General features: G+C 63.9%; 43 protein-coding genes, 1 tRNA gene, 1 pseudogene and 1 riboswitch (1 of these 46 only partly in view). Of the genes and pseudogenes, 24 read left to right on the top strand and 21 right to left on the bottom strand.

Annotated elements, in window-relative coordinates; all coding sequences use genetic code 11:
• Window positions 1–205 precede the first annotated feature (205 nt).
• The 4 genes and pseudogenes from ABE456_RS08755 (at window position 206) to ABE456_RS08740 (ending at window position 3,186) form a co-directional block, all read left to right on the top strand.
• On the top strand, window positions 206–853 hold the full coding sequence (locus tag ABE456_RS08755; RefSeq protein ID WP_346643531.1) for a DedA family protein: 648 nt from the start codon (window positions 206–208) through the stop codon (window positions 851–853).
• A gap of 9 nt (window positions 854–862) precedes the next feature.
• On the top strand, window positions 863–1,678 hold the full coding sequence (locus tag ABE456_RS08750) for a M90 family metallopeptidase (RefSeq protein WP_346643530.1): 816 nt from the start codon (window positions 863–865) through the stop codon (window positions 1,676–1,678).
• 93 nt (window positions 1,679–1,771) lie between these two features.
• Window positions 1,772–2,299, top strand: a complete 528-nt coding sequence (gene ppa, locus ABE456_RS08745) for an inorganic diphosphatase (protein WP_003255365.1) — start codon at window positions 1,772–1,774, stop codon at window positions 2,297–2,299.
• Between the two features lie 185 nt (window positions 2,300–2,484).
• Window positions 2,485–3,186: pseudogene (locus ABE456_RS08740) on the top strand (helix-turn-helix transcriptional regulator).
• Between the two features lie 336 nt (window positions 3,187–3,522).
• On the opposite strand, the gene ABE456_RS08735 reads toward ABE456_RS08740, so the two are convergent.
• Entirely contained in the window at window positions 3,523–5,700 is a 2,178-nt protein-coding gene (locus ABE456_RS08735; RefSeq protein ID WP_346643529.1) for a TonB-dependent siderophore receptor, read from the bottom strand.
• 181 nt (window positions 5,701–5,881) lie between these two features.
• On the opposite strand from ABE456_RS08735, the gene ABE456_RS08730 reads away from it, so the two are divergent.
• From ABE456_RS08730 to ABE456_RS08720, 3 genes are all read left to right on the top strand, one after another.
• Window positions 5,882–6,574, top strand: coding sequence for a response regulator transcription factor (locus tag ABE456_RS08730; RefSeq protein WP_346643528.1), 693 nt, complete (start codon window positions 5,882–5,884; stop codon window positions 6,572–6,574).
• Window positions 6,574–7,920, top strand: a complete 1,347-nt coding sequence (locus ABE456_RS08725) for a sensor histidine kinase (protein ID WP_346643527.1) — start codon at window positions 6,574–6,576, stop codon at window positions 7,918–7,920. The genes ABE456_RS08730 and ABE456_RS08725 overlap by 1 nt, the downstream gene beginning before the upstream one ends.
• 82 nt (window positions 7,921–8,002) lie before the next feature.
• A complete protein-coding gene (locus ABE456_RS08720; protein WP_346643526.1) occupies window positions 8,003–8,905 on the top strand; it encodes an alpha/beta hydrolase in 903 nt (300 codons plus the stop codon).
• Between the two features lie 83 nt (window positions 8,906–8,988).
• On the opposite strand, the gene ABE456_RS08715 is transcribed toward ABE456_RS08720, so the two are convergent.
• Window positions 8,989–10,194: an RtcB family protein gene (locus tag ABE456_RS08715; protein ID WP_346643525.1), complete on the bottom strand. Its 1,206-nt coding sequence runs from the start codon at window positions 10,192–10,194 to the stop codon at window positions 8,989–8,991.
• A gap of 90 nt (window positions 10,195–10,284) precedes the next feature.
• A riboswitch (FMN riboswitch) is annotated at window positions 10,285–10,426 on the top strand.
• 80 nt (window positions 10,427–10,506) lie between these two features.
• Here ABE456_RS08715 and ribB point away from each other — a divergent pair.
• From ribB to ABE456_RS08690, 5 genes are all read left to right on the top strand, one after another.
• Complete coding sequence (gene ribB / locus ABE456_RS08710) at window positions 10,507–11,157, top strand: 3,4-dihydroxy-2-butanone-4-phosphate synthase (protein WP_346643524.1); 651 nt, start codon at window positions 10,507–10,509, stop codon at window positions 11,155–11,157.
• Window positions 11,158–11,293: 136 nt separating this feature from the next.
• The gene (locus ABE456_RS08705) at window positions 11,294–11,536 is read left to right on the top strand and encodes an exodeoxyribonuclease VII small subunit (protein WP_003255380.1); all 243 of its coding nucleotides are present in this window, start codon (window positions 11,294–11,296) and stop codon (window positions 11,534–11,536) included.
• Window positions 11,533–12,420, top strand: a complete 888-nt coding sequence (gene ispA, locus ABE456_RS08700) for a (2E,6E)-farnesyl diphosphate synthase (RefSeq protein ID WP_346643523.1) — start codon at window positions 11,533–11,535, stop codon at window positions 12,418–12,420. The genes ABE456_RS08705 and ispA overlap by 4 nt, the downstream gene beginning before the upstream one ends.
• Before the next feature lie 193 nt (window positions 12,421–12,613).
• Window positions 12,614–14,509 (top strand): 1-deoxy-D-xylulose-5-phosphate synthase, encoded by a 1,896-nt coding sequence (gene dxs / locus ABE456_RS08695; RefSeq protein WP_346643522.1) that lies wholly within the window; start codon window positions 12,614–12,616, stop codon window positions 14,507–14,509.
• A gap of 121 nt (window positions 14,510–14,630) precedes the next feature.
• Window positions 14,631–16,472 carry a TonB-dependent receptor gene (locus ABE456_RS08690; protein ID WP_346643521.1) on the top strand — a complete coding sequence of 614 codons (1,842 nt, stop codon included), beginning with the start codon at window positions 14,631–14,633 and terminating at the stop codon, window positions 16,470–16,472.
• Here the strand turns inward: ABE456_RS08690 and ABE456_RS08685 are convergent.
• From ABE456_RS08685 to nrdR, 12 genes are all read right to left on the bottom strand, one after another.
• On the bottom strand, window positions 16,450–17,262 hold the full coding sequence (locus ABE456_RS08685) for a cobalamin-binding protein (RefSeq protein WP_346643520.1): 813 nt from the start codon (window positions 17,260–17,262) through the stop codon (window positions 16,450–16,452). The two genes, ABE456_RS08690 and ABE456_RS08685, sit on opposite strands and share 23 nt — an antisense overlap.
• A complete protein-coding gene (locus ABE456_RS08680) occupies window positions 17,262–17,681 on the bottom strand; it encodes an MFS transporter (RefSeq protein ID WP_346643519.1) in 420 nt (139 codons plus the stop codon). Before ABE456_RS08680 ends, ABE456_RS08685 begins: the two co-directional genes overlap by 1 nt.
• Window positions 17,678–18,295: a GTP cyclohydrolase II gene (ribA, locus tag ABE456_RS08675; protein ID WP_346643518.1), complete on the bottom strand. Its 618-nt coding sequence runs from the start codon at window positions 18,293–18,295 to the stop codon at window positions 17,678–17,680. Before ribA ends, ABE456_RS08680 begins: the two co-directional genes overlap by 4 nt.
• 134 nt (window positions 18,296–18,429) lie before the next feature.
• Entirely contained in the window at window positions 18,430–19,173 is a 744-nt protein-coding gene (locus tag ABE456_RS08670; RefSeq protein ID WP_346643517.1) for a transporter substrate-binding domain-containing protein, read from the bottom strand.
• 16 nt (window positions 19,174–19,189) lie between these two features.
• A complete protein-coding gene (locus ABE456_RS08665; protein ID WP_003255391.1) occupies window positions 19,190–19,693 on the bottom strand; it encodes a phosphatidylglycerophosphatase A in 504 nt (167 codons plus the stop codon).
• Complete coding sequence (gene thiL / locus ABE456_RS08660; RefSeq protein WP_346643516.1) at window positions 19,690–20,658, bottom strand: thiamine-phosphate kinase; 969 nt, start codon at window positions 20,656–20,658, stop codon at window positions 19,690–19,692. Before thiL ends, ABE456_RS08665 begins: the two co-directional genes overlap by 4 nt.
• An 18-nt stretch (window positions 20,659–20,676) precedes the next feature.
• Entirely contained in the window at window positions 20,677–21,177 is a 501-nt protein-coding gene (nusB, locus tag ABE456_RS08655) for a transcription antitermination factor NusB (RefSeq protein WP_346643515.1), read from the bottom strand.
• Complete coding sequence (gene ribE / locus ABE456_RS08650) at window positions 21,174–21,650, bottom strand: 6,7-dimethyl-8-ribityllumazine synthase (RefSeq protein ID WP_003255395.1); 477 nt, start codon at window positions 21,648–21,650, stop codon at window positions 21,174–21,176. Before ribE ends, nusB begins: the two co-directional genes overlap by 4 nt.
• 91 nt (window positions 21,651–21,741) lie before the next feature.
• On the bottom strand, window positions 21,742–22,833 hold the full coding sequence (gene ribBA, locus ABE456_RS08645; protein WP_016484697.1) for a bifunctional 3,4-dihydroxy-2-butanone-4-phosphate synthase/GTP cyclohydrolase II: 1,092 nt from the start codon (window positions 22,831–22,833) through the stop codon (window positions 21,742–21,744).
• An 18-nt stretch (window positions 22,834–22,851) separates the two neighbouring features.
• Window positions 22,852–23,517: a riboflavin synthase gene (locus ABE456_RS08640; protein ID WP_003255399.1), complete on the bottom strand. Its 666-nt coding sequence runs from the start codon at window positions 23,515–23,517 to the stop codon at window positions 22,852–22,854.
• Window positions 23,518–23,559: 42 nt separating this feature from the next.
• The gene (gene ribD / locus ABE456_RS08635) at window positions 23,560–24,690 is read right to left on the bottom strand and encodes a bifunctional diaminohydroxyphosphoribosylaminopyrimidine deaminase/5-amino-6-(5-phosphoribosylamino)uracil reductase RibD (protein ID WP_346643514.1); all 1,131 of its coding nucleotides are present in this window, start codon (window positions 24,688–24,690) and stop codon (window positions 23,560–23,562) included.
• Window positions 24,691–24,692: 2 nt separating this feature from the next.
• A complete protein-coding gene (gene nrdR, locus ABE456_RS08630) occupies window positions 24,693–25,157 on the bottom strand; it encodes a transcriptional regulator NrdR (RefSeq protein ID WP_009685710.1) in 465 nt (154 codons plus the stop codon).
• A 106-nt stretch (window positions 25,158–25,263) separates the two neighbouring features.
• On the opposite strand from nrdR, the gene ABE456_RS08625 reads away from it, so the two are divergent.
• The 3 genes from ABE456_RS08625 to trxA are packed head-to-tail and all read left to right on the top strand — an operon-like array spanning window position 25,264 to window position 27,292.
• On the top strand, window positions 25,264–25,716 hold the full coding sequence (locus ABE456_RS08625; protein WP_346643513.1) for a YbaY family lipoprotein: 453 nt from the start codon (window positions 25,264–25,266) through the stop codon (window positions 25,714–25,716).
• Window positions 25,717–26,388, top strand: coding sequence for a 50S ribosomal protein L11 methyltransferase (locus ABE456_RS08620; RefSeq protein ID WP_346643512.1), 672 nt, complete (start codon window positions 25,717–25,719; stop codon window positions 26,386–26,388).
• Window positions 26,389–26,419: 31 nt separating this feature from the next.
• The gene (gene trxA / locus ABE456_RS08615; RefSeq protein ID WP_346643511.1) at window positions 26,420–27,292 is read left to right on the top strand and encodes a thioredoxin; all 873 of its coding nucleotides are present in this window, start codon (window positions 26,420–26,422) and stop codon (window positions 27,290–27,292) included.
• A gap of 41 nt (window positions 27,293–27,333) precedes the next feature.
• Here the strand turns inward: trxA and ABE456_RS08610 are convergent, their stop codons facing one another.
• On the bottom strand, window positions 27,334–27,678 hold the full coding sequence (locus tag ABE456_RS08610; RefSeq protein ID WP_346643510.1) for a hypothetical protein: 345 nt from the start codon (window positions 27,676–27,678) through the stop codon (window positions 27,334–27,336).
• Between the two features lie 129 nt (window positions 27,679–27,807).
• Here ABE456_RS08610 and ABE456_RS08605 point away from each other — a divergent pair, with 129 nt between their 5' ends.
• From ABE456_RS08605 to ABE456_RS08585, 5 genes are all read left to right on the top strand, one after another.
• Window positions 27,808–28,383, top strand: a complete 576-nt coding sequence (locus tag ABE456_RS08605; protein WP_346643509.1) for a DUF2796 domain-containing protein — start codon at window positions 27,808–27,810, stop codon at window positions 28,381–28,383.
• Window positions 28,384–29,094, top strand: a complete 711-nt coding sequence (locus ABE456_RS08600; RefSeq protein ID WP_346643508.1) for an ABC transporter ATP-binding protein — start codon at window positions 28,384–28,386, stop codon at window positions 29,092–29,094.
• Window positions 29,094–30,359 carry an ABC transporter permease gene (locus tag ABE456_RS08595; RefSeq protein WP_346643507.1) on the top strand — a complete coding sequence of 422 codons (1,266 nt, stop codon included), beginning with the start codon at window positions 29,094–29,096 and terminating at the stop codon, window positions 30,357–30,359. Before ABE456_RS08600 ends, ABE456_RS08595 begins: the two co-directional genes overlap by 1 nt.
• A 126-nt stretch (window positions 30,360–30,485) precedes the next feature.
• Window positions 30,486–30,998 carry a DUF3299 domain-containing protein gene (locus ABE456_RS08590; protein WP_346643532.1) on the top strand — a complete coding sequence of 171 codons (513 nt, stop codon included), beginning with the start codon at window positions 30,486–30,488 and terminating at the stop codon, window positions 30,996–30,998.
• Window positions 30,999–31,107: 109 nt separating this feature from the next.
• Window positions 31,108–31,791: an OmpW family outer membrane protein gene (locus ABE456_RS08585; protein WP_346643506.1), complete on the top strand. Its 684-nt coding sequence runs from the start codon at window positions 31,108–31,110 to the stop codon at window positions 31,789–31,791.
• On the opposite strand, the gene ABE456_RS08580 is transcribed toward ABE456_RS08585, so the two are convergent.
• On the bottom strand, window positions 31,779–32,984 hold the full coding sequence (locus ABE456_RS08580; RefSeq protein ID WP_346643505.1) for an MFS transporter: 1,206 nt from the start codon (window positions 32,982–32,984) through the stop codon (window positions 31,779–31,781). The genes ABE456_RS08585 and ABE456_RS08580 overlap by 13 nt on opposite strands.
• 102 nt (window positions 32,985–33,086) lie before the next feature.
• On the opposite strand from ABE456_RS08580, the gene ABE456_RS08575 reads away from it, so the two are divergent.
• Window positions 33,087–33,530, top strand: coding sequence for a helix-turn-helix domain-containing protein (locus ABE456_RS08575; RefSeq protein ID WP_346643504.1), 444 nt, complete (start codon window positions 33,087–33,089; stop codon window positions 33,528–33,530).
• Window positions 33,531–33,661: 131 nt separating this feature from the next.
• Here ABE456_RS08575 and ABE456_RS08570 read toward each other — a convergent pair whose 3' ends face one another.
• On the bottom strand, window positions 33,662–34,594 hold the full coding sequence (locus ABE456_RS08570) for an NAD-dependent epimerase/dehydratase family protein (RefSeq protein ID WP_346643503.1): 933 nt from the start codon (window positions 34,592–34,594) through the stop codon (window positions 33,662–33,664).
• Window positions 34,587–35,471: a sugar nucleotide-binding protein gene (locus tag ABE456_RS08565; protein ID WP_346643502.1), complete on the bottom strand. Its 885-nt coding sequence runs from the start codon at window positions 35,469–35,471 to the stop codon at window positions 34,587–34,589. The genes ABE456_RS08570 and ABE456_RS08565 overlap by 8 nt, the downstream gene beginning before the upstream one ends.
• Window positions 35,472–35,891: 420 nt before the next feature.
• Here ABE456_RS08565 and ABE456_RS08560 point away from each other — a divergent pair, with 420 nt between their 5' ends.
• Window positions 35,892–36,686, top strand: coding sequence for a TSUP family transporter (locus ABE456_RS08560; RefSeq protein WP_346643501.1), 795 nt, complete (start codon window positions 35,892–35,894; stop codon window positions 36,684–36,686).
• Window positions 36,687–36,694: 8 nt separating this feature from the next.
• Here ABE456_RS08560 and ABE456_RS08555 read toward each other — a convergent pair whose 3' ends face one another.
• A complete protein-coding gene (locus tag ABE456_RS08555; protein WP_346643500.1) occupies window positions 36,695–37,504 on the bottom strand; it encodes a helix-turn-helix transcriptional regulator in 810 nt (269 codons plus the stop codon).
• 178 nt (window positions 37,505–37,682) lie between these two features.
• Between ABE456_RS08555 and ABE456_RS08550 the strand changes: the two genes are divergently transcribed.
• Both ABE456_RS08550 and ABE456_RS08545 read left to right on the top strand, forming a co-directional pair.
• Complete coding sequence (locus ABE456_RS08550) at window positions 37,683–39,125, top strand: sodium:alanine symporter family protein (protein ID WP_346643499.1); 1,443 nt, start codon at window positions 37,683–37,685, stop codon at window positions 39,123–39,125.
• A gap of 63 nt (window positions 39,126–39,188) precedes the next feature.
• A complete protein-coding gene (locus ABE456_RS08545) occupies window positions 39,189–40,187 on the top strand; it encodes an asparaginase (RefSeq protein WP_346643498.1) in 999 nt (332 codons plus the stop codon).
• Window positions 40,188–40,296: 109 nt separating this feature from the next.
• Here the strand turns inward: ABE456_RS08545 and ABE456_RS08540 are convergent.
• Both ABE456_RS08540 and selB read right to left on the bottom strand, forming a co-directional pair.
• A tRNA-Sec gene (locus tag ABE456_RS08540) sits at window positions 40,297–40,392 on the bottom strand.
• 6 nt (window positions 40,393–40,398) lie between these two features.
• A protein-coding gene (gene selB, locus ABE456_RS08535) for a selenocysteine-specific translation elongation factor (RefSeq protein WP_346643497.1) crosses the window boundary here: on the bottom strand, window positions 40,399–41,557 show its 3' portion. Its footprint extends 764 nt past the window's final position; only the last 1,159 of its 1,923 coding nucleotides appear in the window; the start codon falls outside the window, past its right edge; its stop codon occupies window positions 40,399–40,401.

The following is a 41,557-nucleotide window of genomic DNA, read 5'->3' as shown; positions in this document are numbered from 1 at the left end:
CACTACCTCCAGGCCTATGGTGATCCTGTGGGAGCGGGTTTACCCGCGAAGAGGCCAGCACAGGATTGCACCTTCATCGTAACCCCCCGCTACAAACTCCCCGGGCATGTTCCCGACTTAGCCGTATAATGCCCCACCTGTCATGTGTGAAAATGTACCCATCCCCAGGTAACCGAGCCTACGCCCAAGAACACAGGTGCTGTACATGGATTTCAACCCGCTGGACCTTATCCTGCATCTCGATGCTTACCTCGATCTGCTGGTCACCAATTACGGTCCCTGGATCTACGCCATCCTGTTCACCGTGATCTTCTGTGAAACCGGGCTGGTGGTCATGCCCTTCCTGCCTGGCGACTCGTTGCTGTTCATCGCTGGCGCCGTGGCCGCGGGTGGCGGCATGGACCCGGTGCTGCTGGCCGGCCTGCTGATGGCCGCCGCGATCCTGGGCGACAGCACCAACTACGTGATCGGCCGAACCGCCGGCGAACGGCTGTTCAACAACCCCAACTCGAAAATTTTCCGCCGCGACTACCTGCAGCGTACCCACGACTTCTACGAACGCCACGGCGGCAAGACCGTGACCATGGCGCGCTTCCTGCCCATTCTGCGTACCTTTGCGCCGTTCGTCGCCGGCATCGCCCACATGCATTACCCGCGCTTCCTCGGCTTCAGCGTCGCCGGTTCGCTGCTGTGGGTCGGTGGCCTGGTCACCCTGGGCTACTTCTTCGGCAACGTGCCATTCATCAAGCAGCACCTGTCGCTGATGGTTGTGGCCATCATCATCCTGTCGCTGGTGCCGATGCTCCTCGGCTTGCTGCGTGGCCGCCTGGGCCGTGCGGCCAAGGCTCACTGACCGAGCACCATGTGGTCGTTCAGCGCCTGGCGGCGCAAGCGCACCCTGGCGCGCTACCCGATTACGCCACAGCAATGGCAGGCAGTGCGCGAGCGCCTGCCGATGCTGGACGGCATCAGTGACGCAGAAGACCACTGGCTGCGCGAAGCCTGCATCCTGTTTCTGCTCGACAAGCACCTCACCTGCCTGCCCGGCGTCGAGCTGGACGACGAGCAGCGCCTGTTGCTGGCGGCCCAGGCCCAGCTGCCGCTACTGCAGCTGGGCGAGCTGAACTGGTACCAGGGCTTTCACGAAATCATCCTGTACCCCGACGATTTCAAAAGCCCGCAACGCCACCGCGATGCCAGTGGCGTGGAGCACGTGTGGGACGGCGAGCACAGCGGCGAGGCCTGGCAACAGGGCCCGATCATCCTGGCCTGGAACGGCGTGCTGGCCAGTGGTGGCTGGGAAGCCTACAACCTGGTCATCCATGAGCTGGCGCACAAGCTCGACATGCTCAACGGCGATGCCAACGGCCTGCCGCCGCTGCACAGCGGCATGCCGGTGGATGAATGGGCAGCGGCCATGCAGCAAGCCTACGACGACCTCAACCGCCAGCTGGACGCCAACCCCGACGCCGAAACCGCCATCGACCCCTATGCCGCGGAAAACCCGGCAGAGTTCTTTGCCGTTACCAGCGAGTACTTCTTTAGTGCCCCCGACCTGCTGCAACAGGCTTATCCACAGGTCTACCGCCAGTTGTCGCTGTTCTACCGCCAGGACCCGCTGGCGCGCCTGCTGCGGCTGCAGGCCGAACACCCCGAATACCGCGAAAGCCACGCCTGACGGGGCCGCACATCAGGCCAGGCGTGGCATGCCCCGGCAGAATGTGCCTATAATCGCCGCCACTTTTTTGGTCAAACACGGGGGCACTGCCCAATGAGCTACAGCAAGATTCCGGCGGGCAAAGACCTGCCGAACGACATCTACGTCGCCATCGAGATCCCGGCCAACCACGCGCCGATCAAATACGAGATCGACAAGGACAGCGACACCCTGTTCGTCGACCGTTTCATGGCTACCCCAATGTTCTACCCAGCCAACTACGGCTTCATCCCGAACACCCTGGCTGACGACGGTGACCCGCTGGACGTGCTGGTGGTTACCCCTTACCCGGTAGCCCCAGGTTCGGTTATCCGTGCCCGTCCGGTTGGCGTGCTGAACATGACCGACGACGGCGGCGGCGACGCCAAGGTCATCGCTGTTCCTCACGACAAGCTGTCGCAGCTGTACGTTGACGTGAAGGAATACACCGACCTGCCAGCCCTGCTGATCCAGCAGATCGAGCACTTCTTTGCCAACTACAAAGATCTCGAGAAGGGCAAGTGGGTCAAGATCGAAGGTTGGGAAGGCGCCGACGCCGCCCGTGCCGCGATCACCAAATCGGTTGCTGCCTACAAGGGCTGATACCGATTGCAGGAAAAACCCCGCCTTGGCGGGGTTTTTTTATGCCCGAATGAGCGATGCGGTGATTACCGGTAAAAAGTCCTACGCAGTCCTACACCAACGCCCTACAAACCGGCACTTTTCACACAAATCCCGTCAACACCCGGTTCATATCCCTGCTGGCCCACCGCCGCTACACTCGCCGCATGAACAATTCTGGCGACCGCCTCAAAGCCCTTCTCCATGAATGTGGCCTGACCCCTTCCGATTTCGCCGCCCTGCGCAGCGTCACACCGCAGCACGTCAACAACTGGTTCAACCGCGGTGTGCCCTTGGCCCGGCTGGACGAGCTGGCCGACCTGTTCTGTGTTCATCGTCGTTGGCTGCGTACAGGCGAAGGGCCCAAGCACCCCAACTCGATCCTGCGCCACTGCCCGCCACGGCCGGCACCTGCCCACCCACCTACCCCGCTGTAGGTACATCGCGGCCGGGTAATGCAGGTGCCTTTTTACGAACTGCAAAACGGCGTGCTTTCGCCAGTTGCGGGCAAACACCTGCGCTTGCCCGCAAAAGCGCTGAAAGGGTTGGGTGTATGTGGCGATAACGCCATCTGCATGGCGATGGTTGCCAGCAACATGGTGCCGCTGATACCGCTGGAGGCCACCCTGGCCATTGACCTGGGCATGACCCAGGTGGTCGAGGGCGAGACCTATGCCTTGCTGCACAACGGCACGCTCAGGGTGAACAACCTCAGCCTCAGCCAGCACGGCACGCTGTACCTGCACAGCCATGACCGGCGCAACTATGCGGTCGAACGCTATACCCCCGCGCAGCGCCAGGCGCAGGGCCTGGAGATTCTCGGCTGGGTATTCCACTGGTCGCATTTCCGCCAGCAGCGGCCCGGCTGAAACAACCTGTGCCATTTTTTGCTGGGCATCCTGCGTTCGCCCTTGTATGCTACGCCGCACATTCAGCCCCGACCGGCGCGAGCCGCGGTCCAGAGGGCTCGGCGATATCCCACACGGGCATCTGCCATCTCTTTCAGGCCCTTGATGGCCACACAGTTAAGGCGATTGCGGCTTACCATAAATTAGTCGGAAGCGTCCCCGAGAAGCCGGCCACAAGCCGGCTTTTTAATGCCCCCATCAAAATCGCCAGGCGCATCGCCGACAAGCCAGCCCCACCTGGCCGACGTCACAGGCGCAACAACCCCGTCGGCGTAAACCTGTCAGCTACAACCCAGATCAAAAGTCATACCGCGCCCCAACCATCATGCTCCGCGACGGCCCATAGAAGTTGAACGTCGAGGTCGACCCCACCCTCGACAGGTAGTCCCGGTCGAACAGGTTGTTGACGTTGAAGGTGGCGGTCAGCTTCGAGGTAACCGGGTACGACAGCATCGCATCTACAGTGGCATAGCCCGGTGCATCGATACGCACACCGCCATTTTCGGAGTAGAAGTTGCTCATCGCCGAAATACCGCCACCAATCGCCAGGCCGGTCAGCGGCCCTTGGCTGATGGTGTACTTGCTCCACAACGAAGCCTGGTTGCGCGGCATGATGAAGAAGGTGGTTTCGGTATCACCCTTGACGGTTTCGGTTTCCATCCAGGTATAGCCGGCCAACAGCTCCCAGTTCGGCGTCAGCTTGCCGCTCACCTCCACTTCGGCGCCCTTCACGCGTGTCTTGCCGGATGCAACGGAGTCGGTGGTAGCCACACCGTCAGCGTCGTACACCGTGGTGGCGCGGTTCTTGTCGGTCAGGCGGAACACCGAGAAGCGGGTATTCAGGTCGCCGCCGAAGTAGCTGCTCTTCAGGCCGAACTCGTACTGCTCGCCTTCGCGCGGCTTCAGCACCCGGCCGTTGCTGTCAGTGTCGGACTGTGGCTTGAACACCTGCGAGTAGCTGGCATACAGCGCGTGGTTGTCGGTCAGGTCATAGACCAGGCCGCCATACGGGGTGAAATGGCCGTCCACTCGCTTGCTGTCATTTGTAGTCGCGCCGCTGCTGAGGGTGGTGGTGTAGAAGTCACCGCGATACCAGCTGAAGCGGCCACCTGCGATCAGCGCCAGGCGCTCGACCGGGCGGAAGGTGACCTTGGAGTACAGGCCGTATTCCTCTTCCTGCATGCCAGTCTCGGTACTGTAGTTGGGCGACGGCTTGGCGAACTGCTTCGGCGAATACGTGTTGACGTTGATGGCGCCCAGATTGGTGGTGCCATTGAGGTACTCGGTGTCGTAGTTCTTGTAGTCGCTGCCGAGCACGAATTCGCTGACCTGGCCGAAGGTTTCGAACGGCTGGCTGTAGCTGGCGTCCAGCGAGTAAGTGTCCTGGGTGAAATCGCGGGCGCTGGCGCGCTCGGAGTTGGCTCCGGTAGTAGCGTTGGTCGCGGTGAAGGCGTACAGGTAGTTGGTGTCGCGGTGCGAACCACGGGCCGCAACACGGCCGTAGCCGCCGTTGTCGAAGCGGTGGGTCAGTTCGGCGACCAGGTCGGTGGTCTTGCCGTCGAAGTAGTTCCAGTCCGCCCCCAGGAAGCGCGAGTGGCTGAAGTCGGGCACCTCGCCGGACAGTGTGGCCGGGTAGCCGTTGTGCGGGGTGATGTTCTTCACTTCGTGGATCAGGCCAAACGACAGTGTGGTGGCGTCGTCCACGTCGACATCCAGCGCGCCATAGTAACTGTTGCTGGTATTGGCGTTGTAATCGACCTCGCCATTGGTGTCGTCACGCGAGGCGATGAAACGCCCGCGCACACGGCCGGCATCGTCCAGAGGCCCGCTCAGGTCGATTTCTTCATGGTTGGTGTCCCAGGTGCCGTAGCTGCCTTCGATATGGCCCTGGAACTCGGCGGTCGGGCGCTTGCGCACCATATTGACGATACCGCCCAGCTCGCTGGTGCTGCTGAACAGCCCGGCCGGGCCACGCATGATCTCAACCCGGTCGAACGCCGCCAGCGACGGCACGGTGCCGAAGATGCTGGCCATCGGCGCCGGCAGGCCGTCGATGTTGAACTCGCTGTACTCGTAGCCACGGGCGTAGATCGACGAGCGGCCGCTGTCGTTGGTCAGGGTACGCAGGCCGGCGGTGTACTTGGCCAGGTCATCCAGGTGCACGAACTGACGGTCCTTGACGTAGTCCTGGGTGTACACGGTGATCGACTGCGGGATGTCCTTAAGCGCGGCAGGCGTCTTGGTGCCCACGGTAGCGGCATCGACGCTGTAACCGCCGGTTTCTTCCGAGGGCAGCATGTCGTACAGGCGGTTGCCTTCGATGGTCAATGCCGGCAGGTCGAGCGAGCTATCGTCGGCCGCCGCCTGGGTCGCCACCGTTTCGGCCAGTGCCGACAACGAAAACGGCGCCAGCAACCCCAGCACCAGCCAGCCCCGCACCCGTCGCGAGCTCCCCACACCTTTATAACCGTTCATGACACACCCTTACCCAAATGATAGTAATTCGCAAATGAAATACTTTGCTTTTTGCGAACGATACCGGAGGGAAAACGGGGGTGCAGCATCATTAACCTTCTTAACACATCAGGGCGTTGCCCTCTCCCCACCCGCAGTGGGATGATTTGCAACTGATAGAAGTTCTCATTCAAGGCTCGCCGTGCCCACCTCACTTCTCCTCGCTGAAGACGACCCACGCCTGCTTCAGGACCTGGAACGCCATTTCCGCAATCGCGGTTTTCGGGTGCATGCCTGCGCCAGCGGCACCCAGGCCCTGAAGGCCATACAGCAAGCGCAATTCGACCTGGTGCTGCTGGACATCATGCTGCCGGGTATCGACGGCCTCAGCCTGCTCGACGAGTTGCGCCGCCAGCAGGCGGTGCCGGTCATGCTGATGTCGGCGCTGGGGGCCGAGCAGGACCGCATCAGTGGCTTTACCCGTGGTGCGGACGATTACCTGCCCAAGCCGTTTAGCCTGGCCGAGCTGAACGCACGGGTTGATGCCTTGCTGCGGCGTGTGGCATTTGATCGCGGTACGGCGCTGCGTGCCGACGTCGGCGAGGTGAAGCTGGACCACGACCGCCAGGACGTTATCCACAACGGTAACGCCGCTGGCCTTACCGCCTCCGAATTCCGCTTGCTCGCCACGTTGCGGGCCCACCCCGGCGAAGCCTTGAGCAAGCCATTCCTGTACCAGACTGTGCTGCATCGGGCTTATACCCGCCTGGATCGCGGCCTGGATGTGCATGTGTGCAACCTGCGCCGCAAACTGGCCGACATCAGTGCCCAGCACCTGCAGATTCAGGCCGTACGCGGCCAGGGCTACATCCTGGTCGACACGGAGCAGCCCTGATGCGCCGCCACCCATTGCTGTGGAAACTGGCCGTACTGCAGGTCAGCTTCTGCCTGTTGTTGGTCTGGCTGATCTGGACCTGGGGCCTGTCGGTGGAGCGCAGTACGTACTTCCTGTCCCAGGCCGACCAAGGCTACCTGGCCCGCTATGCGCAACAGGCCGAACAGGCCTGGGAACAAGGCGGCGCGGCCGGCGCAGAGGCCTGGCGCAGGCAGCTGGAGCGGGCTGAAGACACTTGGGTGGCGGTGATCGGCCCACACCTGCAAAGCCTTGGCACCACGCCGCTGAGTGCCGAGGAAGCCAGCCACCTGACGTTCATGCGCAAACTCGACTGGCCGATGAGCCGGCGCCTGCAGGATGAGCTGCCCTACGTCAGCATCGAGTTCCCGCAACACCCCGAAAACGGCCGCCTCGTGATGCAGCTGCCCGAACACCTGCTACCCACCGGCCTGACGCCATGGACCCACCTGGTCACCCACGGCCTTGCCCCCGCGCTGCTCGCGCTGCTACTGGGCCTGGCGCTGTATCGCCACCTGGTGGTGCCGCTGAACCGCCTGCGTGACCGCGCCGACGCCCTGCGTGCCGATGACCTGAACAGCCCCGCCCTGCCCCTGCAGGAACGCCGTGACGAGCTGGGCGAACTGGCGCAGGCCTTTGAGCACATGGCCGGGCGCCTGCGCCAGAGCCTTGAGCAGCAACGCCTGCTGCTGCGCACGTTGTCTCACGAACTGCGCACGCCCTTGGCACGGCTACGTATCGCCCATGACAGCGACTTGCCACCGCTGCAGCTACGTGAACGCCTGGACCGCGAAGTCGCCGACATGCAGACGCTGCTGGAGGACACGCTGGACCTGGCCTGGATGGACACCGAACAACCCAACTTGCCGACCGAGCCAGTGTTGCTGGTTTCCGTGTGGGAGGCACTGTGCCAGGACGTCTGTTTCGAAAGCGGTTGGGACCGTGCGCGCCTGCCGTGTTCGCTCGGTACCGAATGCCTGGTGCAGGCCCACCTGGACAGCCTGGCCCAGGCCCTGGAAAACCTGATGCGCAATGCCATTCGCCATTCGCCGGCCGAAGGCCGGGTCAGCCTGGATGGCTGGCGCGAAGGCGACTGCTGGCACCTGCGCCTGAGCGACCAGGGGCCCGGTGTACCGCACGCCGACCTTGAACACATCTTCCAGCCTTACCAGCGCCTGGCCGGCAGCGGCGCCGGCTTCGGCCTGGGCCTGGCCATCGCCCGCCGCGCCATCGAACTGCAAGGCGGCCGCTTGTGGGCCAGCAATGGTCACCCAGGCCTGTGCCTGCACATGACCTTGCCGATTGCCCTGGACTGTTTAGAAAGTTAATGCGCTTTACGCCCAATCAGGACTGATTATCATCTGGGCGCTCCAGCCTTGCGCTCCTTGCAAAGCCCTGACGAGACGCCTGATGAGCAAGATAACCCTGGCCCTGACGCTGGCCCTGATCTTGGCAGAGCCCCTTGCGGCCCATGTTGCCCTCGCGCAGCCCGACCACGAACAGAAGATGGATACGTCGCTGCTGCAGCGTCAGGACCTGGCCTACCGCTTCAGCCAGCTGGACCTGGACTCGGCCGATGGCCAGCGACATTACCGCCTGTGGGTTGGCAAGCCGAACCGCCCGACGCCAGCGGCAGGCTACCCGGTGCTGTGGATGCTCGATGGCAATGCTGCGCTGGGCGCACTGGACAGCCAGCAGTTGGAAAACCTTGCCGCAGGCCAGGCGCCGTTGCTGGTAGCTGTGGGTTACCAGACCGAGCAGCGCATCGAGCGGGCTGGGCGCACTTATGACTACACCCCGGCCTTGCCTGGGCAGGCTGAACAGCGTGATCCACTGACTGGGCAGCCCAGTGGCGGCGTGGACGCGTTTCTTGATCTGCTGAGCGAGCGCATGCGGCCGATGGTGGCTACCGTGGCACCGGTCGACCTGCGGCGGCAAACACTGTGGGGGCACTCCTATGGCGGGTTGGCGGTATTGCATGCGCTGTTCACCCGGCCTGGGGAATTCAGCGATTTTGCGGCTGCCAGCCCTTCGCTGTGGTGGCATGACGGGGCGATCGTGCGGGAGGCAGAGGGCCTTGGCCAGCGCTTGGGTAGCAGCCGGCCTCGGTTGTTGCTGATGCGCGGCAGTGAAGAGCCGGCGAACCCGCGCATGCCAGTGCAGGGGGATGTGGAGCGGCCGGCGCGGGAGCTGGTGGCAGACTTGGCCAAGGTGCCGGGCTTGCAGGTGCGGTTCGAGCGGTTTGACGGGCTGGGGCATGGGCCGATGTTGCCGGCCTCGCTGAAACGGGTGGTTGAAGGGATGTCGCGGTAAGCCTGTGCCGGCGTCTTCGCGGGTAAACCCGCTCCGACAGGTTCTTCGCCAAGGCTGAATTTTGGGCACAGGCAGCAAACTTGTCAGCCCTTCACACACACCACCTGCCGCAACGTGTGCACCACCTCAACCAGCTCCCGCTGCGCACGCATCACCGCATCGATGTCCTTGTACGCCATCGGGATCTCGTCGATCACGTCTTTGTCTTTGCGGCACTCCACATGCGCCGTGGCCCGCCGCTGGTCTTCGACAGTGAAGCGGCTCTTGGCCTTGGTCCGGCTCATTACCCGGCCTGCGCCATGGCTGCAGGAACAGAATGACTGCTCATTGCCCAGCCCACGCACGATGAAGCTCTTGGCCCCCATGGAACCGGGGATGATGCCCAACTGCCCCTTCTGCGCCGATACCGCGCCTTTGCGCGTCACCAACACTTCGCGGCCAAAATGCTGCTCACGCTGCACATAATTGTGATGGCAGTTAACCGCTTCCAGGCTGGCCTCGAACGGTTTGCCCAACGCTTTGCGAGCCGCGCCGACTACAGCCAGCATCATCAGCTCGCGGTTCTGCCGGGCGTAGTCCTGCGCCCACTCCACGGCTTCGACATAGTCGGCGAAATGGCGGCTGCCTTCCTCGAAGTACGCCAGGTCCTTGTCCGGCAGGTTGGCCAGGTGCTGGCGCATATCGGCCTGGGCCAACTCGATGAACAGGTTGCCAATGGCATTGCCCACGCCACGTGAACCGCTGTGCAGCATGAACCAGACGCGGTCTGCTTCATCCAGGCATACCTCGATGAAATGGTTGCCGCCACCCAGCGTACCCAGGTGATGGCGGTTGTTGGTCTTCTCTAGCCGCGGGTATTTATCGGTAATGGCCTTGAAACGCCCGGCCAGCTGGCCCCAGGCCTTGTCCGCCTTGCCCGGCACATCGGCCCAGGCGCCCTGGTCACGTTTGCCGAAGGTCTTGCCATGCGGCACCGCCTGTTCAATGGCACTGCGCAGGCCGTGCAGGTTGTCTGGCAGGTCGCGGGCGTGCAGCGAGGTGCGCGCAGCGATCATGCCGCAGCCAATGTCCACGCCAACCGCTGCGGGGATGATCGCGCCGACCGTGGGGATCACGCTGCCGATGGTCGAGCCCTTGCCCAGGTGCACGTCCGGCATCACTGCCAGGTGCTTGAAGATGAACGGCATCCTGGCCGTATTCAGCAGTTGCTTGCGGGCGTCGTCTTCAACCGGCACACCGTCGGTCCACAATTTGACCGGCTTGCCGCCGGCGACCTGGAGAATGTCCATGGGGTTGTTCCTAGAATGCATAGCCAATGATACCGCCAAAGGTCGTAGAGCCGTGGGTTGTCAGCGGGGTGGCAATGTGCTGTATGCTTGGCGGGTCTTCAGGGCGGGGTGAAAGTCCCCACCGGCGGTAAATCGAAAGATGAGCCCGCGAGCGCCCCGGCCATGCCGGGGGTCAGCAGATCTGGTGCAACTCCAGAGCCGACGGTCATAGTCCGGATGAAAGAAGGCGTCAGGCAGGGGCCATCCGGGCGCCCCTGCGCGCGCATTTTGTTCGCCCCGAGACGTTCATCGATCATTCACGAGGAGCGTTTCATGTCCACCCAGCACCACGCGCAATTCCCCAATGTTTCCGCCGCCATTGCCGCTTTCCAGGCCGGGCGCCCTGTGCTGTTGCTCGACGATGACGACCGCGAGGACGAAGCGGACATCATTGCCGCCGCCGAGAACATTTCACTGCAGACCATGGCCATGATGATTCGCGACTGTAGCGGCATCGTCTGCCTGTGCCTGGACGAAGCCACCGTCGACGCATTGCAACTGGCACCGATGGTGCAAAACAACCAGGCCCGCCACGGCACCGGCTTTACCGTCACCATCGAGGCGGCAGAAGGTATCACCACCGGGGTTTCCGCCCAGGACCGCATTACCACCATTGCTGCGGCATTGCGCTCCACTGCGCAGCAACGCCATATCGTCAGCCCGGGGCATGTGTTCCCGCTGCGTGCCCGCAATGGCGGCGTGCTCACCCGCCGTGGGCATACCGAAGGTTCGGTGGACCTGGCCCGCCTTGCCGGCCTGCGCCCGGCAGCGGTGCTATGCGAACTGATGAACCCCGATGGCACTATGGCCCGTGGCGAGCAGGTGGCGGTGTATGCGCGGCAGTACAACTTGCCGGTGCTGACCATCGAAGAGCTGGCGCGGTACCGTGAGGCGATGCTGGAGCTGGAAGCAGAGCCTGCCTGATCCACCAACTTGGGGCCCTTTCGCGGGCTTGCCCGCGAAAGGGCCCTTGAAACCCACCTCATTGCCCCTGAAGTTTGCTCCCCCCGCCCTGCTCTGCTAGTGTCGCGCCGTTCTGAATGCCACCGAGACAGTCGCCATGGCCCGCAAAAAAGCCTCCCTCGATTTCGAGCAATCCCTCGCAGACCTGCAAGCACTGGTCGAGCGCCTGGAGAACGGCGAGTTGTCGCTGGAAGAGTCGCTGGCCGCCTTCGAGCAAGGCATCGCCCTGACCCGTGATTGCCAGGGCGCGTTAGCCCAGGCCGAACAGAAGGTGCAAATCCTGCTGGAACGCGATGGCGAACTGGCTGCCCAGCCCTTCGACGCGGAGCCGGAAGCATGATCGGCACCTACCAGGCCAGCTGCCAGGCGCGGGTCGACGCGGCCCTCGAACCGCTGTTCGTCGCACCGACCAAGGAACTCGAACGCCTTTACGCCGCCATGCGCTACAGCGTGATGAACGGCGGCAAGCGCGTACGCCCGTTGCTGGCCTACGCGGCCTGCGAAGCCTTGGGTGCTCCGGCCGAACAGGCCAACGGCGCGGCCTGCGCGGTAGAGCTGATCCATGCCTATTCGCTGGTGCATGACGACCTGCCGGCCATGGACGACGACGACTTGCGCCGCGGTCAGCCAACTACCCACAAAGCCTTTGACGAAGCCTGCGCCATCCTCGCTGGCGACGGCTTGCAGAGCCTGGCTTTCAGCGCCCTGCTCGACCCGCAGCTGAGCCCGCAGGCCGACAGCATCCGCCTGGCCATGGTCCAGGCCCTGGCCAAGGCTGCCGGCCCAGCCGGCATGGTCGGCGGCCAGGCCATCGACCTGGGCTCGGTAGGCCTGAAGCTGAACCAGCTGGCGTTGGAGTTCATGCACCGGCACAAGACCGGTGCGCTGATTGAAGCCAGCGTGCGCCTCGGCGCCTTGGCCAGCGCCCGCGCCGAACAGGCGCAGCTGGATGCCCTGCAGACTTATGCACAAGCCATCGGCCTGGCGTTCCAGGTGCAGGACGACATCCTCGACGTAGAAAGCGACACCGCCACCCTGGGCAAACGCCAAGGTGCTGACATCGCTCGTGACAAACCGACCTACCCGGCCCTGCTGGGGCTGGAAGCGGCCAAGGCCTATGCGATCGAACTGCGCGACCAGGCGCTGGTCGCATTGGAAGGCTTCGGCGAAAAGGCCGAGCCACTGCGGGCGCTGGCACGTTACATCGTCGAACGCCGCAACTAAACAGCTTAACCTATCCCTGTGGGAGCGGGTTCATCGGAACGCCGAACCGCCGCGAATGCATCGGCAAATTCAAGATCGCATTCGCGGATGAACCCGCTCCCACAGGGGGCCGCGTAACCCGTGGTTGAATGGGCAGTATTTCCTACAATGGGGTAAACTGCCGCGTCTTCACACACCTATAACGACTCGCCTGATGCCCACGACGTTTCAAGAGATCCCCCGCGAACGCCCGGTCACGCCGTTGCTCGACCGCGCTGACACGCCTGCCGGCCTGCGCCGGCTGGCCGAAGCCGACCTGGAGACCCTGGCCGACGAGCTGCGCCAGGAGCTGCTCTACACCGTGGGTCAGACCGGTGGGCATTTTGGTGCCGGCCTGGGCGTCATCGAACTGACTATCGCCCTGCACTATGTGTTCGACACCCCGGACGACCGACTGGTGTGGGATGTGGGCCATCAGGCCTACCCGCACAAGATCCTCACCGGGCGCCGTAACCGCATGCTCAGCCTGCGCCAGAAGGACGGCATCGCCGCCTTCCCGCGCCGCAGCGAAAGCGAGTACGACACCTTCGGCGTCGGCCACTCCAGCACCTCGATCAGCGCCGCCCTGGGCATGGCCATTGCCGCCCGCCTGCAGAACAGCGCACGCAAGTCGATCGCGGTGATTGGTGACGGCGCCCTGACCGCCGGCATGGCCTTCGAGGCGTTGAACCACGCCCAGGAAGTCAACGCCAACATGCTGGTGATCCTCAACGACAACGACATGTCGATTTCGCGCAATGTCGGCGGCCTGTCCAACTACCTGGCCAAGATCCTCTCCAGCCGCACCTACGCGAGCATGCGCGAAGGCAGCAAGAAAGTGCTGTCGCGCCTGCCGGGCGCCTGGGAAATCGCCCGCCGCACCGAGGAGTACGCCAAAGGCATGCTGGTGCCGGGCACGCTGTTCGAAGAGCTGGGCTGGAACTACATCGGCCCGATCGACGGCCACGACCTGCCGACCATGATCGCCACCCTGCGCAACATGCGTGACCTCAAGGGCCCGCAGTTCCTGCACGTGGTGACCAAGAAGGGCAAGGGCTTCGCCCCGGCCGAGATCGACCCGATCGGCTACCACGCCATCACCAAGCTGGAACCGGCCGACAAACCCGCCGCGCCGAAGAAAGCCAGCGGCCCGAAATACTCCGCGGTGTTCGGCCAGTGGCTGTGCGACATGGCCGCGGCCGACAACCGCCTGGTGGGCATTACCCCGGCGATGAAGGAAGGCTCCGACCTGGTCGACTTCAGCGAGCGCTACCCGGAGCGTTATTTCGACGTGGCGATTGCCGAGCAGCATGCCGTGACCCTGGCGGCCGGCATGGCCTGCGAGGGCAGCAAGCCGGTGGTGGCGATCTACTCCACCTTCCTGCAGCGCGCCTACGACCAGCTGATCCATGATGTGGCGGTGCAGAACCTCGACGTGCTGTTCGCCATCGACCGCGCCGGCCTGGTCGGCGAAGACGGCCCGACCCACGCCGGCAGCTACGACCTGTCGTACCTGCGCTGCATCCCGGGCATGCTGGTAATGACCCCAAGCGACGAGAACGAGTTGCGCAAGATGCTCAGCACCGGCCACTTGTACAATGGCCCGGCGGCGGTGCGCTACCCACGCGGTACCGGCCCCAACGCACCGATCAGCGGTGACCTGCAGCCGCTGGAAATCGGCAAGGGTGTGGTCCGCCGCCAAGGTGAAAAAGTTGCCCTGCTGGTGTTCGGCGTGCAGCTGGCCGAGGCCATGCAGGTTGCCGAGCAGATCAACGCCACGGTGGTCGACATGCGCTTCGTCAAACCACTGGACGAGGCCCTGGTGCTGGAACTGGCTGGCAGCCATGAGCTGCTGGTAACCATCGAAGAGAACGCCATCATGGGCGGCGCCGGTGCTGCGGTGGGTGAGTTCCTCGCCAGTGAAGCCGTAGTCAAGCCGCTGCTGCACCTTGGGCTGCCGGACATCTATGTCGAGCATGCCAAGCCTGCGCAAATGCTGGCCGAGTGTGGGCTCAATGCGGCCGGGATCGAGGCTTCGGTGAAAGCCCGCATGGCCAAGCTCGGCTTGTAATCCCCGGGGCCGCTTTGCGGCCCATCGCGACACAAGGCCGCTCCTACAGGGATCGCGCATTTCTGTAGGAGCGGCCTTGTGTCGCGATCGAGGGCGCAGCCCTCGCAAAATGGTACTGCCCATGAAAGCCCCAAGCTTCGCCACCCTGCTCTGCCTCCCCCTGCCGTTACTGGCCACCGAACGCGACGACGCCCTCAAGCTCCCCGACGTGCTGATCAGCGCCAGCCGCCAGGTCGAGTCGCGCACCGCCACCAGCGCCGCCAACACGGTCTTCACCCGCACCGACATCGACCGCCTGCAACCCACCAGCGTCACCGACCTGCTCACCCGCGTGCCGGGCGTGCAAGTGGCACCCACCGGTGGCCGTGGCAGCCTGCCGGGCATCTTCATCCGCGGTACCAAAGCCGCACAAAGCCTGGTGCTGGTCGACGGCGTGCGCATCGCCAACGCCACCTCGGGCGACAGCGGCCTGCAGTTTCTCGATGTCGACCAGATCGAGCGGGTGGAAGTGCTGCGCGGTTCGCGCTCGGCGGTGTATGGCAGCGACGCCATTGGTGGAGTGATCCAGATCTTCACCCGGCGCAGCAATGGCCCCGGCCTGCAGCCACGGCTGCGCATGGCCGCCGGCAGCAACCAGACCTTCCAACGCAGCCTGGGGCTTTCTGGCGGTGACGACGCTACCCGCTTCAACCTCGGCGCTAGCCTGGATGAAACGGCCGGCATCGACTCGACCGGGCCGTCGTATGCCAGCGACAATGACCATGACGCCTACCGCAACAAGTCATTCAACCTGAGCCTCAGCCACACCTTTGGTGAACGCTTCGAGGCCGGCCTGAACCTGCTCGACAGCCGTGGCCGCCACGAATTCGACGAGCCGCGCGGCTCTAGCCCGCAAGTGCCTTATTCGAAATTCGCCGTCAGCAGTATCGGCAGCTATCTGGATGCCCAGGTCACCGAGCAGTGGAACACACGGTTCGAACTGGCCCACAGCGAAAACCGCGACGACAGCCGAGACAAGCTCAGCCATTCAAGCTCTCCGTTCAATACCTACCGCGACCAGGCCACCTGGCAAAACAACCTGGCCCTGGATGAACGTAACAGCCTGCTGCTGGGTGGCGACTGGTATGAAGACCGTGTCCATGCAAGTGCGGACTTCACCGAAGACAGCCGCTGGAACCGTGCGCTGTTTGCCCAGCATCGCTTTCATGGCGACCACTTCTCCACCGAGCTTGGCCTGCGCCACGACAAGAATCAGCAGTTCGGTGGGCAGACCACCTGGAGCGGCAGCCTGACCGTGCCGATGAACGAGGCCAATGATGTATTGCTGTCGTACAGCGAAGGCTTCCGCGCACCCACCTTCAACGACCTGTACTTCCCCGGCTACAACAACCCGCACCTCAAGCCCGAGCACTCGAAAAGCTACGAATTGCAATGGCGCAGCCAGCTGAGCGAAAGCAGCAAGCTGGAAACCTCGCTGTACCGCACCGACTTGCGGGACGCGATCGACTACGCCGACCAACCCGTGAATGTTGGCTCCGCCCGCATCAATGGTTTCGAGATGGCCCTGAGCCAGGAATGGAATGGCTGGACAGCTCAACTGGGCCTGGCACTGATCGACCCGCGCAACCGGGAAAACGGTCATACCCTCGCCCGCCGGGCTCGACGCACATTAAGCCTGGACGTCGACCGCCAGTTCGACCGATTTGCTGTTGGCGCTTCCTGGCAAACAGCCAGCAGTAGCTACAACGACGAAGCCAATACCGACTCAATCAGTGGCTATGGCACATTGGGCTTGCGTGGAAGCTGGATGGCGAGTCGCGAGCTTACGCTCGACCTGAAGCTGGATAACGTGCTGGACAAGCAGTACAGCCGCACCCATTACAACCACTTGGGCAACAACTACGGCTATCGCGAAGAAGGCCGCACTTGGCTGTTCAGCGTCACCTGGACGCCGGCGCTTTAGCCGCTAGCAACGCGCACAAGCGGGCAGTGGCTTCGATCATCTGCCCACTGGGGCGCTCCAGGCCTTTGTCGGGCACCACCAGCAAGCGTTCATCGGCAACCGCACGCAGTTGCGGCCAGGCCTTCCAGCTCGCCAGCTGTGCCTGGTCGCCGGCCAGAATGACCTGCGGATTGCGCAGCAGCACAGACTCCACATTCACTTGCGGCGCCGGTTGGCTGAGGTCTGCAAAGACATTGCGCGCCCCACACACGGCCAAAGCGTCGCTTACCACCTGCCGGCCACCCAGGGTGTACAACGGCCGGTCCCAAACCTGGTAGAACACCTGCAAAGGCTCGTCACGCCGATACTGCTGGCGCAGCTGCCGCAGCCGGTCACGCAGGGCCTGAGCATACTGGTGGCCTTGCTCGGCACGGCCGATGCGCACGGCAATGGCTTCGATCTGTTCGACCAACTGGTCGATGTCATGGGGTTCGGCGCTGAAGGTGGCAATGCCCAGGCGCTTGAGCTGGTCGCGTTGGGCTGGCGGTACGCTGCCCGACCACAGCAGCAACAGGTCGGGGCGCAGGCTGAGCAGGCGCTCCATGTCCAGTTGCCCTTGTCGCCCGACCGACGGCAGGTCGCGCAGCGCCGCCGGCCGCTCGCCACCGTCGAGCACACCCACCAGCAGGTCGTCGGCCTGCAGTTCGAGCATGATCTCGCTCATCGAGGGTGCCAGGCTGACGACCCGCAGGGGTTCGCTGGCCAGTGCGGTGCAGGCGAACAGCGCCAGCAGGCCGGGCAGCAGGCGCATCAGCCGAGTTGGCGCGGAATGCGATAGAGGTACAACACCACCACGGTGGACACCGCCAGCAGGATTTGCGGCACCGCTTCCAGGCCAACCAGCACCGACAGTGCGGCGACCCAGGCCGGGAAGCAGGCATACAGCATGGCCTGGCGGCGTACCCGCGCCAGTTCGATCCAGGCGGCGGGCTCTTCGCCGGTGCCAAGCACCTTGGAGGTGGCGATGAGTGCACGCTTGTAGGCGCCAAAGCGCGGCAGGCTGAGGAACATGGTTGCCGCGCCGGCGATGAACAGCGGCATGGCCAGCACCGGGATCAGCGCATCACCGCCACCGAATGCCCAAGCCATGACCGGCAGCGGCACCAGGCCCACCGCCAGGTACTGCCACCAGGCCAGTGCCAGGCGCCGCTTGACCTCGGCGCGGGTCACGCCTGGGGCACCTCGCCCTGGTGTTCGTTGCCCAGCATGTGGCCGAGCTTGCCGGCCTTGGTCGCCAGGTAGTAGCGGTTGTGCGGGTTGTGCCCGGTGTGCAGCGGCACGCGCTCGGCAACCACGATGTTCATGTCGGTCAGGGCTTTGACCTTGCGCGGGTTGTTGGTCATCAGGCGCAGCGCCTTCACACCCAGGTGCTCGAGCATCGGCAGGCACATGGCGTAGTCGCGCTGGTCGGCGGCAAAGCCCAGGCGCTCGTTGGCTTCGACGGTGTCGGCACCGCCATCCTGCAGCTCGTAGGCGCGGATCTTGTTCAACAGGCCGATGCCACGGCCTTCCTGACGCAGGTACAGCAGCACGCCACGGCCTTCACGGGCAATGGCCTGCAGCGCGGCTTCCAGCTGCGAGCCGCAGTCGCAGCGCTGGCTGAACAGGGCATCGCCGGTCAGGCACTCGGAATGCAGGCGCCCCAGCACCGGCTGGCCGTCCGCGATGTCACCCAGGCTGAGCACCACGTGCTCACGGCCAGTGGCTTCATCGAGGAAGCCATGCATGGTGAAGGTCGCGAAGGGAGTCGGAAGTTTAGAGGCGGCAACAAAGACGACGGGCACGTTGTGCTCCTGGAATAAGTTGAAAATTTCTCGTGGGCCGATTGTATCAGCAGCTTGGGGGCTGTGGGCTGGCTGAATACCGTGGGTTAAGATCGAAAAGTTCGATGCTTAAGCTAACCAGGCCCGGCCCGGCCTCACTGCGGTTTGCTATCCGGACTGAACGGATACGGCTGCTGCCAATGCTCGAAAATCGGCTTCAGCTCGCCACTGCGCACCATCTCGGCCATGCGCTTGTCGAACAGGTCGCGCAGGGCCTTGGCCTGGTCATTGCGGGCGAAGGCCAGGTACAGCGGCAGCTCGGCCACATGGGTGCGGCGGAAGCGTTCGGGCTGGGAAGCCTGGCCAAGTACGTAGTCGACCTCGGTCAACGCATCGATGTAGAAATCCACACGGTCATGCTCAAGCATTGGCAGGATGCCTTCACGACGCTGGATTTCACGGAACTGATGCACATTGGGCAGGTAGCTGCCGTAGTCATAGCCACGCACCCAGGCCAGGCGGTACTTGCCCACGGTCTCCAGGGTAGGCACAGGCTTGCTGGTAAGCCCCAGGGCGTAGATATGGTCCATATCGAAATGCCAGCGCGGGTACAGGTTGTCGTCGTTCTCTTCCTTGTACGAGCCAACCCAGGCGTCGGCCTCGCCCCGCTTGACCAGCCCGACCGCACGGCTGTAAGGCGCGCTCTGGGTAACCACCTTGACCCCGGCCGGCTCGAACACCTTGCGCAGTACGTCCCAGGCCACCCCGGTACCGTCGGCATTGGTGTAGTCGAGCCACTCCTCGCTGACCAGGTGGATCTGCTTTGGCACGCCTTCGGCAGCCGACACCCACGGGGCAACACTCAGCAGCATTGCCAGCAGCACAGTCCTTATGGCCATTCACGCGCTCCCTGTTTCAGGCAACCGCCCACACCAGAACCTGCATGCCCAGCCAGGCAAACACGCCTGCCAGGATATCGTCGAGCATGATGCCGACGCCCCCATGCACATGGCGGTCGATCCAGCGGATCGGCCACGGCTTGAGGATGTCGAAGAAGCGGAACATCAGGAACCCCGCCAGCAGCCACTGCCAGCCTTCCGGCACCAGCCAGAGGGTGATCCACATGCCGACAATCTCGTCCCAGACAATGCCTTCATGGTCGTGCACGCGCAAGTCATTGGCGACTTTGCCGCACAGCCAGAAGCCAAACAGCATGCTCACACCGAGCAGCAGCCAGTAGCCCCAGTCGGGCAGCATCTGCCACAGCGGGATGAACGGGATGGCCACCAGCGAGCCCCAGGTCCCCGGGGCCTTTGGCAAGGTGCCGGAACCGAAGCCAAACGCGATGAAGTGCCACGGGTTGCGCCAGACCGAAGGCGGAACAAACTCCGCAGGCACCTGGTTGGGGTGATCGGTCACGGTGTCTCCCTAAAGTGTTGATAGCCCCGCTGAACGGGGGTGATGTCCTGGCCGTGCGCGTCGCGCAAGGTCACACCCTGCCCTTCGAGCACGCGACCGATGGTATGCACTTCGATGAAGCCGAAGTCTGCCAGGGGCGCCAGCGCCTCGGGCGGCAGGGTGAAGGCCAGCACGTAATCGTCGCCACCGGTAAGTGCCGCCTGCAGCGCCGCTTCGCGGCCGAGGAAGGTCTCTAGAGCAGGAGACACTGGCACCTGCGCCAGGTTCACCTCCAGCGCCACGCCGGACGCCTTGGCGATATGCCCACAGTCGGCGAGCAGGCCATCGGAAATATCCAGCGCCGCTGTAGCCCGGCCACGCAGCAGCGCACCGAGGGTGAGCTGCGGCATTGGCGACCAGTAATGGGCCAGCAGCGGCTCGGCCTGCGCAGCAGGCGCTTCGCGCTCACCCAGCACCAGCGGCAAGGCACCGGCGGCCTTGCCCAGCGAACCGCCAACACACAGCAGGTCGCCTGGCCGTGCACCACTGCGGCGCAGCGCCTGGCCAGCCGGCACGCGGCCGAACACCGTAACAGTAATGCTCAGCGGCCCCCGCGTGGTGTCGCCACCAATCAGGCTCATACGGCAACGGTGGGCCATGCGGCTGAGGCCGTCGGCATAGGCCGCGAGCCAGTCAGGGCCAACGTCAGGCAGGGTCAGGGCGAGGGTAAAGCCGATGGCGGTTGCGCCCATGGCTGCCAGGTCACTGGCCGCCACGGCCAACGAACGCTGGCCAAGCAGCAGCGGATCGCAAACAGTGGGGAAATGCACCCCGGCGACCAGGGTGTCGGTCGACACCGCCAGTTGCTCGCCGGGGGGAAGATCCAGCAGGGCGCAGTCGTCGCCGATACCCAGGGCCACGCCCTCGCCGCCCTGCGCACAAGGCGCGGCGGCGAAGTAATGGTTGATCAGCTCGAACTCACCCATGGGCAGGCAGCGCCGGAATCAGCGCTTGTTCGCCTTGACTTCTGCTTCACGCAGGGCCGGGGCGAGCTTGTCCAGCACGCCATTGACGAACTTGTGGCCGTCGGTGGCACCGAAGACCTTGGCCAGTTCCACGCCTTCGTTGATCACTACGCGGTACGGTACGTCGACGCGTTTGATCAGCTCCCAGGTGGACAGACGCAGCACGGCCAGCTCGACCGGGTCGAGCTCTTCCAGTGCGATAGCCATGCAAGGCACCAGCGCCTTGTCGATTTCGCTCTTGATCGCCGGGACCCCGTGCAGGATCTCGCGGAAATAGGCGCCGTCGACATCGGTGAAATCGTTATCGACCCGGAACTGCGCTTCGATCTCGTTCAGCGAATGCTGGGCCATGTGCCACTGGTAGAGGGCCTGGGTCGCGAGCTTGCGGGCTTCGCGGCGCTTGGCGCTCTTCGACGGCTTGCCGGCATCCGCAGGTTTTGGATCGCGCGGGTTGAAACGATCGCTTTCGTCGCTAATCACTTGGCCTCCAACTGCGCCAGCAGGCTGACCATTTCCAGAGCGGACAGGGCAGCTTCAGCACCTTTGTTGCCGGCCTTGGTGCCGGAACGTTCGATGGCTTGCTCGATGGAGTCGACGGTCAGTACGCCGAAGGCCACCGGAACACCGAACTCCATGGACACCTGGGCCAGGCCCTTGGTGCATTCGCCCGCCACGTATTCGAAGTGCGGGGTACCACCACGGATCACGGCGCCCAGGGCAATGATCGCGTCGTAGGCGCCTTGCTGGGCGACCTTCTGTGCCACCAGCGGGATTTCGAATGCACCCGGGGCACGGATGATGGTGATGTCGCTTTCGCTGACACCGTGGCGTACCAGGGCGTCAACGGCACCGCTTACCAGGCTTTCGACAACGAAGCTGTTGAAGCGGCCAACCACCAAAGCATAGCGACCTTTGGGGGCGATGAAGGTACCTTCGATGGTCTTCAGGGTCATTCCGATATTCTCATCTTCAAGAGCGAGGCCGCATACAAGCGGCCTCGACAGGGGTCTGGACTCGAGCAGAGGGCGTCATTGCCGCCTCAAGTCACTCGGAGGGCACGTATTCTACAACTTCCAGATCGAATCCGGATATCGCGTTGAACTTCATCGGCGAACTCATCAGGCGCATCTTGCGCACACCGAGGTCGCGCAGGATCTGCGAACCGGCACCCACGGTGCTGTAGGTGGTCGGTGCCTTGGCCGGTGCATCGCCCGCGCTTTCGCGGATGTGTGCCAGCAGCACGTCGCCGTCCAGCGGGTGGCCCAGCAGCAATACCACGCCGCTGCCGGCCTCGGCCACGGCGGCCATGGCCGCGCGCAGGCTCCAGCGGCCCGGTTGCTTGACCAGCAGCAGGTCGCGCAGCGGGTCCATGTTGTGTACACGCACCAAGGTCGGCTCTTCGGCGCAGATCTTGCCCAGGGTCAGGGCCATGTGCACGTCGCCTTCCACTGCATCGCGGTAGGTAACCAGGTTGAACTCACCCAGTTCGCTTTCTACCGGCTGCTCGGACACGCGCTGCACGGTGCGCTCGTGGATCATGCGGTAGTGGATCAGGTCGGCGATGGTGCCGATCTTCAGGCCGTGCTCGGCGGCGAACACTTCCAGTTCGGCACGGCGCGACATGGTGCCGTCGTCGTTCATCACTTCGCAGATCACGCCGCTTGGCTCGAAACCGGCCATGCGCGCCAGGTCGCAGGCGGCTTCGGTGTGGCCGGCGCGGGCCAGGGTACCGCCGGGCTGGGCCATCAGCGGGAAGATATGGCCAGGGCTGACGATGTCTTCGGCTTTGGCATCCTTGGCGGCAGCGGCCTGCACGGTGCGTGCGCGGTCAGCGGCAGAAATGCCGGTGGTGACGCCTTCGGCGGCTTCGATCGACACGGTGAACTTGGTGCCGAAGCCCGAGCCGTTGCGCGGCGCCATCAGTGGCAACTTCAGCGTTTCGCAACGCTCGCGGGTCATCGGCATGCAGATCAGGCCACGAGCGTGCTTGGCCATGAAGTTGATGTGCTCAGGCAGGCAGCATTCGGCTGCCATGATGATATCGCCTTCGTTCTCGCGGTCTTCGTCATCCATGAGGATGACCATTTTGCCCTGGCGGATGTCTTCGACCAGTTCTTCGATGCTGTTGAGCGCCACGCGGCACCCCCTTCTCAATCAGGATTTCAAGAAGCCGTTGGCGGCCAGGAAGCTTTCGGTAATGCCACTGCCCTTGCTCGGTTCGGCAGCCTTGTCACCCAGCAGCAAACGCTCCAGGTAACGGGCCAGCAAGTCGACCTCAAGGTTTACCCGACGCCCTGCACGGTAGTCGGCCATGATGGTTTCGGACAGGGTGTGCGGGACAATGGTCAGCTCGAACTCAGCGCCATTGACCTCATTGACCGTCAGGCTGGTGCCGTCGACGGTGATCGAACCCTTGTGGGCGATGTACTTGGCCAGTTCCTTCGGTGCACGCACGCGGAACTGGATGGCGCGGGCGTTATCGCTGCGCGAGATGATTTCGCCGACTCCGTCGACGTGGCCGCTGACCAGGTGACCGCCCAGGCGGGTGGTAGGGGTCAGGGCCTTTTCCAGGTTGACCTTGCTGCCACTCTTGAGGTCGATGAAGGCAGTGCGCTTGAGGGTTTCGACGCTGACGTCGGCCCAGAAGCCGTCGCCCGGCAGCTCCACGGCGGTCAGGCACACGCCGTTGACGGCGATGCTGTCGCCGAGCTTGACGTCACCCAGGTCGAGCTTGCCGGTTTCGACGTAGACGCGCACGTCGCCACCCTTGGGGGTCAGGCTGCGGATGGTGCCGATGGATTCGATGATGCCGGTGAACATGGGGTCTTCCTCAAAAACGGTTTGCGCGGGGCAAGCCCGGCATTATACGCCGGGCGCCGGCAGGGGGATGGCTGTGACCCGCCAGTCATCGCCCACTGCGCGCATTTCGGTAATTTTCAGCCGCGGCGCTTCGCTCATTTTATCCAGCGGCCAGTCCAGTAGCGGGCGGGCGTGGGAGCCGAGGAAGGTGCCGGCGACGAACAGCTGGTACTCGTCGACCAGGCCTTGCCGGGCAAAGGCACCGACCAGGCCAGCACCGGCTTCCAGCAGGATTTCGTTGACGCCACGAGCCGCCAGGGCCTGTAGCAACGCCGGCAGGTCGACCTGGCCATTGTCGCCCGGCAGGCTGAGCAACTCGTGGCCGGCAGCGGCATAGCGCGGGTCATCTGCGACAGCGGTTACCACCAGCGCCGGGCCGGCCTGGAAGAACGCTGCATCCAACGGCAGGCGCAGGCGGCCATCTACCAGCACCCGCAATGGCGTGCGGCTGAGTGCCAGGCTGGTGGTTTCGGCATCCAGGCCCAGCTCGGCACCGCGCACGGTCATGCGCGCGTTGTCGGCCAGCACGCTGGCGGCACTGGTCAGCACCGCACTGGAACGGGCACGCAGGCGCTGCACTGCCGAGCGGGCAGCCGGGCCGGTGATCCACTGGCTTTCGCCACTGGCCATGGCGGTACGGCCGTCCAGGCTCATGGCCAGCTTGGCGCGGACGAACGGTAGACCGTGCTCCATGCGTTTGAGGAAGCCCGGGTTGAGGGCACGGGCCTCGGCTTCGAGCACGCCGCTGGCCACCTCGATGCCGGCCTCGGCCAGGCGCCGCAGGCCCTGCCCTGCCACTTGCGGGTTAGGGTCCTGCATGGCCGCCACTACTCGTGCCACCCCAGCCTTTACCAGCGCTTCGGCGCAAGGCGGCGTGCGTCCATGGTGGCTGCACGGCTCCAGGGTAACGTAGGCACAGGCGCCACGGGCGCGCTCACCGGCCTGGCGCAGGGCATGCACCTCTGCATGCGGCTCGCCAGCGCGCACGTGCCAGCCTTCGCCGACCACCTCGCCATCGCGCACGATCACGCAGCCTACGCGCGGGTTCGGGTGGGTGGTGTACAGGCCCTTGCGCGCCAGCTCCAGCGCGCGGGCCATGTAGTGGGCGTCAAGGATGGCGGCTTGGCTGGGCATGTTCACTCTTTAGCTGGCTCGCGGGCCAGGCGGTCGATTTCTTCGCGGAACTCGTCGAGGTCCTGGAAGCGCCGGTAGACCGAGGCAAAACGGATATAGGCCACTTCATCGAGCTTGCGCAGCTCGGCCATGACCATTTCACCCACCACCAGCGATTTGACTTCGCGCTCACCGGTGGCACGCAGGCGGCTCTTGATGTGCGCCAGCGCCGCTTCCAGGCGTTCAACGCTGACCGGGCGCTTTTCCAGTGCCCGCTGCATGCCGGCGCGCAGTTTGTCTTCGTCGAAGGGCTGGCGCGTGCCGTCCTGCTTGATCAGCCGGGGCAGCACCAGCTCGGCAGTTTCGAAGGTGGTGAAGCGCTCGCCACAGGCCACACATTCGCGGCGGCGGCGCACCTGCTCGCCCTCGGCGACGAGGCGAGAGTCGATGACCTTGGTGTCGTTGGCACCGCAAAAGGGACAGTGCATGGTGGCAGGCAACAAAAAAAGGGAGGGCCATGGTAGCGCATTGCACTGGCAAGACAAGCCAAAGGGGTTAACATCCATGGGAATTCTGCCCGCGAAGGACTACCCCATGCACTACCGAGCGCTCGTCGTGCTGTGCTGCGCCGCCCTGCTCGCTGCCTGCGGCAGCGACAGACCGAAGACCGACAACCTCCCGGCGCCCACGCCAGCCCGCTCGGCCAAGCCGGCGGAGGTACTCGGCCCGCTGCCGGCCTACCAGCGCGAACTGAGCGGCACCTTGCTGGAAATCCCGGCCGGGGCCGACGTGGAGCTGGCCTTGCTGGTCATCGACGAACGCGACCGCCCGCAACGCCTGCTGGCCAGCAGCAACCTGACCGGCACCGGCCAGGCCCTGCCCTACCACCTGCGTTTCAACCCCGAGGCCTTCCCGGCCGGCGCGCGGGTCGAGCTGCGTGGCCGCGCAAGCAGTTCCGGCCAGCTGATCATGCACCTGCCGCCGGTGCGCATTACCCAGGCCCAAACCCAGGCCACCGGCCCGTTGCGTTTTGAGAAGGCGCCGTAAGTGGCGCCACTTTCCCTGCAACAGCCCCTGCAACAGGCCCTCAGCGGCCTGATCGGCGAAGCGCGGCTGATCGTCAGCGAGCTGCCCGGCTGCGACTTGAAGCTGTGGCTGATCGACGAGCAGAACATGGACCGCGCCTTCAGCAGCGAAGAAACCCGGCGCATTCTTGAAGAGCCGCCCTACTGGAGCTTCTGCTGGGCCAGTGGCCTGGCCATGGCCCGCTACCTGGCCGAGCACCCGGAATGGGTGGCCGGCAAGCGCGTGCTGGACTTTGGCGCTGGCTCCGGCATCGCCGGCATTGCCGCTGCGCGCGCCGGAGCACTGGAAGTGGTGGCCTGCGACCTCGACCCGCTGGCCCTCGATGCCTGCCGCGCGAATGCTGCGCTGAACGGGGTGGAGCTGAGCTACAGCAGCGACTTCTTCGCCGAGGACGACCGCTTCGACCTGATCCTGGTTGCCGATGTGCTGTATGACCGTGCCAACCTGCCACTGCTGGACGCTTTCCTCGGCCGCGGTCGCCAGGCCCTGGTAGCCGACTCGCGGGTACGCGACTTCAGCCACCCGCTGTACCAACAGTTGGGCGTACTCGAAGCGCTGACATTGCCGGACCTGGCCGAACCGCACGAATTCCGCCGGGTCAGCCTGTACCACGCCAGCCGCGACACCTTATAGTGCTGTTATTCACGAGTTTGCGAGAGTCGCAATGAGCCAAGACACGCCTTACATTTTCGACGCCACCGATGCCACCTTCCAGCAACTGGTGATCGAGAACTCCTTTCACAAACCGGTGCTGGTGGATTTCTGGGCCGAGTGGTGCGCGCCATGCAAGGCACTGATGCCGCTGCTGGCGAAAATCGCCGAGGGTTACCAGGGCGAGTTGCTGCTGGCCAAGATCAACTGCGACGTCGAGCAGCAAGTGGTAGCGCAGTTCGGCATCCGCAGCCTGCCGACCGTGGTGCTGTTCAAAGACGGCCAGCCGGTGGACGGCTTTGCCGGTGCGCAGCCGGAATCGGCAATCCGCGCCATGCTCGAACCCCACGTGCAGCTGCCTGCCGCCCCCGTTGCTTCGCCGCTGGAGCAGGCCAAGGCGCTGTTTGCCGAAAGCCGTTTTGCCGAAGCCGAGGCGCTGTTGCAAGCGCTGCTGGGTGAGGACAACAGCAATGCCGAGGCGCTGATCCTGTATGCCCGTTGCCTGGCTGAACGCGGTGAGCTGGGTGAGGCCCAGGTGGTGCTGGATGCGGTCAAGACCGACGAGCACAAGGCTGCCCTGGCGGGTGCCAAGGCCCAGCTGACCTTCCTGCGCCAGGCTGCCAGCCTGCCGGAAGTCGCCGACCTGAAGAGCCGCCTGGCGCAGAACCCGCAGGATGACGAGGCGGCTTATCAGCTGTGCATTCAGCAACTGGCGCGCCAGCAGTATGAGGCCGCGCTGGAGGGGTTGTTGAAGCTGTTCCAGCGTAATCGTGGCTATGAGAACGGGCTGCCGCAGAAGGCGATGCTGCAGGTGTTCGAGCTGCTGGGTGGCGACCACCCGCTGGTTGGCGTTTACCGTCGCAAGCTGTCGGCGGCGATGTTCTGAGAATGCCGGGGCCGCTTTGCGGCCCCAAAATTCTGAAACCTTCACCCCACCCAGTGATAAACCGGCGCATCCACGCCACTTTCCACCTTCACCTCACTGCTGTGCCGCAAGCGCACCAGCAGCCGCTTGCCCGCCGCCGTACTCCCGGCCAACCCTTCCAACCGATCCAGCAACTCCGGCCCGCTCATCTGCCCCGCCAGGCGCAACACCTCACGCGCCGCAGTCCACTGCCCGTCATCCTGACGCGGCGCCGCCACCGTAGCCGTAGCAGTACCCTGCGCCACTACCGGCACCTCGGTCTGTCGCCCCAGCTGCGCCCACTCCTCAGGCTCCAGCTCGATGGTCAGGTCCACCGGCCAATCACCAATCTTTCCACGAATTCTCACGGTGCATTCCTTGAGCAAGGTCAATGCACTCATCCTACCGCAACATGAAACCTGCACCACGCAAGCTGGCGGCGCGCAGAAAAGTTGTTATAACATAACTCACTCTTCCAGCCCGCCCCGGAGTCGTCCATGCGTCGCCTGCTGCTCGCCCTGCCCTTCGCCTTGCTGCCCCTGGCCGTGGCCCATGCCCACGACGAACATGACCATGATCATGCCCACGGCACCCTCGGCGCGCATGAGCATGGCGTGGCCAAGCTCAACGCCGTGCTCGATGGCAACACCCTGGAGCTGGAACTGGATAGCCCGGCAATGAACCTGGTCGGCTTCGAGCATGCCGCCAGCAGCGATGCCGACAAGGCCAAGGTCGCCGCCGTGCGCCAACAACTCGAACAACCGCTGCAACTGTTCGGCCTGCCTGCTGCCGCAGGCTGCAAGGAAGACCAACAGGCGCTGGAAAGCCCGCTGTTCGGTGACGCGCCGAAAGCCGACGACGATGGTGACGAGCATGAGCACGGCCACCAGCACAGCGACATCGGCGCCCATTACCAACTGACCTGCGCCAACCCCGACAAACTGGCACAGGTCGACCTCGCCCCGCTGTTCAAAGCCTTCCCGGCCACCCAGAAAATCAATGTGCAACTGATCGGCCCCAATGGCCAGAAAGGCGTGGAAGCAACGCCGGCCAAGGCAGCGGTCACCTTCTGAATGAGCCAGCCGTTGATCGAACTGCATGACCTGGTGTTCGCCTGGCCAGGTCAAACTCCGCTACTGGATATTCCGGCGTTTCACCTGGACGCCGGCGAGGCCCTGTTCCTGAAAGGCCCCAGCGGCAGTGGCAAGACCACCTTGCTGGGCCTGCTGGGCGGGGTGAATGTACCGGGCCAGGGCCGCATCCAGCTGCTCGGCCAGGATCTCGGCAGCCTCGGCCAGGGTGCCCGTGACCGCTTCCGGGTCGACCACACCGGTTACATCTTCCAGCAGTTCAACCTGTTGCCGTTCCTTTCAGTGCGCGAAAACGTTGAGCTGCCGTGCCGCTTCTCGCGCAGCCGCAAGGCCCGCGCCGAACAGCGCCATGGCAGTGTCGACCAGGCGGCCAGCACGCTGCTGGCCCACCTGGGCCTGGACGACCCCGCCCTGCTCGCCCGCCGCGCCGACAGCCTGTCGATCGGCCAGCAGCAACGGGTCGCAGCCGCTCGGGCGCTGATCGGCCAGCCCGAGCTGGTGATCGCCGACGAGCCGACCTCGGCGCTGGACGCCGATACCCGCGAAGCATTCATCCGCCTGCTGTTCGATGAATGCCGCGCCGCTGGCGCCAGCCTGCTGTTCGTCAGCCACGACCAGAGCCTGGCGCCGCTGTTCGACCGCCACCTGTCGCTGGCTGAACTCAACCGCGCTGCCAAGCCCCGGGAGGCCTGATGTACCTGCTCCGCCTTGCCCTGGCCAGCCTGGCCAACCGCCGTTTCACTGCGTTTCTCACCGCTTTTGCCATCGCCCTGTCGGTGTGCCTGCTGCTGGCGGTGGAGCGGGTTCGCACCGAGGCCCGCGCCAGCTTTGCCAGCACCATCAGCGGTACCGACCTGATCGTCGGCGCCCGCTCCGGCTCGGTGAACCTGCTGCTGTATTCAGTGTTCCGCATCGGTAACGCCACCAACAACATCCGCTGGGACAGCTATGAGCACTACGCCAAAGACCCGCGGGTAAAGTGGGCGATCCCTATCTCGCTGGGCGACTCGCATCGCGGCTACAGAGTGATGGGCACCACGGCTGAATACTTCAGCCATTACCAGTACGGCCGCCGCCAGCATCTGGCACTGAGCCAAGGGCGTGAGTTTGCCAACGACCCGTTCGAAGTGGTGCTCGGTGCCGAAGTAGCCGAGGCACTGCACTACAAGCTGGGCGACAAGCTGGTGCTGGCCCACGGCGTCGCCGCGATCAGCCTGGTCAAGCATGACGACAAACCGTTTACCGTGGTCGGTGTGCTCAAGCGCACCGGCACGCCGGTCGACCGCACCCTGCATATCAGCCTGGGCGGCATGGAGGCGATCCATATCGACTGGCACAACGGAGTGCCAGCGCGTGGCGCCGGGCGCATCAGCGCCGAGCAGGCGCGCACGATGGACCTGCAACCTGCCGCCATCACCGCGTTCATGCTGGGCCTGAACAGCAAGATCGCGACCTTCAGCCTGCAACGGGAAATCAACGAATACCGCAGCGAGCCATTGCTGGCGATCCTGCCTGGGGTGGCCCTGCAAGAGCTGTGGAGCCTGATGGGCACTGCGGAACAGGCGTTGTTCGTGGTGTCGCTGTTCGTGGTGCTGACCGGTTTGATCGGCATGCTCACGGCGATTCTCACCAGCCTCAACGAGCGCCGCCGGGAGATGGCGATATTGCGCTCGGTAGGGGCCAGGCCGTGGCACATCGCGGGGTTGCTGGTGCTGGAAGCACTGTCGCTGGCTGCGGCCGGGATCGTGGCCGGGCTTGGCTTGCTGTATGCGGGTATCGCCGTGGCACAAGGGTATGTGCAGGCCAACTATGGTTTGTATTTGCCCCTGGCCCTGCCAAGCGCCCATGAGTGGACCTTGCTGGCTATTATCCTGGGGGCTGCGTTGCTGATGGGTAGCGTACCGGCGTGGCGGGCCTATCGGCAGTCGCTGGCCGACGGCCTGGCCATACACCTCTGAGAACCAGTAATGATCCAGTACCTCACTGCCTTCTTCGCGGGCTCGCCCGCTCCCACAGGGTTCTCCACAGGCCTCAGGCCTTGTATAGGCCCTGTGGGAGCGGGTTCACCCGCGAAGAGGCCAGCACTGCACTTGCTGCTGGCCCTGCTGCTGTTGATACCGATGCCTCTATGGGCCTCGGAACCCAAGGAACTGGACTGGCCCGCCCTCATCCCCGAGGGCGCCCCGGTCATCCCGCCACAGCTCGCCCCCCTGCACGACATGTCGCAGCTCAGCAATGCCCTGTCTGCCGAGTCCGCACCAGCCGCGCGCCAGCAGGCCCCCGACGCGCCAGTGGTAAAAAGCCTCGATGGCCAGCAGATCAAACTGCCCGGCTACATCGTGCCGCTGGAGGTCAGCGAAGAAGGCCGCACCACCGAATTCCTGCTGGTCCCCTACTACGGCGCATGCATCCATGTGCCGCCACCGCCGTCGAACCAGATCGTGCATATTTTCAGCGAAATGGGCGTTCGCGTCGAAGACCTCTACCAGCCCTACTGGATCGAGGGAAAGCTGCAGGTTAGAGCCTCCAGCAGCGAACTGGCCGATGCCGGATACCAGATGGAAGCCGAGAAAATATACGCTTATGAGCTGAGATGAGAACTGTTTCGAATTCGTGACGACGCTTCTTTGAGCTGGGTCAAACTTTCTGTTTAAACGCATCCGTACCATTGGACTACTCGATTACTCACGTCCTTTGGGAGCTTCCATGAACAAGTCCTTGCTCGGTGCCGCCCTCGCGGCCCTGACCCTCGCCGCCCCTGTCGCCCACGCCCACCAGGCGGGTGATGTCATCGTCCGAGCCGGTGCCATTACCGTTGCTCCCAACGAAAGCAGCGGCGACCTGAAATTCGACGGCAGCAAGGTCTCGGGCACCAAAGCGACCCTGGACAGCGACACCCAACTGGGCCTGACCTTCGCCTACATGCTCACCGACCACGTCGGCCTGGAGCTGCTGGCTGCCACCCCGTTCAAGCACACTGTCGGCGTAAAAGGCCTGGGCGGCGGCCTGGACGGCAAGCTGGCCGACATCAAGCAACTGCCACCGACCCTGTCGCTGCAGTACTACCCGATGGAGCCAACCTCCAAGTTCCAGCCATATGCCGGCGTTGGCATCAACTACACCCTGTTCTTCGATGAAGACCTCAGCAGCACCCGTAAACAGCAGGGCTTCAGCAACCTGAAGCTGCAGGACTCGGTCGGCTTCGCCGGCCAACTGGGCATGGACTACATGCTCACCGAAAACCTGCTGGTCAACGCCTCGGTCTGGTACATCGACATCGATACCAAAGCCAGCGTCAACGGCCCGACCGCACTGGGCTACAGCAAGACCAAGGTCGACGTCGACGTCGACCCATGGGTGTACATGGTCGGCCTTGGCTACAAGTTCTGACCTGAGCATTGCAGGGCGGCTTCGGCCGCCCTCTCGCGTTGCAGCCATAGCCAGTAGCCCAGCGCGACCGTGCTGAAGGCCATCCCCAGCCCACACACCGCCGCCCAGCCCCAATGGGCAAATACCCAGCCCGCCAGCACCGCCCCCAGGCCGCCACCCAGCGAATAGCAGCACATGTAGGCACCGATCAAGCGGCTGGCCATTGCCCCCCGCCCGGCCAGCAACAGGCTCTGGTTGGTGACATGCACCGCCTGCACGGCAAAATCCAGCATCAGCACCCCCACCCCGAAAGCCATCAGTGAATGCCCGACCAATGCCGTGGGCAGCCACGACAGTGTCAGCAGGGCCAGCGCCAGCCCGGTGGTGCGCTCCCCACGCCCTTGGTCGGCCAAGCAACCGGCACGGGCTGCCGCCATCGTGCCTGCGACACCTGCCAAGCCAAACAGGCCTATCTCGGTATGGCTCAGCGCCAATGGCGCAGCGCTCAGGGGCATGACCATTGCACTCCACAGCACGCTGAACGCCGCAAAGATCAACACGCCGAATACTCCACGCTGGCGCAACAACCTGTCGTGCCGGTACAGGCTGAACTGGGCCACGATCAGCGCCCGGTAGCCAGACCTCTGCTTCGCTGGCTGGGCCGTGGGCAAGCAGCGCCACAACACCAGGGCCAGTAGCATCAGGCCCCCCGCTGCAACCAGGTACACACTGCGCCAACCCGCCAGGTCGGCAAGCCCGCCCGAAACCAGCCGCGCCGATAGAATCCCCAGCACCACACCACTGGTGACGGCGCCTACGGCTTGCCCTTGCTGGCCGGGTGCGGCAAGGCTCGCGGCATACGCCACCATCACCTGCACCATGACCGCCATCAGCCCGGTGATCAGCAGCGCCAGCAGCAACATGGCCCAGTTGGGCGCCATGCCGACGCTGACCAGCGCCAGGGCCGAGACCAGCAACTGGCCAAGCAACAGGCGTTTGCGGTCGATCATGTCCCCCAGCGGTACGATCAGCAGCAGCCCCAGGGCGTATCCCACCTGGGTTGCACCAACCACCCAACCGATCTGCTGCTGCGCCACACCCAGTTCGGCGGCCATCGATTCAAGCAAAGGCTGGGCGAAATACACCGTCGCCACGGCCATGGCGCTGGTGGTGGCAAGCAGCAGGGTTATCCAGCGTGTCAGCGCAGGGCTCATCGGCATGGCCTCGTCAATCTGGTTTCGAATTGAAACCAGATGCTGGATATTTAGCAAATGTGGTTTTAATCTGCAACCAGACAAACAAGACAGGTTTGCCCCATGCTCGATGAAAATAATGCGCAATGCCCTGTGGCCCGGGCCTTGGAGGTATTGGGTGACCGTTGGGCGCTAATGATTCTGCGCGATGCCTTTGATGGCCTGCGGCGCTTCAGTGAATTCCAGAAAAACCTGGGGCTGGCGAAGAATATCCTCGCCTCGCGGCTCAAGCTGCTGGTGGAGAGTGGGTTGTTGGCGCTGCAGCCGGCTTCGGATGGCAGTGCCTACAAGGAGTATGTACTGACCGAGAAAGGGCGGTCGGTTTTTCCGGTGGTGGTTGGCTTGAGGCAGTGGGGGGAGCGGTTTCTGTTCGCGGCAGGTGAGGTGCGTTCGGAGTTGGTGGAGGGTGCTAACGGGCAGGCGCTTGAGACGTTGCAGGTGCGAGGCCAAGATGGGCGGATTCTTAAAGCCGAGGATTGCCTGCGCAAAGTTGTGCGGCATGGGTGATTCTGGGGCTGCTGCGCAGCCCATCGCGACACAAGGCCACTCCCACAGGGGCCGCACATCGATTGTCTTTGCGCTATCCCTGTGGGAGCGGCCTTGTGTCGCGATAGGGCCGCAAAGCGGCCCCAGCACTTTCAGCCCTTGCCCAGAAGCCGCGCCAAACCTTCAACCATCGGCGTCGCCTGCGGGAATTCGAACCGCGCCAGCAACCGCTGGTTATCCGCCCGCGAATGGCGAATATCACCCGAGCGCGCCGGCGCATAGGTGACCGCCGGCAAGCTCCCCACCACCTTCTCCAGCGCCGCCAGCATCTGGTTGATCGACGTCGCCTGGTTGAGGCCGATATTTACCGCCCCCTCCTCGACCTGCGGCTGCTCCAGCGCCTGCACCATCACCTGCACCAGGTCGCCCACATAAAGGAAGTCGCGGGTCTGCTCGCCATCGCCGAACACCGTGATCGGCAAGCCCTGCACAGCACGCTCGCAGAAGATGCTGATTACCCCGGAATACGGCGAGGACGGGTCCTGGCGTGGCCCGAAGATATTGAAGAAGCGGAACACCACCGGCTCCAGGCCATGCTGACGGCGGTAGAAGTCCAGGTACTGCTCACTGGCCAGCTTGTCCACGGCATAGGGGGTCAGCGGCGCCTTGGGCGTGTCTTCGGCAATCGATTCACCCTCGCCATTGTTGCCGTACACCGCCGCACTCGAAGCGAACAGCACCCGACGCAAGCCATGTACACGCATGGCCTCACAGACGTTGAGGGTGCCGATGAAGTTGCTTTGGTGGGTACGCACCGGGTCTTCGACCGAGGCCTGCACCGAAGCCACTGCTGCCAGGTGCACCACGGCACTGCAGCCCGCCGCAGCCTGCGTGACCAACCCGGCATCGGCAACATCGCCTTCGATCAGCTCCAATCGAGGGTGATCAACCTGCAGGTTGCCCCGCCGCCCAGTGGAGAAGTCGTCGAGAATGCGTACGGCGTAGCCTTTGTCCAACAACGCATCGCACAGGTGGGAGCCAATGAAGCCGGCACCGCCGGTGATCAGGATGGGGGCGTCAGCCATGGCGGTAGAACCGGTCCAGTAGAGGCGGCAAGCCAGCGCGCCAGGCACGCGGCTTGATACCGAAGGTATGAAGGATTTTCTTGCAGGCCAATACCGCATGCTGCGGCTCTTCGCTGGCATCCGGGCGCGCGGCATGGGCCTGCGGCGTCGGTGCCTGCACGGCCAGCTGGCGGTACTGGCCGGCCTCGGTGAGGATCGCCTGACCCAGCGCCAGCGGCGTAGTCGCCTCGTTGGCGGCGTAATGGTAGGTGCCCCACAGCGGCGCGCTGCAATCGAGCTGCTTGAGTACCGACAGGATCACCCGGGCAGCATCGTCTACCGGTGTCGGGTTGCCGCGCCGGTCGTCGGCCAGCAGCAGCTCCTGCGGTTGCTCGGCACGGGTCAGAAAGCGGCCCAGTGCGCCATCGATACTCTCGTCGAGCAGCCAGCCAAAGCGTAGCAGCACATGCTGCGGGCAGGCTGCACGCACACTCTGCTCGATGCGCCAAAGTGCCTGGCCACGCTGCCCCAACGGCACCGGTTCGTCTTTTTCGCTGTAGGCCGTCGCCCGCGAGCCATCGAATACCCGGTAACTGGAAGGCTGCACCAGGGTGATCTGGTGATGCTGGCACAGCTCCGCCAGCCGCTCCACTGCCCGCTCCTGCTGGGCCAGGCGTTGTTCGCTGACCGACTCGGCCTGGAACCAGTCGAAGTAATAGGCCAGGTTGACCAGCGCGTTGGGGCGATGATCGTCGAGCAACTGAGTGAGGCTGGCAGGAGCCCAGCCATTCTCGGGCGGGCGCGGCGCCAGGAATGCGATGTCCTCCTCGGCCCCAAGACGAATCAGCGCTTGCCCGAGGGCATTGCCACCACCCAACAGCATTAGGCGCATACGCATAGAGTCAGCAGATCCGGAGAGGTTGATGAAGGAAAGGGGTCATTTTGCGGTTTCCGGGCGGGGAAGTCCAACGCAGGGGCTCGAGAACGCCGGTAGTCGCAGTCGCTCAACGCTTTCATGGCAGAAATCATAAGAAGCAGAAATCTCCTACAGCCCTCAAAGATTCAGCTGACTTCCGCTCAACAGCCTAACGGCATTGAATCGTTGACTGCCGCGTTTGCGGGTCGCCAAAGCCAGTTTGCAAGCGACGCCAACAAAGGCAACTCTCTTGGTCTACTACAAGGAACGTTCAATGTCGCATTCGGAAGTCGCATATCTTGACTTCAACAGGGAGCAGGGTTTGGCGATATCACTCGCAAGCCAAACCCTTGCAGACCTAGGGGGACCAGAAGCTACAGGTGTGGCAGTTCAGGCCATACTATGATCGAACTCGAAGTAACACTTATTCTGATACTCGCCCTGATGGCCTTCATGGCCGGTTTCTTTGATGCGATTGCCGGCGGCGGTGGCTTGATCACGCTGCCGGTATTGTTCATTGCCGGTATCGAACCGTTGGCTGCGATCGCTACCAACAAGTTTCAGGCGGCGTCAGCGACAGTTTCGGCTACATTCGCCTTCGCGCGCAAAGGCATGATCGACTGGAAAAAATCCCACGTAATGGCGCTCATGTCCTTCATCGGCGGGGCACTAGGCGCTTTGTCGGTCAGCTATGTACCTAAAACACTCCTCCAGGCCTGTGTGCCGATCCTCCTGATCGTTGTGGCCGCCTACTTCGCTTTTAGTCCAAAACCCAATGAACAAACGCGCAAAGCGAGGATATCAGTCAGCTTGTTCTGCATTACCGTGGCGCCGATCATTGGGTTCTATGACGGGATTTTCGGTCCAGGCGTCGGCTCGTTTTTCATGCTGGCCTGCGTCATCCTCCTTGGCCAGCATCTGCTCCAGGCCGTTTGTAACAGCAAGCTGTTGAACGCAGCATGTAACCTGGGTGCGCTGTCAGTGTTTTCATTGAGCGGGGCGATCATCTGGCCACTGGCGTTGGCAATGGCAGTCGCGGCTTTTGTGGGGGCCCAATTGGGTGCACGTTGCGCAGTGCACTTTGGGCCCCGGCTGATCAAGCCATTGCTGGTCGGTGTTTGCTGCATCATGGCGACCAAGTTGCTGCTCGACTCAGGCAACCCGATTGGTCAGTGGTTACATCGCCTTACTCTCTGAGGGAAACATCATTCAATCTCGAACAGGCTGTTACGCAACGGCCCCACACTCAGCCGCTCGCGCACATCATCATCTATACGCGGATCATCCGGCCGGTACAGTCTTACCTGCCGATAGGCGTTGATGCGATTGATCTCCTCGCCCAGGTACTCCCACACCACCCGAGTACACGCCGGGTTGCGCCGGTCGCCACTGGATACACCCGCCTTCAGGCCGTTCAGGCGGGTAATGCGGCTTTTGAAGCTGGGAATGAGGATGGTCTGGCTCATTTCGTTGAAGGTCAGCGACTCGTAGTCGATCAGGAACACCCGGTCCTGCAGCTGGAAGGCCGCCCCCAGGTAGCGGCAACGCACCTCGGCATGCTGGTCGGTGGCGCTGGAACGCTCCTGGCGCTCCTGGCGCTCGAACAGGAAGCGGCCGCGTTCTTCCCATAGGTGCACCAGCGACACCAGGATCGTGCCCGGCACCGACATGCAGTTGGAGTATTCGAAGTAGTAGCCGCAGTAGCGCGACAGGTTGCCGGCATGCTCGTGCAGCGGGCGGAACAGCTCGCTGATCGGGTCGCTGGGCTGCTCGGCCAGGGTCGACACGCGGGCACCGATCAGGCGGGCGAACTGCTCGGCCGGCAGGTTCAGCTCATAGTCCTCCACGCCGAAGAAATCACCAATGCGCTTGAGGTTGAAAGCCGTCGGACGGCTTTGCCCGCTCAGGTACTTGTTGAACTGCGCGCGGTTGATCGACAGCTGCCGGCAAACTTCGGAAATAGAGCGGTAGTGGCTGCAAGCCAGTTTGAGGTTGGTAGCGAAATGATCGCTCATGTGCGGAATCCAGGTGACGCGAATGACGCCATTGTAGCATCAAGTCGCATCAATTCAGACCAAGCCGCGAAATTGTAACCACTCTTGTCATGACCAACCATGCGCCCCAACGAATAGCGGTGCGCCTGCCGTCCGCTGGTCTTTCCATGCGAAGAATAAGAATCGAGGTCATTTTCCAATGCTCGAAGCACTCAACGATTTCCTTTCCGGGAAACTCCTCATCGTGCTGATCGTCGGTCTCGGCGGTTACTTCACCATCCGTTCGCGGTTCGTTCAGTTCCGCCATTTCGGCCACATGTTTGCCGTGTTCAAGGAATCGCTGCGTGGCCAAGCAGGCCAGTTGAGCTCCTTCCAGGCCCTGATGCTGAGCCTGGCCGGCCGCGTGGGCGCCGGTAACATCGCCGGTGTCGGCATTGCCGTGACCCTGGGCGGCCCTGGCGCAGTGTTCTGGATGTGGGTCACTGCCCTGGTCGGCATGGCCAGCAGCTTCTTCGAATGCACCCTGGCCCAGGTGTACAAGCGCGCCGACGGCGACGGCTTGTACCGTGGCGGCCCGGCCTACTACATCCAGCATGGCCTGAAGAAGAAAAGCATGGCCATCGTGTTCTCGATCCTGCTGCTGGTTACCTACGGTTTCGCCTTTATCGGCCTGCAGTCGTACACCGTGACCCACTCGCTGCAGAACGCCTTTGCCTTCGACCCGCGCCACACCGGCATCGTCCTGGCCGTGCTGCTGGCCATCACCTTCCTCGGTGGCATCAAGCGCATCGCCGCAGTATCGGACCTGCTGGTACCGATCAAGACCCTGGCCTACATCGGCGTGACCCTGTACGTGATCGGCACCCAGATCGAACACGTACCAGCCATGCTGGAAACCATCTTCAAGAGCGCCTTCGGCCTCGACCCGGCGTTCGGCGGCCTGCTCGGCAGCGCCATCGTCATGGGCGTGAAGCGTGGCGTGTTCGCCAACGAAGCGGGCCTGGGCAGTGCGCCGAACGTGGCAGCCGTGGCTGCGGTGAAGCACCCGGGCGCCCAGGGCGTGGTCCAGGCCTTCAGCGTGTTCCTCGACACCTTCGTGATCTGCACCTGCACCGCGCTGCTGATCCTGCTGTCGGGCTTCTACACCCCTGGTTTCGAAGGTGACGGCATCGTCCTGACCCAGAACTCGCTGGCCGCCGTGGTCGGTGACTGGGGCCGCCTGTTCGTCAGCGTGGCACTGTCGCTGTTCGTGTTCACCTGCATCCTCTACAACTACTACCTGGGCGAAAACAGCCTGCAGTTCCTCAGCCGCAACCGTGTGGTGCTGCTGGCGTTCCGCGCATTGGTGCTGGCACTGGTGGTGTGGGGTTCGATGCAAGACCTGTCGACCGTGTTCGCCTTCGCCGACATCACCATGACCTGCCTGGCGTTCGTCAACCTGGTGGCCCTGGCCCTGCTGTTCAAGGTGGGCCTGCGGGTGATGCGCGACTACGACGACCAGCGCAAGGCCGGCATCCAGCAACCCGTGTTCGACTCGTCGAAGTTCGCCGACCTCGACCTGGACCGCAATGCCTGGCCTGCCAATCCGCAGGTGGAAACAGCCACTGACAAAGCAGTCGGCCAAGCTCAGCCGCAGCGCTGATATCCTGCCCTGCCCAGCCGCCCCGTCCGCGGGCGGCTTTTCTTTCTCCGCTCACCGCTACGGATGCTTTCCATGCGTGCAGTAAAGAACCTTCTCGTGCTCTATACCGGCGGCACCATCGGCATGCTTGAAACCCCGGAAGGCCTGGCGCCGGCCGGTGGTTTTGAAGCGCGGATGCGCGAACACTTCGCCCAGGTGGCCGATGCGCCCCAGCTGCAATGGACCCTGCAGGAACTGAACCCGCTGCTCGACAGCGCCAACATGCAGCAACACAACTGGCTGGCGATGCGCGATGCCATTGTCACGGCAGTGGATGTGGCTGGCCATGATGGCGTGCTGGTGCTGCATGGCACCGACAGCCTGGCCTATAGCGCCGCGGCGTTGTCGTTCTTGCTGCTGGGCCTGCCGGTGCCGGTGCTGCTGACCGGGTCGATGCTGCCGGCAGGTGCCCCGGACAGCGACGCCTGGCCCAACCTGTGTGGTGCGCTGCGCCAGTTCGAAAAAGGCCTGGAAGACGGCGTGCAGCTGTACTTCCATGGCCAGCTGCTACATGGCTGCCGGGCGTCGAAGCTGCGCAGCGAAGCGTTCGATGCCTTTGTAGCGCTGCCGCGTCATCGTGACGGCGAGCGTGCCGCAGCAATCCCCGCCGAACTGGGTTACAAACACCCGCGACAGCCGGTCAACCTGGCGGTAGTACCGGTGTTCCCGGGCCTGCAGGCCAGCCATTTGCAAGCGCTGCTGGGCAGCGGCGTGCAAGGGTTGCTGCTGGAGTGCTACGGCAGCGGGACCGGGCCGTCGGATGACCAGGCATTGCTGGATGTGCTGAGCGCAGCGCGCCAGCGGGGCGTGATGCTGGCGGCTATCAGCCAGTGCCCTGAGGGTTCGGTGGTGTTCGATACCTATGCGGCGGGTAACCGCTTGCGCGGGGCCGGACTGGTCAGTGGTGGCGGCATGACCCGTGAGGCGGCGCTGGCCAAGATGGTTGCGCTGTTGGGGGCTGGGCTGGATGTCGATGCGGCAGAGCGGTGGTTTGCTCTGGACCTGTGCGGGGAGCGTGCTTGAGGGTTCCCCTCTCTGGCGCATTCGCGGGTAAACCCGCTCCTACAGGCTGCGCGCCGGCCCCTGTGGGAGCGGGTTTAGCCGCGAAGAGGCCCTGACAGGCGAAAGAAAATGGCGGAAGGCAGCGGGAGTCGAACCTGCCCGGGAACGGCTGCCGTCCCCAACCGGGTTTGAAGCCCGGCCGCGCCACCGGGCGCGATTGCCTTCCTTGAACTCAGTGCCTGGCCTGCTGTTGGGCCAGGGCGCTGTCGGCGCGGATTTGACGCTGGTCGGCCACCCTCCGGGTCAGGCCGATGCGGTCGAAGTATTCCAGAACCTGCACACTGCGCTTGCGACCGATGCCCAACATATCGCGAAACGCCGCAACCTGCACTATCGGTGTTTCTCCGGCCTGCCGCAGCAGCAGCTCTGCCATGCGCTGTAGCGTCGCCTCGGGGTAGAACAGGTCGCGCACCACCTGGTGCACCAGGCCCAGCCGGGCCAGCTTGCGCAGCAACAAGCGCACCTCAGCTTCGGCGCAGCTCTCCTCACTTGCCAAGGTCCTGACCCAGGGCGGATCGTATTGCCCCGCCAGCAACTTCGGCTGCAAGCGCGCCCATAACGCACTGTCGGCTTCGCTCAACTGCACCTTGTGATCGGGCAGGTGCAGCCAGGGCCCGCTGCTTGCAATGGCACCGACATCGAGCAACTCATCCAGCAGGCTGACGAATGCCGGCCGCTCCAGCGGCAAGGCCGCAAAGCGGCGCAGGCGGTCGCGGTCCGGGCCGAGTTGGTCGGGCTCCTGCTCGTGAAACCGCGCCAACTGCTCCAGCACCTGGTACTTGAGCCCCTGCCACTGGGCGTTGGCGAACAGCAGCTGGCCCTGTCGCGTGGCCACCACCAGCACATCTTCCGGCAACTGCCAGGTTTCCCGCAGGCGGTTGAACTGCCGCTCGAGACGCTGTGGGTCAAGACCACCCGGGGCACTGATAAGCAGGGCCGGCAGGGCCTGCTCCAGATCTTCGGCATTGCGCAGCACCTGCAACTGGCGCAGGCGCTCATCGCTGCGGCGTTGTCGGCTGGGTGCGAACGGGTCAAGCACCTTGCCGCCACCCAGCGTTCGCTGGGCACGCTGATCACGCAGCACCAGGCGGTCGCCGTGCACCGCCTGCAGCGGCGCGTTGAGCAGCAACTGGGCGAACATGCGCTGGCCCGCCGCCAGGGTTTCGCCTTCAAGCAAGGCGACCCGGGCCGTCACATCCTGGGTGCCGAGGTGCACATGCACGGCGCTGAAGTGTTCGAAGGTTCGGGTCTCGCCAGCCAACAGGCTCAGCTCGATATCCACCCGCACAGTGGGCGCATGCAGCCACTCGGGCACCAGCCAGTCCCCCCTA

The organism is Pseudomonas sp. TWI929, from assembly GCF_039673335.1.
Taxonomy (GTDB): domain Bacteria; phylum Pseudomonadota; class Gammaproteobacteria; order Pseudomonadales; family Pseudomonadaceae; genus Aquipseudomonas.
This window is presented reverse-complemented; position numbering and strand designations above follow the sequence as displayed.

Excerpts from the sequence above, each read along its gene's own strand:
- ABE456_RS08670 (WP_346643517.1), bottom strand. The coding sequence starts at position 19,173 with ATGGCCATAAGGACTGTGCTGCTGGCAATGCTGCTGAGTGTTGCCCCG.
- ABE456_RS08725 (WP_346643527.1), top strand. The coding sequence starts at position 6,574 with ATGCGCCGCCACCCATTGCTGTGGAAACTGGCCGTACTGCAGGTCAGC.
- ABE456_RS08580 (WP_346643505.1), bottom strand. The coding sequence starts at position 32,984 with ATGAGCCCTGCGCTGACACGCTGGATAACCCTGCTGCTTGCCACCACC.
- ABE456_RS08755 (WP_346643531.1), top strand. The coding sequence starts at position 206 with ATGGATTTCAACCCGCTGGACCTTATCCTGCATCTCGATGCTTACCTC.
- ABE456_RS08560 (WP_346643501.1), top strand. The coding sequence starts at position 35,892 with ATGATCGAACTCGAAGTAACACTTATTCTGATACTCGCCCTGATGGCC.
- trxA (WP_346643511.1), top strand. The coding sequence starts at position 26,420 with ATGAGCCAAGACACGCCTTACATTTTCGACGCCACCGATGCCACCTTC.
- ABE456_RS08585 (WP_346643506.1), top strand. The coding sequence starts at position 31,108 with ATGAACAAGTCCTTGCTCGGTGCCGCCCTCGCGGCCCTGACCCTCGCC.
- thiL (WP_346643516.1), bottom strand. The coding sequence starts at position 20,658 with ATGGGTGAGTTCGAGCTGATCAACCATTACTTCGCCGCCGCGCCTTGT.
- ribB (WP_346643524.1), top strand. The coding sequence starts at position 10,507 with ATGTCCACCCAGCACCACGCGCAATTCCCCAATGTTTCCGCCGCCATT.
- ABE456_RS08750 (WP_346643530.1), top strand. The coding sequence starts at position 863 with ATGTGGTCGTTCAGCGCCTGGCGGCGCAAGCGCACCCTGGCGCGCTAC.
- ppa (WP_003255365.1), top strand. The coding sequence starts at position 1,772 with ATGAGCTACAGCAAGATTCCGGCGGGCAAAGACCTGCCGAACGACATC.
- ABE456_RS08555 (WP_346643500.1), bottom strand. The coding sequence starts at position 37,504 with ATGAGCGATCATTTCGCTACCAACCTCAAACTGGCTTGCAGCCACTAC.
- ABE456_RS08575 (WP_346643504.1), top strand. The coding sequence starts at position 33,087 with ATGCTCGATGAAAATAATGCGCAATGCCCTGTGGCCCGGGCCTTGGAG.
- ABE456_RS08715 (WP_346643525.1), bottom strand. The coding sequence starts at position 10,194 with ATGGACATTCTCCAGGTCGCCGGCGGCAAGCCGGTCAAATTGTGGACC.
- ABE456_RS08545 (WP_346643498.1), top strand. The coding sequence starts at position 39,189 with ATGCTTTCCATGCGTGCAGTAAAGAACCTTCTCGTGCTCTATACCGGC.
- nrdR (WP_009685710.1), bottom strand. The coding sequence starts at position 25,157 with ATGCACTGTCCCTTTTGCGGTGCCAACGACACCAAGGTCATCGACTCT.
- ABE456_RS08735 (WP_346643529.1), bottom strand. The coding sequence starts at position 5,700 with ATGAACGGTTATAAAGGTGTGGGGAGCTCGCGACGGGTGCGGGGCTGG.
- ispA (WP_346643523.1), top strand. The coding sequence starts at position 11,533 with ATGATCGGCACCTACCAGGCCAGCTGCCAGGCGCGGGTCGACGCGGCC.
- ribD (WP_346643514.1), bottom strand. The coding sequence starts at position 24,690 with ATGCCCAGCCAAGCCGCCATCCTTGACGCCCACTACATGGCCCGCGCG.
- ABE456_RS08625 (WP_346643513.1), top strand. The coding sequence starts at position 25,264 with ATGCACTACCGAGCGCTCGTCGTGCTGTGCTGCGCCGCCCTGCTCGCT.
- ribE (WP_003255395.1), bottom strand. The coding sequence starts at position 21,650 with ATGACCCTGAAGACCATCGAAGGTACCTTCATCGCCCCCAAAGGTCGC.
- ABE456_RS08640 (WP_003255399.1), bottom strand. The coding sequence starts at position 23,517 with ATGTTCACCGGCATCATCGAATCCATCGGCACCATCCGCAGCCTGACC.
- ABE456_RS08605 (WP_346643509.1), top strand. The coding sequence starts at position 27,808 with ATGCGTCGCCTGCTGCTCGCCCTGCCCTTCGCCTTGCTGCCCCTGGCC.
- ABE456_RS08595 (WP_346643507.1), top strand. The coding sequence starts at position 29,094 with ATGTACCTGCTCCGCCTTGCCCTGGCCAGCCTGGCCAACCGCCGTTTC.
- ABE456_RS08685 (WP_346643520.1), bottom strand. The coding sequence starts at position 17,262 with ATGCGCCTGCTGCCCGGCCTGCTGGCGCTGTTCGCCTGCACCGCACTG.
- ABE456_RS08550 (WP_346643499.1), top strand. The coding sequence starts at position 37,683 with ATGCTCGAAGCACTCAACGATTTCCTTTCCGGGAAACTCCTCATCGTG.
- ABE456_RS08690 (WP_346643521.1), top strand. The coding sequence starts at position 14,631 with ATGAAAGCCCCAAGCTTCGCCACCCTGCTCTGCCTCCCCCTGCCGTTA.
- ABE456_RS08705 (WP_003255380.1), top strand. The coding sequence starts at position 11,294 with ATGGCCCGCAAAAAAGCCTCCCTCGATTTCGAGCAATCCCTCGCAGAC.
- ABE456_RS08565 (WP_346643502.1), bottom strand. The coding sequence starts at position 35,471 with ATGCGTATGCGCCTAATGCTGTTGGGTGGTGGCAATGCCCTCGGGCAA.
- ABE456_RS08600 (WP_346643508.1), top strand. The coding sequence starts at position 28,384 with ATGAGCCAGCCGTTGATCGAACTGCATGACCTGGTGTTCGCCTGGCCA.
- ABE456_RS08570 (WP_346643503.1), bottom strand. The coding sequence starts at position 34,594 with ATGGCTGACGCCCCCATCCTGATCACCGGCGGTGCCGGCTTCATTGGC.
- ABE456_RS08720 (WP_346643526.1), top strand. The coding sequence starts at position 8,003 with ATGAGCAAGATAACCCTGGCCCTGACGCTGGCCCTGATCTTGGCAGAG.
- dxs (WP_346643522.1), top strand. The coding sequence starts at position 12,614 with ATGCCCACGACGTTTCAAGAGATCCCCCGCGAACGCCCGGTCACGCCG.